Here is a 56499-nt window from a genome sequence, read left to right as displayed (position 1 = left end):
GCGATGCCGTAGCCTTCAAGGCCGAGAATGCGCGCGGCGTTCACCGTGACCGCGTCGAAGCACGCGTGCATGCCGTCGACGCCCGTCATCTGCGCGACGTGCAGGCCCATGTGCGCGACTTCGAGCATGTCGCCGGAGCCAAGGCTGTACCACGGATCCATCACGCAATCGTGGCCGAACGCGACGGTGATGCCGGCCGCCATCATCTCCGGCACGCGCGTCATGCCGCGCCGTTTCGGATAAGTGTCGCTGCGGCCTTGAAGCGTAATGTTGATCAGCGGATTGGCGATCGCGGCGACGCCCGACTCGCGCATCAGCGGCAATAGCTTGCTGACGTAGTAGTTGTCCATTGAGTGCATCGAGGTCAGATGCGAACCGGTGACGCGCCCCTGCATGCCGAGCCGATGCGTTTCGGCCGCGAGCGTTTCGACGTGGCGCGACATCGGGTCATCCGATTCATCGCAATGCATGTCGACGCGCAAGCCCTGCTCCGCCGCGTATTCACACAACAGGCGCACGGATTGAGCGCCGTCGGCCATCGTGCGCTCGAAATGCGGAATGCCGCCGACCACGTCGACGCCCAGCGCAATCGCGCGCTTGAGATTCTCGAATGCGCCGGCGCTGCGCAATACGCCGTCCTGCGGAAACGCGACCAGTTGCAAGTCGAGATACGGCGCGACGCGGCGTTTCACCTCGACCAGCGCCTCGACCGCGAGCAGGCGCGGGTCGCACACATCCACGTGACTGCGGATCGCCAGCAAGCCGCGCGCGACGGCCCAATCGCAATACTGCAACGCGCGCTCGATCAGCGCCTCCTGCGTCAGATCCGGTTTGAGCTCACCCCACAGCGCGATGCCTTCCAGCAGAGTGCCCGACGCGTTCACGCGCGGCAAACCGTACGACAGCGTCGCGTCCATATGGAAATGCGGGTCGACGAAGGGCGGCGTAACGAGCGAGCCGGCCGCGTCGATTTCTTCGCGCGCGCCTGCCGCCAGATTCGGCTCGACCGCGACGATGCGGCCCGCTTCGATGCCGATGTCGAGCGGATGCTTTTGCTGCGGCGCGGCGCTGGGCGGCAGCATCGCGCGGCGGATGATCAGATCCATGTATCGCTCCCTTTGACCGTCTTTGACCCTCTTTGACCGATATCGATTCTATCGGCGTCAGAAGGTGCGTGCCGGCGTTTTATCGAGGGGCCGTACCGGCCCGCAGCCGCGAATCCGTACCGGCTGCGCCCGCACCGCCCCGTCTATACTCGACGTTCGGCTTCGGTGCACGACGGTGCACGTCATCCATCAAACGGAAGCAGGCATATGAAAACCATCGGCGTGATCGGCGGGATGAGTTGGGAATCGTCCACCGAGTATTACCGGCTCCTGAATCGCCACGCGAAGGCGCGCCTCGGCGGCCACCACAACGCACGCAGCCTGATGCTGACGGTCGACTTCGCGCCGATCGAAGCGAATCAGCGCGCCGGCGACTGGGCCGCGCTCGGCGAACAGATGGCCGATGCCGCGCGGCACCTCGAACGCGGCGGCGCCGATCTGGTCATGCTCGCGACCAACACGATGCACCGCGTGTATGAATCGATTGAACAGGCGATCAAGGTGCCGTTTCTGCATATCGCCGATCCGACCGGCACTGCGCTGCGTGCCGCCGGCATCGAGCGAGTGGGCTTGCTCGGCACACGCTATACGATGGAGCAGGCGTTCTACACGGGGCGCCTGCGTGAGCGCTACGGCCTCGACACGCTGGTTCCCGATGAAGCCGGACGCGCGGACGTGCATCGCATCATTTACGACGAGCTGTGTCACGGCACTGTGGACGACGATTCGCGCGCGGTGTATCAGCGAGTGATCGAAGGGCTTGCCGCGCGTGGCGCGCAAGCGGTGATTCTCGGCTGTACGGAAATCACGTTGCTGATCAAGCCGGAAGATTCAGCGCTGCCCGTGTTCGATACGACCGCGCTGCATGCGCAGGCCGCGGTGGAATGGGCGATCGATTCGGAGTGAGCGACGCTGCCGACGTGAGCATCGCCAGAAGTTGAAAAGCTGAAATTGAAAAGCTGAAGTTAAAAAGCCCGCGTGGCATGCGCCAGCGGGCTTTCAACAATGCTTGGTTGCGGGGGTAGGATTTGAACCTACGACCTTCGGGTTATGAGCCCGACGAGCTGCCAGACTGCTCCACCCCGCGTCAGAGAAACCGGATTGTATAGAGATGTTCGCCGAGCGTCAAACAATCGTGCGAAATTATTTCGAACGATGCATGCCGTGCGCCTGCGCGCTCAAAGATCGGAGACTGTCGCGCCTTCCACTTTGCCGTCGATGATGTCAGCGCCGTACTGGCTCGCACTGCGTTTGGCGACGCCGAAATCGGAGAACGTGGCCGGCAACACAAGCCGAAACACCCGGCTTGCCTTCGAGCCGCCGATTGCGCCCGGACGGCAGACGCGCACCGCGACGTCGTAACCTTCGGCGTGACGCTTGTGACCGTCGAACTTGTCGAACTCCCGCGAAAACACCAGCGGATGCACTTCGAAGTCCTTATAAAGGGCAGGATAGAATTCGGCCATGATGCGTCCCCGATACGTGTGAATGTTGTTCCACTATACGCTGCGTAACGCAGCGGACAGGTAAATATTTGGGGGCCGTCGAGACGGCTGGATTGGCGGCTTTGCTGCGCTGCGCTGGACCCGAATTTGCAAACCGGTGCATGATAGCGGCGGTTGCAGCGCTGAAACCGGCTAACCGGCACAATCTCGCCGCTTGGCGAACATCATTTACCGAACGACGACATGCGAATCGCCACCTGGAACGTCAATTCCCTCAAAGTCCGCCTTCAGCACGTGATCGACTGGCTCGAAACCAGTCACACCGACGTCCTGTGCTTACAGGAACTGAAGCTGCCCGACGAAAAATTCCCGCGCGCCGAGCTCGAAGCGAAGGGCTACCGGAGCTGGTTCGCGGGCCAGAAGACGTATAACGGCGTCGGCATTCTGGTGCGCGAAGGCCTGAACGTCGAAGAAGCCACCGTCGTGCGCAATATTGCCGGCTTCGAAGATCCGCAGCAGCGCGTGATCACCGCGACCATCGACGGCGTGCGCATCGTCTCCGCGTACTTCCCGAACGGCCAGGCGCCGGGCACCGACAAATTCACGTACAAGCTGCACTGGCTGGCTGCACTGCACGACTGGATCGCGAAAGAAATGGCGCTGTATCCGAAACTTGCGCTGCTCGGCGACTACAACATCGCGCCGGAAGATCGCGACGTGCACGATCCGAAAGCGTGGGAAGGCCAGAATCTGGTGTCGCCCGAAGAACGCGCCGAGTTCGTGCGGCTGATCGAACTCGGTCTCGTCGATGCGTTCCGCCTGTTCGACCAGCCGGAGAAAATCTACTCATGGTGGGACTACCGGATGATGGCGTTCCGCCGCAATGCCGGGCTGCGGATCGATCACATTCTGCTGTCGAAAGCGCTTGCGCAGGCGTGCTCGTTTTGCGAAGTCGACAAGACGCCGCGCAAGTGGGATCAGCCGTCGGACCACGCGCCGGTCGTGGCGCAGATCGACTGATCTCCGGCCGGGTCCGGCAAGAGACCCGGCAAGACCCGGCACGCCTCCGGGGCCAAGCCTCTTCAAGCCTGATTACGCGTCGTTCGCAGCCCCTGCCGGGCCGCTCAAACAGCGCCACAGGAACTCGAATACCATCGCATCATGCTCGGCCTGCTCCAGCTCATCGGAGCCGCCGTGCCCGCCTTCCGTGTTCTCCCGATACCAGACCTTGCCGGCCCCGAGCGCCTGCATTCGCGCGGCCATCTTGCGCGCGTGTGCGGGATGCACGCGGTCGTCGGCGGTCGAGGTGGTGAACAACACCGGCGGATACTCAACGCCTGCCGACACACGGTGATACGGCGAATAAGCGGCCAGCACGTGCGCTGCTTCGGGCTCGTCCGGATCGCCATATTCGTCGATCCATGACGCGCCCGCGTGCAGCAGGTGATAGCGGCTCATGTCCAGCAGCGGCACTTCGCACACCACCGCGCCGAACAGCTCGGGCCGCTGCACCATGCATGCCGCCACCAGCAAGCCGCCATTGCTGCCGCCCTGAATGCCGAGTTGCGCGGCACTCGTCACGCCGCTGTCGATCAGCGCCTCGGCGACCGCGATGAAGTCGTCGAAGGCACGCTGACGATGCTCGCCTTGCGCCGCCGTGTGCCACTCTGTACCGAACTCGCCGCCGCCTCGAATATGCGCGACCACATACACGCCGCCCCGCTCCAGCCAGCCGATGCCCTGCCCGGTCAGATAGCTCGGCAGCAACGGGATCGCGAAGCCGCCGTAGCCGTTGAGCAGGCATGGCCGCGTTGGCGGCTCAGCAGGTGGTTGCGCGGCGCGCGGCCCGATCACGGTATACGGCACGCGCGTGCCGTCGGCAGACACCGCATGGCCGCGCGTCACGGCGAACGGCGCAGCATCGAACTGGGTCGGCCAGCGGTCGAGCAATTCCCATTCGCCCAGATCGTCGTGAGCGAGATCGGCGAGCCAGTACGCGGGCGGTTGCAGATAGTCGTCGGTATCGACGAATACTTCGTCGTTCAGCGTCGGCTCGACCGCCGAGACGTCGGCTTGCGCATCGTCGCGTGACGGAAAGAGGCGCCGGCTCCATTGCCATGTTTCATCGGCGGCTTGCGACGGGGTCCACAGCACAGTCCTGCTCTGCACGTCTTCCAGGTACGAGACGATCAGATGATTGCGCGTATGCGTCCAATCGCAGGCGGAGGTTTGCGGCGTCGGCGTGAAGAGCGGCACCACCTCGCGCACGCCGCGCAAAAACGCGGCTTCGCGGATCGCGAGCAACGCGCCGCCGGAAAAGCGCACGCCGTTGCAATCCCAATCGAGGCGCGGCTCGAGCAGCAGCCAGCCCTGCCAGCCGCCGACCGCGACGTGCGGCGGCACCTCGTATTGACGCCAGGCGCCGGAGGAGACATCGAGGCAGAACGTTTCCGAATCGAAGAAATCGACGCTGCTCACCACGGTGTGGCGCTGCTCGACCGGATCGTAATGCGCTTCGACACCGATATCGCCAAACGCACCCTTGTAGACCACCGGCGCATCGGCCAGCACCGTACCGCGCGTCCAGCGCCGCACCTCGCGTGGATAACCGGAGCGCGTCAGCGTCTTGCGGCCATTGTCCCAACCGACGTACAGCGTGTCGCGATCGATCCATGAAGCCGTGTGCTTTCCTGCCTTCGCGATGACAAAACCGTCGTCGACGAAACGCTGCGCGTCGATGTCGAACTCGCGGACCACCAGCGCATCCGAGCCGCCTGGCGACAACGTGATCAGCGCCCGATCGCCGTCCGGATAGAGAATGTCGAGTTCGACGCAGACCCACGGCGTGCCTTCCGCGGCGCCGAGCGCGTCGAAGTCGAGCAGGTTCTGCCAGACCGGTGCGCCGCTACGCCAGGCCGCCCACGGCGTACGCCGCCAGAGGCCTTTCGGATTGCGCTCGTCCTGCCACAGATCGTAGGCCCAATCCCTCCAGCGATCGGGGATGACCGGGCGCTCGCGCGGCAAATAGGCGTCGGCGAGTTTTTGCTTGAGCGTGCCGAATTCCGCGCTGCTGCACCATGCCGCGCGTGTGCGGGCATTCTGCGCCTCGACCCACGCGAGCGCGTCAGGGTCGTCGAGTGCTTCGAGCGACAGAAAGGGATCGGGGGAAAGCGGCCAGGGAAAGGGAACCGGAGAAGCAGGCATTGTGAGCTGTCGAATGAAAACAGCGTCGATTATGCCTTGCGAGCGCCCGAGGGCTTTGACGAGCTTGTCAACGAGCAGCCGGAGCGGTTTGCACGCCGCCCCGGCTGCTCGCACGAACCTCAAGGCTCGAGGTTGAGTTCCTGAATCTTGCGCGTAATCGTATTACGGCCGATGCCGAGCCGCTCCGCCGCCTCGACCTTGCGTCCACGCGTGAAATCCAGCGCTTCGCGAATCACTGCGGCTTCGAAACGGCGCGCGAGTTCGTCCATGACGTCGGCCGCATTCTCGCGCAACATCCGCGCGACTTCGGTCCGCAAGCCGCCTTCCCAGGCGCTGACGGGCGTCGCGACCGGCATGCCGCCTGCCGCGGCCGGAAGCGCCGACGCGCTGGTCCCGCTGACCGGAGCGCCGCCGGCAAGGCCGGCTTCGCCGGTGCCGAGCACGCCGCCCCCGCCCGCGAGTTCGGTCACACCCGCTTGCGCCGGCCCGAGGTCCGGCGGCAAATCCTTGATCTCGATGGTCTGCGCCGGCGCCATCACCGTCAGCCAGTTGGCGAGATTCTCCAGTTGCCGCACGTTGCCCGGAAACGGCAGCGACGCGAGATACGCGAGCGCCTCTTCGGACACGCGCTTCGGTTCTACGCCCAGATCGCGCGCACTCTTTTGCAGGAAGTGGCGCGTAAGCAGCGGAATGTCTTCGCTGCGCTCGCGCAACGCCGGCAAGCGCAAGCGGATCACATTGAGCCGGTGGTACAAGTCCTCGCGGAACAAACCCTGCCGCACGCGCGATTCGAGATTCTGGTGCGTCGCCGCGATCACGCGCACATTGGCGCGCAACGGATTGTGGCCACCGACGCGATAGAACTGCCCATCCGAGAGCACGCGCAACAGGCGTGTCTGCAAATCGAACGGCATATCGCCGATTTCGTCGAGAAACAGCGTGCCGTTCTCGGCCTGCTCGAAGCGCCCCTGGCGCATGGCCTGCGCGCCGGTGAACGCGCCGCGCTCATGGCCGAACAGTTCGGATTCCAACAGATCCTTCGGAATCGCCGCCGTGTTCAACGCGATGAAGGGACCGTTCGCGCGTGGGCTATGTCGGTGCAACGCACGCGCGACCAGTTCCTTCCCGGTGCCTGATTCGCCGGTAATGAGCACGGTGGCCGCGGAATGGGACAAACGGCCGATCGCGCGAAACATATCCTGCATCGCCGGCGCCTGGCCGAGCATTTCCGGTGCTTCGGCGACGCGGTCGTCCCACGTCTGTTCGCCGCGCATGCTTTCATCGACCGCGCGGCGGATCAGTTCGACCGCCTTGTCGACGTCGAACGGTTTGGCGAGGTACTCGAACGCGCCGCCCTGAAATGCGGCAACCGCGCTATCCAGGTCCGAGAACGCCGTCATGATGATGACCGGCAAGCCGGGCATCTTGTCACGCACGGTTTGCAGCAATTCAAGGCCGGAGCCTCCGGGCATCCTGATATCGGATACCAGCACCTGCGGGCTGTCGTGATCGAGCGCCGCCGATGCCTCGCGTACATTCGCGAAGCTGCGTGTCGCGAAGTTTTCGCGGGCGAGCGCTTTTTCGAGCACCCAGCGAATCGATTGATCGTCGTCTACTATCCAGATCGGCTTCATATAGTTCGGTCAGAAGTCTTGCGGTGCGTTTGGTGTTAGCAGTCGAGCGGCAGCAAAATCTGAAACTCGGTATGGCCCGGCCGGCTTTCCACTTCGATCAGGCCATCGTGTTGTTGCACGAAGGTCTGCGCGAGCGTCAGACCGAGGCCGCTGCCGTCCTCGCGCCCCGACACGAGCGGGTAGAAAATGCGGTCACGGATGTCCTCGGGAATGCCAGGGCCGTTGTCAGTGATATGCAAGTCCAGTGCCAGCTTACATAAGCGTTTCGACACGGTGATCTTGCGGGCGATGCGGGTGCGTATTTCGATGCGCGCGTCGCCTTGCGAGATGCGTTCGCGCAACGCTTCGGCCGCATTGCGCACGATGTTCAGGAGCGCCTGGATCAGTTGCTCCTTATCGCCGCGCAGATCCGGCACGCTCACGTCGTAATCGCGCTCGATCGTCAGGCCGCGCGGAAACTCCGCGAGAATCACCTGGCGCACGCGCTCGCACACTTCGTGAATATTCACGTCGCCGACGATATGCGGATGGCGGTGCGGCTCGAGCAGGCGGTCGACCAGCGTTTGCAGCCGGTCCGATTCCTTGATGATGACCTGCGTGTACTCGCGCAACTCGTCGCGTTGACGCTCGCCGAGTTCGAACTCGAGCAATTGCGCCGCGCCGCGAATGCCGCCGAGCGGATTCTTGATCTCGTGCGCGAGGTTGCGGATCAGTTGCTTGTTGACCGCCGTGAGGTCGTTGAGACGCTCCTCGCGGTCGGTGCGCAAATGCCGCTCGTTCTCGAACAGTTCGAGCAGCACGTAGTCTTGCGCGCTTTCCAGAAAGCCGACGATCGCATGCACGTGCAGCGGCTCGTGAGCCGGACGCTCGAGTATGGCGTCCAGATGGGTCGCGTGAAACCGGTGGGCGGCGATCGCGGAAATGGTCGCGACCAGTTCGTCGGCATTCGAGAAGATGTCCGGCCACGCCATCTGCGTCAGTTGCCGGCGCGAGAGCTCCAGCATCGATTCCGCCGACGGGTTCGCAAACGCGACGCGCAGTGTGCGCTTTTCGAGCACCAGCACGACCGTCGGCAATGCCTCGAAACCGGGCAGCAAACCGGAGCTGACGAGTTGAGCGTCATCCGAGAGCGTCTGCTCGTGCCCTTTCCTTGCCTTGATCAGATTCTTGAGAACCATCTTGCAGTCTGGCCGATAGGAGATGGTGATAAATCAGGGGTACCGCCTGGTGTCCTGCTGCTTACCCTGCTGCTTGTCCTGCGCCTTGCCCCGCACCCAGCAAACGTTGCGAGTCGACTCATTCGGGTCCAACAAAAAAGGGACGGCGCCGCCGTCCCTTCGTGACCGATCGCGAGCGTCGGGCAAGCGCTTCGCCGTTTGAAGGGCGAAGCGTCATTGCCGCTTACAGCGAGTAGTACATTTCGAATTCGATCGGGTGCACCGACTGACGATAGCGTTGCAGCTCGCCCGTCTTCAGTTCGATGTACGCGTCGAGCATCGAATCCGTGAACACGCCGCCGCGCGTCAGGAACTCACGGTCTGCGTCCAGCGCGTCCAGAGCCTGGTCGAGGCCGGCGCACACGGTCGGGATCTTTGCATCCTCTTCCGGCGGCAGGTCGTACAGGTTCTTGTCGGCAGCTTCGCCCGGGTGAATCTTGTTCTGCACGCCGTCCAGACCCGCCATCATCAGCGCGGAGAAGCACAGGTACGGATTCGCCATCGGATCCGGGAAGCGCGTCTCGATACGGCGGCCCTTCGGGTTCGACACGTGCGGAATGCGGATCGATGCCGAACGGTTGCGTGCCGAGTAAGCCAGCTTCACCGGTGCTTCGAAGTGCGGCACGAGGCGCTTGTACGAGTTCGTCGACGGGTTCGTGATCGCGTTCAGCGCGCGAGCATGCTTGATGATGCCGCCGATGTAGAACAGCGCGAATTCCGACAGGCCCGCGTAACCGTTGCCTGCGAACAGGTTCGTGCCGTCCTTCCAGATCGACTGGTGAACGTGCATGCCCGAACCGTTATCGCCGACCACCGGCTTCGGCATGAACGTTGCCGTCTTGCCGTACGTATGCGCGACGTTGTGGATGATGTACTTCATTTGCTGCAGCCAGTCGGCGCGCTGCACCAGCGTCGAGAACTTCGTGCCGATTTCGTTCTGGCCCTGGCCCGCGACTTCATGGTGATGCACTTCGACCGGGATGCCGATCTGTTCGAGCAGCAGACACATTTCCGAACGGATGTCCTGGAACGTGTCGACCGGAGCGACCGGGAAGTAGCCGCCCTTCGTGCCCGGACGGTGGCCGGTGTTGCCGCCTTCGAATTCCTTCGCCGACGACCACGGTGCTTCTTCCGAACCGATCTTGATGAAGCAGCCCGACTGATCCGTGCTCCACTGGACCGAGTCGAAAATGAAGAATTCCGGTTCCGGACCGAAGAAGGCCGTGTCGCCGAGGCCGGTGCTCTTCAGGTACGCTTCGGCGCGCTTTGCCAGCGAGCGCGGGTCGCGCTCATAGCCCTTGCCGTCAGCCGGTTCGACGACGTCGCAGGTCAGCACGAGGGTCGACTCTTCGTAGAACGGGTCGATGAAGGCGGTATTCGCGTCCGGGATCAGCAACATATCCGATGCTTCGATGCCCTTCCAGCCGGCAATCGACGAACCGTCAAACGCATGGCCGCTTTCAAACTTGTCTTCACTGAATGCCGACACCGGCACCGAAACGTGTTGCTCCTTGCCACGCGTGTCGGTGAAACGGAAGTCGACAAACTTGACGTCTTCGTCTTTGACGAGTTGAACGACGTCGGCCACGGATTTACTCATAACCTATCTCCTGATTAACGAATTCGGCGGGTTCAGCCGCCGCCCAATCTAGCTGACCCGTCCCGGCGCGTCCACCCCCGATCGTTGAAGGGGCGCATAAGATTTGCTGGGACAAATCGATCAGAACCAACAAAGCAGCTTCTGTGCCATGTATGCGCCAAGCAGGCGCAGAACTATATTGTGCGCGCGTTTGCGGGGAATGCACGCACCGAATGACATGCAGCCCCGATATCTTTGAACGGAGCAATGCACCAGATAAGTGCTCTCGCAAAAGCGGGCGCCGCATTAGTCATTGTTTTGGTGCATTTTCGCCGATTTGCACCATTTTGGAACATTTCATAGGCAGCCGTGTGCGCATCCCTGGCTCTGACTGTGGGCGGCATCCGTGCTGCACGCCGCGCGCTAGAATGGTCATTTGGACGGAAGGAGATTTGCACTCATGAGCACGCTCGAACAGTTGTACGCCCAGGCGGAAAAACGCCGCACCGAGAACCAGTTGCCCTATGCGGGCGCGGTGTCGCCCGCGGAGGCGTTCGAACTGCTGCAACTCGACCCGCGCACGCGTCTCGTCGACGTGCGCACCCGTGCCGAACTCGATTGGGTTGGCCGGCCGGTGATTGGCGACGGTCAATACGTGCATGTCGAATGGGCACGCTATCCGGGCGCCGTGCCGAACCAGGAATTCCTCCAGCAACTGAGCGAGGCCGCCTCGCCGGATACGCCGGTGCTGTTTCTGTGCCGTAGCGCCGCGCGCTCCAAGCTCGCCGCGATCGCCGCCACCCAGGCCGGTTTCACGAAGGCGTACGACCTGCTGGAAGGCTTCGAAGGCGACAAGGACGGCCAGGGACATCGGAAGACTGTGTCGGGCTGGTGCTTTCGCGGCTTGCCGTGGATCGGCGCCTGAGACCGGCGTCCGCCGGAAGCGGCTGTAACGGTGCGAGGTTCGCACGGTATGCGCGTAGTGTGAATGCGCATCGCCGGCGCTGGATGTGACAGGCCGATGATGCGTTCAGTCTTGCGTTCAAGCCTTTGATCAGGCGCGGTTGCGAGGGCGCCCGAGGTTTGGCGTGCGGCTTCAGGTCACGGCAGGCGGCCTTTGCTTGCCTTAAGTCACCGCAAGTAGCGTCCGCAGCTGGGATCAACCGCGCGCTTTAGCCGCAGCCGCCTCCGGCTCGACGATATCCCCGCCCAGCAGATGCACGCCCTCGCGCAGCTTGACGAACGCCGCCGCCACCGCTTCAGGCTCTCCCTTCACCCCCAGATCGATGTGATGGCGCGCATAGACGCCGCCGCGCTCCGCATCGCCGACGCTCGGCAGGCTGAACACCCGCACGCCCGGAAAGTCGCGTTCGATCTTTTCCATCAAAGGCGTGAGGCGCGACTCCGGCAACTCGAACACCAGCAGCGATTTTTCCGCATGCGGCATGGCGTGATGCAGGTGCGCGTACTGGGTATCCAGTACCCACTCGATCATCGGCCACGCCATCACCGGGAAGCCCGGCACGAAGTAGTGCCCTTTGATCGAGAATCCTGGAATCTTGTTGTAGCCGTTCGGAATGATCGACGCGCCCTGCGGATACGTGCCCATATTCAGCCGATGGCGGTTTTCCGCCGAATCGAGATCGAGCGGCGTGGCCGAGTTCGCCGGATGCATGTCGCGGATGCGTTCCTGAATCAGCTTCGCGGCATCAGGATGCAGTTCGAGCGGCACGCCTAACGCGGCCGCCGCGCATTGGCGTGTGTGGTCGTCCGGCGTGGCGCCGATGCCGCCCGTCGAAAACACGATGTCACCCGACGCGAACGTGCGCCGCAGCGTCGCCGTGACGCGCTCGGGATCGTCGCCGATGTACTCCGCCCAGCCGAGCGACAGCCCCCGCGCGCCCAGCAATTCGATGACCTTCGGCAGATGCTTGTCGATACGCCTGCCCGACAGGATTTCATCGCCGATGATGATGACGCCGAATGCCATTGTCGCCTCTTTCGTTTGATCAGTAAGGAAGCGGCGCCGCGTGCCGCGCGCCGTGCTCTTCCGCGCGCATGCGTTGAAGCGCGCGCAGACAGTAGTGGCTGAACCACAAGGCCGAAAACACGAGGATGAACGCGTAGATCCAGATCGTCACCGCGGTGACCACCGGGAACAGCACGATCAGCCATACCGACGACGCCCACAGCAGCGTCGGCAGCGAACCCAGCAGACCGCTGGCGATGCCGATCAGCAGCAGCGGCAGCCGGAAGCGCCGCACCAGCACGCGCCGTTCGTCGCGCGTCGCGTGCAGCGCGAGCGCGTCGTAGCTCATCACGCGATAGGTCAGCCAGCCCCACAGCAGCGGCGGGATCAGCGCGAAGAACGGCGGCACCAGCCAGAGCGGCAGCGTGACGATCAGCAGCACCAGACACACCAGCGTGGTCCACAATGCCTGGCCGAGGCTGCCGTACCACGTTCCGCCACGGCGCATTTCAAGGCTCGCGAATTGCCGTGCCGACAGAAAGCGGATCACCGCCGGCATCGACAGCGTCGCGATCAGCAGCAGCACGCTGACGACGATCAGCGGAATCGCCACCGCAATCACAATAAAAGGCGCGATGGCCGTATGCAGCGCCGAAAAGCCGAGCCAGTCGAACAGATGATAGAGCGTGACAGTAAACGACCAGCTTTCGAGCCACGTGCGGGTCGCGCCGATCAGCGACTGCCAGGAAAACCACAGAATCACGCCCCATCCGACCGTTGCCGCGAGAAACGGCACGAAGGTCAGCCAGAGCATGCGCGGGTGGAGCGCGCTGGTGAGCGCGCGTCCGAACGAGCGCAACAAATCATTCATGCGAGCCAGTGCCGGTGAACGAAACGATGGAATAAGGGGAACAGCGAAACGAACCGGGGTACGAACCTGACCGAGGACTCGAAAACGGACCCCAAGACGGCCTCAGAAACGGCCGCTGAAACGGCCTCAGATACAGCCGCTGAAACGGACCATGAAGAGGACCCACAAGCGAACCCGGAACGCACGCAGAAACGTGCACAGGATAAACCACGTGACGCGCCGCCGGGGGAAACCGGCGGCGTGAGAGGAAGAATGTTCAGACTGCTGCGGCGTCGCCGCCTTCGGTGCGGCGCTTCGGCGAAAGCCGCCCGGCGATGCGCACAAACGCGAGCCAGTGCTGCGCCCAGAAACCGTCGCCATAGCGGCGGCCTTCGAGTTGATCGCGGATGCCGGTGGGCTCCATGTCGCGGCTCCACGAGACGCTGCGGAACAGCATGTCCCACCACGGGAACAGCACGCCGAAGTTGCAACCGTACTTCAGCCCTTCGTGGCCGTAGCCGATCGCATGATGCCGGCGATGGAAGGTCGGGCTGACCAGCAGGCGCTCGCCGAGCCAGCCGTAGTACAGGCGGATGTTCGCGTGCTGCACGCTCTGCGCGAGATTGGTGATCGCCACCAGCACGACGAATTGCGACGGCGGCACGCCGATCACCAGCGCGATTGCCGCGAAAAACGACGCCTGCAGCAGATCGTCGAGCAGATGGTTGCGGTCGTCCGACCACAGCGACATCTGCTGCTGGCTGTGATGCACCGCGTGCAGTTCCCACCACACGCCGAACCGGTGTTCCCAGCGGTGATACCAGTAACCGGCGAAATCGAGCACCAGCAGATACATCACGAACGTGACAAGCGGCTGCGTGGTGACGCCAGGCCACAGGTTGTCGAAATCGATATTCGAAATGTCGTGCAGCCGCAGCCAGGCCTGCACGTTGTCGAAGAACGGCTGCAGCGCGAAAAAGAAGAACAGGTTGAAGATGCCGAGCCTGGCGATCCACGTGTAGATCACGTCGACCCGCACCGCCTTGCGGTTCTCCCACTGCTCGACCGGGCGCAACGCCTCGAGCGGTCGCAGCACCGCGTACATCGCCAGCACCTCGAAGACGCCCACGATCACCCAATACAGGCTGTCGTAAGTGTCTTCGTCGTAATCCATCAGATCGAAGCGGAACAGCAGCGGCTGCACCACGTCGACGTACAGCAGCGTCTGCACGGCTGAGACGAAACCGTCGAGAGAAGAAAAAATCAGATGGAACATGGTGCTGACCTGGTTACTTCATTCGTGACGGCTCGCTGATGGGCTGCCCGGCTGCTGCCTGCCTTGGTGCTGCCCCAGCGCACAATTACGCGCCGTTCGGCGCCGTCACCGGCGCGCGATTGAAGAAATAGATACCGTGCGGCGAACGGCCGACGGCAATCGTCTGAATCAGCTTACGCGTAGTCAGGTCGATGATGCCGACGTGCTTCGCGAAGCGGAACGTAACCCACAGATAGCGTTTGTCGGAGGAAAGTTCCATGTCGTCCGGGCCCGGCATCAGACCGGTGATGTCGCCGACGTTGGTGAGCGTGTCCTCGTCGATGATGCTGATCGTGCTCGCGACGCGGTTCGATACCGCCACATGCTTGCCGTCAGCCAGCGAGCGGAAGTTGTGCGCGCCCTTGCCGGTCTGGATCGTCTTGACGATTTTCTGATTGCGCCAGTCGACCACCGCGACGTAATCCGCGCCGGTCATGCCGATCAGCAGGTATTTTTCGCCCGGCGTCATCCACAGACCGGCCGGCACCTTGCCGACTTTCATCTTCCACTTGACGGTTTGCGTGGCCAGGTCGATCGCGGCCAACTCGCCCGACACCTGCAGCGTGACGAACACCGTCTTGCTGTCGTTGGTGAACGCCATGTGGCTCGGCATCACCGCGAGCGGCAGGCGCGAGGCCAGCGTCATCTGGTTCTGCTGGCTGTCGTAGTGATAGATGTCGAGGCGGTCCAGGCGCAGGCCGGTGGTGACGAGCCACTTGCGGTCAGGCGAAAAACCGATCTGATATGGATCCTCGATGTTCTCGACCCAGCGCTGCACCTTGCCCGACTTCGGATCGACGAACATCAGGTTGTTCGACACCGAGTTCGCGACGATCAGCGACGAATTGTCCGGCGTAACCATCAGGTGATGCGGTTCCTTGCCCGTCGGCACGGTGCCGACGACCTGACGGCTAGCCTCATCGATCAGACTCAGCGTGGCTTCGCCGGAATTGAGCACGATCACGTCGTTGGCGTGGGCCGCCGGAGAAAAAAAGCCTGCGGTGGCGACCAGCGCCGCGCCCGCGGCGAACGTGGCAGTCAAGCCGGGAAGAAAAAATTTACGCATGAAAGCTCACTTCGGAGAACGGCGGTCATTGTAGAACGTTTGCCGGCTCGACCGGTTGACGTGGATGCGGGTGTGGCGTGCGGAAAAAAGGGGGACGCGAAGGATCCGGATGCGGTTCTCACACGCCCCGCCCCACCCGCCGCTCAGCGCTGCATCGATTCCCACACCTTGTAGAGACGCTTCACCGATACCGGCATCGGCGTACGCAACTCCTGCGCGAACAGCGAAATCCGCAACTCCTCCAGCAGCCAGCGGAATTCCGACAGGCGCGGGTCCAGCACGCCGCCGCGTTGCGCCAGCGCGCGCTGATAGTTCTGCGAGAGCGGCTGGAATTCGGCGAACTGCCGGGCGTCGCGCGCCGGGTCCGCCTTCAGCTTGTCGACGCGCAGCGCAATACCTTTCAGATAGCGCGGGAAGTGCGCCAGTTGCGGGTACGGCGTGTCGACCACGAAGCGCTTGCCGATCAGTCCATCGAGCTGGTTCTGCATGTCCGCATGCGCCGCGGTGAACGACTTCGCCTGCACCAGCTTCTTCGTCACAGTGGCGTATTCGCTCAAAATCTGCCCGACCAGCCGCGAGATTTCCTGGGCCAATAACGTCAGACGGCTGCGGCCTTCGTCGCGGCGCGTGTGGAAACTGACGTCGTCGTCGGGCAGCGGATCTTGCAGACACGCGCGATCGAGCGCGGTGTCGATCAGTTGATCGCGCAGTTCTTCCTGGGAGCCGCGCGGCATGAACTGCATCGCCATTTCGCGCAGACCCGGCAGATTCTTCTCCAGATACTTGATCGGCTCCTTCAACTGCAACGCAAAGAGACGCCGAAGCCCCGCGCGATGAATGCGCGCGGCTTCGTCCAGCGAATCGAACACTTCGACGTCGCAGTCGGTGCCGCGATCCACCAGTGCCGGATAGCCGAACAGCGTCTGCCCGCCGCGGCGAATTTCGAGCAGCTCGGGAAGCTTGCCGAAATTCCACGTCGTGAGCTTTTCGTACAGCGCAGTGGCGGGTGCACCACCTTGTGGCGCAGTCTGCGGACCGGCCGGCGCGCCCTTGCCGCGCTGCCCGGCGTTCGTCGACGCCACCGGTGCAGCGACGCTGCCGCCCCCCGCATCCGCCAACGCCGCCCCGGCTGCGCCCGCCGCGATCTTCTGGAAATGCTGCTGCGCCTGGCCGCCGAGTTCGGCGCGCAGTTGCGCCAGGTTGCGGCCCATCGAGAGCTGCCGCCCGTGCTCGTCGACGACCTTGAAGTTCATGAACAGATGCGGCGTCAACGTCTCGAGCTTGAAGTCCGATTGCTTCATCGCGACCTGGGTCTGCTCGCGAATGTCCGCGATCAGCGATTCGAGCAAACCGCCCGCGCCGAAGCGCGGCCCGCTATGCCGCTCGACGAAGCCCGCCGCGTATTCCGGCAGCGGCACGCAATGACGCCGCAGCTTCTGTGGCAGCGATTTCAGCAGCAATTGCGTCTTCTCTTTCAGCATGCCGGGCACGAGCCATTCGCAGCGCCGCGCGTCGACCTGATTCAGCGCGTAGAGCGGCACCGCGAGCGTCACGCCGTCGCGCGGCGAACCGGGTTCGAAGTGATAGGTGAGCGCCATTTCAACGCCCGCCATCGTCATCCGCTTCGGGAACAGATCGGTCGTCACGCCGGCGGCTTCGTGCCGCATCAGATCGTCGCGCGACAGATACAGCAGGCGCAGCTTGTCCTCCGGCTGGCCGCTCTTTTTCAGCTCGTCGCGATACCAGCGCTCGAACGACGCGCCTGTATAAATGCCTTGCGGAATCGCCTGGTCGTAAAAGCCGAAGATCAGTTCGTCGTCGACCAGCACGTCCTGACGGCGCGATTTATGTTCCAGCTGTTCGATATCGCCGAGCAGCTTGCGGTTGTGCGCGAAGAACGCGAGCTTCGTATCGAACTCACCTTCCACCAGCGCGCCGCGAATGAACAATTCACGCGCGCGCGCCGGGTCCTGCTTGCCGAAACTCACGCGCCGCCGGTGATAGATCGGCAGGCCGTACAGCATCGCGCGTTCGAACGCCGACACCTGCGCCGCGCGCTTCTCCCAATGCGGCTCGGAAAGCGACTTCTTCAGCAAATGCGCGCCGATCCGCTCGATCCACTCCGGCTCGATCTTCGCGATGCAACGTGCGTAGAGGCGGCTCGTCTCGACCAGTTCGGCAGCCATCACCCACTTACCCGCCTTCTTCACCAGCGCGGAACCCGGCCACAGATAGAACTTGATGCCGCGCGCGCCGAGGTAATACGGTTCGTCGTCGGCTTTCAGGCCGATGTTGCCGAGCAAGCCGGTCAACAACGCGAGGTGAATCTGCTCGAAGGTGGCTTCGGCCTCGTTCAAACGCCAGCCGTGTTCGCGCACCACCGTCAGCAGTTGCGAATGCACGTCGCGCCATTCGCGCAGGCGCAGTTGCGACAGGAAGTTCGTGCGGCACTCGTCCTGCAACTGCCGGTTCGACTTCTTGTGCGCGATCGCTTCTTCGAACCACGTCCAGATTTTCAGCCATTGGAGGAATTCGGAGCGCTCGTCGGCAAAGCGGCGATGCGCCTGATCGGCCTGCTCCTGCGCTTCGATCGGCCGGTCGCGCGGATCTTGCACCGACAACGCGCTGGCGATGATCAGCACTTCCTTCAGCGCCTGCTGATCGCGCGCGGCGAGAATCATCCGGCCGACGCGCGGATCGAGCGGCAAGCGCGCGAGTTCGCGGCCGAGCGGCGTGAGCTGGTTGTCGTCGTCGACCGCGCCGAGTTCGTTGAGCAGTTGATAGCCGTCGGCGATCGCGCGGCCCGGCGGCGGTTCGATGAATGGGAAGGTTTCGATCGCGGTCAGGTGCAGCGACTTCATCCGCAGAATCACCGACGCGAGCGACGAGCGCAGAATTTCCGGATCCGTGAAGCGCACGCGGCCCTGGTAGTCGCTTTCTTCATACAGACGAATGCAGACGCCATCGGCGACCCGGCCGCAACGCCCCGCCCGCTGATTCGCGGCGGCTTGCGAAATCGACTCGACCTGCAACTGCTCGACCTTGTTGCGATATGAGTAGCGCTTCACGCGCGCAAGGCCCGTATCGACCACATAACGAATCCCCGGCACCGTCAGCGAGGTTTCGGCGACGTTGGTCGCCAGCACGATGCGGCGCGCGTTCGAGGTGCGGAATACACGCTCCTGCTCGGCGGCCGAGAGGCGCGCGAACAGCGGCAGAATTTCCGTATGCGGCGGATGGTGCTTGCGCAGCGCCTCGGCGGCATCGCGAATTTCGCGCTCGCCGGGCAGGAAGACGAGCACGTCGCCGGGACCTTCGCGGCACAACTCGTCGACCGCGTCGACGATTGCTTCCATCAGATCGCGATCCGTCTCGCGCTGGGTTTTCGGCCGGTCACGCGATTCACGCGACGATGACGACGCCGAGGTCCCTTGCGCCGCCTTCACCGCCGGACTGTCTTCCGCCACCGGGCGGTAACGCACTTCGACCGGATAGAGACGGCCGCTCACTTCGATCACCGGCGCGGGCTTTTCCTCGCTGCCGAAATGGTGCGCGAAACGGTCCGCGTCGATCGTTGCCGAGGTCACGATCAGCTTCAGATCGGGGCGCTTGACGAGAATTTCCTTCAGATAGCCAAGCAGAAAATCGATGTTCAGGCTGCGCTCGTGCGCTTCGTCGATGATCAGCGTGTCATACGCTTTCAGCAGCGGATCGGTCTGCGTTTCGGCGAGCAGAATACCGTCGGTCATCAGCTTGACCGAGGCGCCAGGCGACAGATTGTCAGTGAAGCGCACCTTGTAGCCGACCACTTCGCCGAACGGCGTGCCGAGTTCTTCGGCGATGCGGCGGCCCGTCGCCGACGCGGCGATCCGGCGCGGCTGCGTGTGGCCGATCAGGCCGGTGCCGCCGGCGCCGAGGCCGCGCCCCAAAGCGAGGCAGATTTTCGGCAACTGGGTCGTTTTGCCCGAGCCCGTCTCGCCGCAGACGATCACCACCTGATTCTGTCCGATCGCGCGCGCGATCTCTTCGCGGCGGCCGGAGACGGGCAGCGCTTCGGGGAAAGTGATCGGCGGAATCGGATTCGGTTCGACCACGCGCTGCGGGCGCGGCTGACGTGGTTCGCGCGGTTTGCGCGGTTCGCGGCGAGAATTGTGCTGATCGGCGGCCGGCGCCGGATTCTCGTTCGCCGTAGCGGGACTTTTGGGTACATTCGACATGGGGGCGCATTATAATCCCCGGCATGAATTCCCAAACCGACCTCGTCCCCGCGCCCGCGAGCGTTCCGGCCCCCTCCGGAGCGACGGAAAACCTCGCACAGCACGCGCAATTCGTCGACTGGATGCGCTCAGTCGCCCCTTACATCCATGCGTTCCGTAACAAGACGTTCGTCGTCGGGTTCGGCGGCGAGGTGGTGCATCAGGGGCTCCTGAATGCGCTCGTGTCGGATATCGCACTGTTGCAGGCCATGGGCATCCAGATCGTTCTGGTGCACGGCTCGCGACCGCAGGTCGAAGAGCAGATGAGCCTGCACGGCGTGGAGTCGGAGTTTTCGCACGGCATGCGCATCACGGATGCGCGCGCTTTGGAGTCGGCGAAAGAAGCGGCCGGCGAAGTGCGTCTGGATATCGAGGCCGCGATCAGCCAGGGCTTGCCGAACACGCCGATGGCGCATGCGCACATCAGCGTGGTGTCGGGCAACTTCGTGACGGCGCGGCCGGTCGGCATTCTGGACGGCGTCGATTTCGCCCACACCGGCGTGGTACGCAAGATCGACGCGGATTCGATCCGCCATTCGCTCGCCAGCCGCAAGCTGGTGCTGCTCTCCCCGCTCGGCTTCTCACCCACCGGCGAGGCGTTCAATCTGTCGATGGAAGACGTCGCTTCCGCTGCTGCGATCGCATTGCGCGCCGACAAGATCGTGTTCCTGACCGAAACGCCGGGCCTCATGCAGGCCGGCGAAGACGGTCCCGAGCTGATCCGCGAACTGTCGCTCGACGACGCCTACAAGCTGCACGAAAGCGGCGAAGTCACCGGCGACGCCGGTTTCTACCTGAAGCACTCGATCCGCGCTTGCCGCGGCGGTGTGGCGCGGGCGCACATCATCCCCTACGCGCTCGACGGCAGCCTGCTGCTCGAACTGTTCCTGCACGATGGCGTCGGCACGATGATCTCGTACGAGAACCTCGAAAGCCTGCGCGAAGCCACGCCGGACGACGTCGGCGGCATTCTCGCGCTGATCGAGCCGCTCGAATCGGACGGCACGCTGGTGCGGCGCGGCCGTCACCAGATCGAACGCGACATCGACCATTTCTCGGTGATCGAGCACGATGGCGTGCTGTTCGGCTGCGCGGCGCTGTATCCGTACACGCAGGAGCGCATCGGCGAAATGGCGTGTCTGACAGTTGCGCCTGAAGCGCAAGGCACCGGCGACGGCGAGCGCCTGCTCAAGCGCATCGAGCAGCGCGCGCGGGCACGCGGTCTCACGCGAATTTTCGTGCTCACCACGCGCACCGAACACTGGTTCCTCAAGCGCGGTTTCGTCAAGGCAACGGTCGACGACCTGCCGGAAGACCGCCGCCGGCTCTATAACTGGCAGCGCAAGTCGCTCGTGCTGATGAAACAGCTCTGAGCGTCTCCCTATAAAGCGGACTGCACGCCCCCCACATTGGTACAGTAACCGTTTTTCATGGGACCGGAGTAAGTGCTGAAGCACTAACTAGTAACTATTTTTCATGGGACCGGAGTAAGTGCTGAAGCACTAACTAGTAACTATTTTTCATGGGACCGGAGTAAGTGCTGAAGCACTAACTCCGGTCGACACAGGAGAAGCACAGCATGACTCGTATGGTTCAATGCGCAAAGCTCGGCAAGGAAGCCGAAGGCCTCGATTTCCCGCCGCTGCCGGGCGAACTCGGCAAGCGGATCTACGAAAGCATTTCGAAGGAAGCCTGGCAGGCCTGGTTGAAGCAGCAAACCATGCTGATCAACGAAAACCGCCTGAACATGGCCGATCCGCGCGCACGCCAATACCTGATGAAGCAGACCGAAAAGTTCTTCTTCGGCGAAGGCGCCGATACGGCGCAGGGTTATGTGCCGCCGACGGCTGAGTAAGCGCTTTCGGCTGTACGCGGCCCGTTTCAGTCCCGCGTTCAGCGTCAAGCGCCGGTACTGAGCCGGACAAAAATCCGCGCCGCGTGCGCGGATTTTTTTCGTCTGCTTTTTCATTCACTTTTTTCGTCTGCTTTTTCGTTCACTTTTTTCGTCCGCTCTTTCGTCCGCTTTTTCGTCCGCTTTTTCGTCCGCTTTTTCGTCCGCTCTTTCGTCCGCTCGTTAGCCCACTTGCCGTTCTTCAGGGCGCCGCCGGTTTCTCCGAACGGTACATTTCGGGCCGTGTTCAGGCCGCTCATCCCTGCCGCCGCGATCCGCCCAATCCCCCGCCCCGCAAGGGATTGAGCCCCCTCACCAAGCCCTCGCCGGATGCCGGGTTTGCGCGATCCTCTGTCATCGTGCTACTATGTGCGCCGTTCCAACAGCAATTCACCTTCATTCGCGTTCGGTTCATTGTGGCGCACAGTGCGTGCGGCCCTTCTGGATTGAACATTTTTATACAAGAAGGCTTGTCGGTCATTTCACCGTTTCATCTCACAACGTGAGTGAGTGGCGATCCAGCACCGGCCTTTTTCGTTTCGAGCCTTCCAGCGGCGTGCGGGCCAGCTTTCAGCCACCCCTGCGTCCTCATGCATCTGCCCCCCTTCCACGGCCACGCAGATGCAACAGTCAGCACAATCTAGACGAGTGTTTTTTCGCGAATCGTTCGCGAGGCACGGGCGTTTTGTTTTCTTTTTTGCGCCCTCAACTCTTTCGCCATCTGCGGCGAAGGAGAGGCCATCGCCCCGATCGCGAAACCGCACTTCCCAGCAACCGTGGCGGAACGTTCATGCACATCATGAGTTTCGTCGCAGTCATTGGAGTTTTCACCTTGACCGCTTCCAGCAACGGCTTCTGGCGACACCACAAAGAAGAACAACGCCTCTCCCCCGACGACATCACGATCGTCGACAAATCTCTCCTCAAGCGGGCCGTCGGCGCAATGGCGCTCGGCAACGCAATGGAATGGTTCGATTTCGGCGTGTACAGCTACATCGCTGTCACGCTCGGCAAAGTGTTCTTCCCGTCGTCGAGCCCGTCCGCGCAGCTGATCGCCACCTTCGGCACGTTTGCCGCGGCGTTCCTCGTGCGGCCGGTCGGCGGCATGGTGTTCGGGCCGCTGGGCGACCGCATCGGCCGTCAGCGCGTGCTGGCGATGACCATGATCATGATGGCGCTCGGCACCTTCGCGATTGGGCTGATTCCCAGCTACGCGTCGATCGGTATTCTCGCGCCGGCCTTGCTGCTGGTTGCGCGTCTGGTGCAAGGCTTCTCGACCGGCGGTGAATACGGCGGCGCCGCCACCTTCATCGCCGAGTTCTCGACCGACAAGCGCCGCGGCTTCATGGGCAGCTTCCTCGAATTCGGCACGCTGATCGGCTACGTGCTCGGCGCCGGCACGGTTGCGCTGCTGACCGCGACGCTGTCGAACGAAGCGCTGCTGTCCTGGGGCTGGCGTGTGCCGTTCCTGATCGCGGGTCCGCTGGGCCTGGTGGGTCTCTACATCCGGGTGAAGCTCGAAGAAACGCCGGCGTTCAGGAAGCAGGCCGAGCAACGCGAAGCCGAAGACAAAGCGCTGCCCAAGCAATCGTTTCGCCAGTTGCTCGTAGAGCAGTGGAAACCGCTTTTGCTGTGCGTCGGCCTCGTGCTGATCTTCAACGTCACCGATTACATGGCGCTGTCCTATCTGCCGAGCTATCTGTCGGCCACGCTGCACTTCAACGAAACGCACGGCCTGTTTCTCGTGCTGCTGGTGATGGTGCTGATGATGCCGATGACGCTCGCAGCCGGCCGTCTGTCCGACACGATCGGCCGCAAGCCGGTGATGCTGTTCGGTTGCGTGGGTCTGTTCGTGCTGTCGATTCCGGCCTTGCTGCTGATCCGCACGGGCGAGATGCTGCCGGTGTTCGGCGGCCTGATGATTCTCGGCACGCTGCTGTCGTGCTTTACCGGCGTAATGCCGTCGGCGCTGCCGGCGTTGTTCCCGACTAAGATTCGCTACGGCGCGCTCGCGATCGGCTTCAACATTTCGGTGTCGCTGTTCGGCGGGACGACGCCGCTCGTCGCGGCATGGCTGGTCGACAGCACCGGCAATCTGATGATGCCCGCGTACTACCTGATGGGTGCGTCGCTGATCGGCATCGCTTCGGTGTTCGCGCTGCGCGAAACGGCGCGCAAGCCCCTGCTCGGCTCGGGTCCGTGTGTCGCGACGCGCGCGGAAGCGCACGCCGTGCTGCGCGGCGAACGTGAAGCGGCGGAGATGGATGAAAACTATGCGGCGGCGGCAACGGCGCGTGCATGATGCTGTGGATTGATGCTGTGGATTGATGCTGCCCGGCACTGCGTTAGCCACTGAGTCGTCAAGCCAGAAAACGGGCCGGCAAATATGCCGGCCCGTTTTTTTATGTCAGCAGCGGCTGAAGCGTCGCCGTTGCGTGCGCGCCTTCGACGATCAGCATGCCCGCCGAAACCGGCAACTTGAACCGCCGCGGCCCGGCGCTGCCTGGATTGACGTACAGCACGCCGTCGCGCCCGGCAATCGCTGGTTTGTGCGAGTGCCCGGTGACCACTACGCCGATGCCTTCGCCGCGCGGATCGCCGCTGAGCGCACCGAGATCCGCGATATCGTGCACGACGAGGATCGTCACCTGTTGAACGGTCAGCTTTGCGTGAACCGGCAACGCGGCGGCCCATTCACCGGTGTCGTTATTGCCGCGCACGGCCGTGACCGGCGCGATCTGCGCGAGCGCATCGAGCACCGGCTGATTGCAGATATCGCCCGCATGAATGATCGCGTCGCAACCGGCGAGGAATTGCAGCGCCTCCGGACGCACGAGGTTATGCGTGTCGGAGATCAAACCGATGCGGGTGGTTCTCGCGTGCGAAGTCATGGTGGGCAGTATTGACTGAATCGTTTGAACGCGCTCAATCCGCTTGCGGCTGTTCGGCCAGTTCGCGCTGCGGCGTCCGCGCCGGCCGCTTCGCACCGAGCATGCGTTTGGTCGCGCCCTGCACGGCCACCGACGCCACCGATGCACACGCGAAGCTGAGCAGCACGCTGTAGTGCGGCAGCATCGTCGCGGTCACGGCGAAGAATGCGGCGAACGAGCCGCGGCCGATCACCATGCCGCGCATCAGCAACGCCACGAAATCCGCGCCGTGCGCGCGCTGCGCCGATACGGCGAGCACGATGCCGAGCAGAGGAAACACCGACAACAACCCGCTCCAGGTCGCGCCCATCGACGCGGACAGCGTCGTCACCGCGACGCTCAGCAGCGCGCCGGCAAGCATGCGCAAGGCGAGGTCGCCGAGACCGAGCCGCGTAGCCGGCACGTGTCCCGTAATACGCGGCAAGCCGCCTTGCGAAATGGCGACGGCCACACAGGCCGCCGCCACCGCCCATATGAGTCCAGCGGGCAGATGGGTGAGCAGCAGCGCGATGCCGGCCCACCCCGCCATTCCGGCGGCCAGAGCAAGCGGCCACGCATAGCGCCGGCAGCTCCACGCATAAGCAAAATTGAACGCCTCCGATGCGGCAAGCGCCGCGATCGACGCTGCCGACGCCTGCGCCGCGAACACCGGGCCGCGCTCCAGCGCGAGCAGCAACACGATCGGCCCGGCGACCACCGGCAGCCCCGCGAGCCATCCCGCCACCGACGGTCCCCATACTCGCCCCGCCACCGTCAGCGCGGCCAGAAACGCCGGCACCAGCGCCAGCTTGAGCACAAGCAGCATGCTCAGGCCTCGAGCAGGTGTTCGATGCGCCGGTCCGGCACGAGCCACCACGCCGCGACCAGCGTATAGAGCGCCGCCGAAACCCACGGCGCGACGAACGCCAATACGATGCCAGCGAGATAAATCACGACCGAGGCCTTGCCCTTGAAGTCGTGGCCGACCGCTTTGGCGAGCGTCGAGTCCTTGCCGTGGTGGCGGATCAGCAACTGGGTCAGAATGAAATACGCGTTCGCCGCCATGAACAGCACGACGCCGTACATCGCGGTCGGCCACGAGGCGAGATGATTTTCGCCGGCCCAATGCGTGACGGCCGGCAGGAGCGACAACCAGAACAGCAGATGGAGGTTGGCCCACAGCACCGCGCCGCTGACCTTCTGCACGGTGTGGAACAGATGGTGATGATTGTTCCAGTAGATACCGACGTAGATAAAGCTCAGCACGTAGGCGAGAAACACCGGAATCAACGGCCGCAGCGCGGCGAGATCGAAGCCTTCCGGCACCTTCAATTCGAGCACCATGATCGTGATGATGATGGCGATCACGCCATCGCTAAAGGCTTCGACACGTCCTTTGCCCATCGCTCGGGCTCCTGATGATGTAGGCGGTTAGGCGCGCGGCTCGCCGTCATCCCGCTGTCCGTTATGCCTCCGACGGCCCGCGCCGCTGCCGATTATCGGCGATGGCGCGGCGCTTTGTCGATGTCGGCCGATGCCGTGGCGTTCAACGCGAGCCGCCGCCCGGGTAATACACCGCGAGCCACACGCTCGGCTCCGTCTCGCTCGTCCATGCCACGCGGTGACGGCAATGCGCTTCGATCAGCACGTGGTCGCCGGGCTTCATCGGATGCAACTGCGGGTCGCCTTCGAATTCGAGCGCCGCAGCGCCGCTCAGCAACACGACCCATTCCGCGCGCGGACTGTCGTACCAGAAGCCGGGCGCACTCGCCTGGCCCATCGAGACAATCCGCTCGATGGTGACGCCGGCCTGTTCCGCCAGTGTATCGATCTGCTCGTCGGGACCTGTCCGCCTACCGATATCGAACAGATTGCCGCTGCTGATTGTGCGCTTCATTGCTGGGCCCGTTGCTTTCGCTTATGTGTGTCGCTTATGTGTGTCGCTTATGTGTGTCGCTTATGTGTGTCGCTTATGTGTGTCGCTTATGTGTGTCGCTTGGTTATGTCACTCATGTGCGCCACCCATGCGCGTAACTTAGGTCCACCGCTCACTTCATCGGCTTCAATCCATCGAACAGGGTCGGCACCAGCTCGCTGATGGTCGGATGGATATGCATCGCGTACTCCAGGGTCGGATACGACGCGCCGGCTGCCATGATGTCGATGAAGGTATGGATCGCTTCGTCGCCTTCGATGCCGTGGATCGCCGCGCCGAGAATCTGCTTGCTCCTCGCGTCGACCAGCACCTTCATGAAACCATCGGTCTCGCCGCGTTCACGGGCCCGGCCCACGCGCGACATCGGCATGGTGGAGATCAGCGCGTCACGGCCGGATTTGCGCACGTCGTCTTCCGAGAGCCCGACGCGCGCGAGCGGCGGATCGACGAACACCGCATACGCCATGATCCGCGTATCGACGCTGCGCGTGGCGCCGCCGAGCAGATTGGCCGCGACGATCTGGAAGTCGTCGTATGAAGTGTGGGTAAAGGCGCCGCGGCCGTTGACGTCGCCGATCGCCCAGATGCCCGGCGCAGCGGTGCGCAACTGGCCGTCGACGGGAATCAGTCCGTGTTTGCCGGCAACGATGCCGGCGGCTTCCAGCCCTAGCGAGTCGGTATTCGGCACGCGGCCGGTGGCGAGCAGCAGGTGCGACGCTTCGAGCGCGGGAATATTCTGCTCGAAGCCGATGCACACTTCGCCCGGATGATGCGGATGCGGCTCGACCCGCGACGGCTGCACGCCGAAGCGGATCTCGACGCCTTCGCGCGTCAGCACTTTCTCGACGGAGCGCGCCAAATCGGCGTCTTCACGGGCCAGCACGCGATCGCCACGCACCAGCACCGTCACGCGGCTGCCGAAGCGGCGAAAAACCTGTGCGAATTCGAGCGCGATATAGCTGCCGCCGACAATCGCCAGATGCGTCGGCAATTCGGTGATTTCGAGCAGCGACGAGTTCGTGTAATAGCGAATCCGCTCGAGACCTTCGAGCGGCGGCACGACGGCGCGCGTGCCGGTATTGATGAAGATTTCGTCGGCGCTGAGCTCGGCGAGCACCGACCCGTCCGGCCCGCCGATGGAGAGCGTATGCGCGCCGGTAAAGCGCGCGTGGCCGTTGAACACGCTGACGTTATCCGTGCCGCGCAGCCATTTCTCGACGCCTTCGCGCGATTGGCCGATGATCCGGTCCTTGCGCGCCTTCACGGCCGCCAGATCGACGCTGACCGCCCCGCTCACCTGCACGCCCAGCTCCGCGGCGTGGCGCGCCACATGCGCCGCGCGGGCGCTTGCCACATACGACTTGGTGGGCGTGCAGCCGACGTTCACACAGGTGCCGCCAAACGCAGCACGTTCGATGACAGCGGTTTTGCGTCCGCTTTCAGCGAGACGGACCGCCAGCGGCGAGCCGCCTTGTCCGGTGCCGATGACAACTGCGTCGAAGTGCTGTGGCATGGCAAATCTCCCGAGGCGTGGGTGCAGGTCGTAGCATCTTACCCTTACGCTTCGTGTTGCCTTTGTCAGATCCCTTCTGGACGCGCGCCGTTACCCCCGCGTGCCGGCTTGCGATCTGTGGTTGTTCCGTCGAGGGGGCGGTGCTGTCCGGTTGCTCCGGATTGCCCTCCCTTAATTTGCTCGTGTCTTGATTTGGCCTTGATTTGGCCCCGAGCGCGCTCAGGCGTGGCAGTGGACGGCGCAGATCAGCTCGCGCGAGCGTTGCAGCGCGGCTTGAGCGCCGCGCGTGGCGACCACCCAGCCGACCTGGCCAAGGTTGAAGTCCTGTGACACCATCACTTGCATGAGGGCGACCATCGGCAGGACCACCGACGGTCGATAAAGCTGGTTCCTGATCAAGGCTGGCATGGCCGCTCCCGTCGCACCGCGCCGCTTCGGCGCCGCGCAGAAAAATACGTTTCGATGGGAGGATTTTAGGGAGGCGGCCGCCAGGGATAAATATCGCTAGCGCGAAGTCACTTGTTTGCCAGCACGAACAATCGGGTTGCGGCCTGATGCAACCTTCGCCCGGGCCTCGCTCGTCGACGGAAATGCGTACACCCATGTCGCTCAGCGCGGTCAGCATCGGCAGCACGTTGCCGGACCGAATCTGCCGGCGCTGCTGGGGCGGCTGACGGCTGGCGGCTGGCGGGTGGCGCCGCCGGGCGCCGTCGACGTCGGCGAGCAACTTGGCTTGCCGCCGCTGCCGGCTTCAAAGGTGGTGCTGCATACGCGGCTGAGCGACCCGCGTTCGCAGGAAACCTTGCGGGCGGTCAGTTCGGCGTTTTTGAATGCGGCGTATTGAAATGGCTTAGGCTGGGGAGGACTGAACGCGCGCAGTCACCGGTCACCGGTTCCCTCTCGTCTGCCCGCGCGAAGCAAGATTTGGTAATCACTCACAGGAAGTCACGCTGTTTTCCAGCGTCCGTGCAGCGACGACTGCACCGATCATTCATTGTATGAAAAACCCTCGCACCGCCGGGACTGCAATGAAAATCATCCGCCTAATTCTCGTCGCCGCTCTGATGTCGACGCATCTGCCCGCTCAAGCTACCAGCTTCGACTGCAACAGGGGACACACGCTTACCGAAAAGATGATCTGCGCGGACCCCGCGCTCTCAAAACTCGACGACGCGCTCGGCCAACTGTATTGGAAAGCGCGCCGGCGAGTCGCGAACCGGCGAGCCTTTCTTAACGACAGCGACAGCAAGTGGGCCTGGCGCGAAGCGAATTGCCGCGATGCGGCGTGTCTGAGTGCGTGGTACGCCACGCGGATCGATGAACTGGAGCGGTTGATTGAAAGCATGCGCAGCGCTACGCCGAGTGTTCCCGCCGAACCGCTTCCGCTACCGCAAGCCGGGACCATGGCGCTTCAATGCACGGCTGCGAATCCAGGTATCGTGCTGCACGATCAGTGCTCCACCGTGCTCAAGCAGAACACCCACTGGCGCTACGAGCCGCATGGCGGCGACTGGTTCTGCGGACTCGCCATGGTAGGGGCGGAGAATGCGGTTCCGCCTCAATAAGGTCGCGGCTCTTTTCTCTACGCGCAGATCACCGGCTACTCCAAAACCTCCTCTGCACCTCCATAATTTCAACCTCGACCTCTGCCACCGGCCCAACAACCTCGACTGCCTTCTGGCAGTGCTCAAACACATACCTGCAATCCACACTCATCGTCGGATTCTCCGAATGATCCCCGGTCGCCTCCAGCAATCGCTTCTCAGTCATCCCGAACACGACCCGGCCGATATTGGCCCAATACACCGTCCCGGCACACATGCAACAAGGCTCGACAGACGTGTATAACGTACAGCTCCACAAATACTCAGGCGTAAAATTCAAAGCCGCGACGCGGGCCAATACCGATTCGGCGTGATTGACCGTGTCGACATTGCCCTGCTCCATCAGCACGGTTTCCTGATCCGGCCCAACCAGCACCGCGCCAAACGGATGATGCCCCAGCAGCGTCGCCCGCTCGGCCACCCGGCTCGAATGCCGCAAATGCCGCACGATCTGTTCGGGCGTGGGCGTCAAGCCCTGCGGCGGATACGTCGCCGCCAAGCCGGCGGCGTCTGTCGAGACTGTCAGACTCACGGGCGATCTCCTTTAATAATCGTTAGGCAAACCAATCCATCCGTTACTTCGGCAGCGACCCGTCCACGCCCTGCACGAACCAGTTCAGACGCGACAGCTCCGCATCGCTCAGCGACTTGCCCGCCGCCACCTTCACCGCACCGGACTGATCCGCAATCGGCCCGGCAAACGGATTGAACTTGCCGGAGATGATGTCCTCACGCTTCTGGTTCAACGCCTTTTGCGCCGTCGGCGAAACCGCGTCCGTGTTGATGTCGGCGAGATCGATCGCCTTCTCCTTCAAACCCCACCAGACCGGCGCGTTGGTCCACGTGCCCGACATCACCTGCTGCACCAGATGCGTGTAATACACGCCCCAGTTGGTCACGCAGGCGCCCAGTTGCGCGTTCGGGCCGAACTTCTTCATGTTGGAGTCCCAACCGAATGCGTGGACCTTCTTCTGCTCGGCGGTCTGCATCGTCGCGGTCGAATCGGTGTTCTGGATCAGCACGTCGGCGCCCTGGCCGATCAGCGTTTCGGCGGCCTGCTTCTCGAGGCCCGGATCGAACCAGCTATTGATCCACACCACCTTCACTCGCGCATTCGGGTTGACCGAGCGCGCGCCCATCGTGAACGCGTTGATATTGCGCACGACCTCAGGCACCGGCACCGAGCCGACGAAGCCCAGCGTGTTGGACCTGGTCGTATAGCCCGCGACCAGACCAGCCAGATAAGCGCTCTGATAGGTCCGCACGTCATAGGTGGCGAAATTGGACGCCTTCTTGTAGCCGGTTGCATGCTCGAACACGGCGTCCGGGAAATCCTTCGCCACCTTCAATTCGAAATCCTGGAAGCCGAAGCTCGAACCCACGACGATCTTGTTGCCCTTGGACGCCAGATCGCGAAACACGCGCTCCGAATCCGCCGACTCGGGCACGTTCTCGACACGCGTCACCTTGATCTTGTCGCCGAATTGCGCCTCGACGGCTTTCACGCCCTGTTCGTGCGCATAGGTCCAGCCGGCGTCGCCCGGATTGCCCAGATAGACGAAGGCGATGCCCAGCGGCTGGGTCGTGGCCGCCGCGGCGCCGAATGCCACGGTCGCCCCGAGTGCGGCGGCGACGACGGTCCGCACGGTTCTGATACGCAGTGAGTGATGTAGCGCTCGCGCCAGCTTTGCTTTCATGAATTCTCCGACGATGGTTTGGAAGGTGCCTGCCATAGCGCCCGGGACAAACCCGGGCAGGACTTCAGCATAAGGGGCCATATTCGAAGGTCAAATTCAGCGGAAAAATTATTTCCCGTTATTCCGCCCATAACGCGGGCTGTATTTTGGTACGCGCGAAAACATGTTCGATTTCTTCGAATGAGTCCATGCGTCTTAAACTTTCGTCCCTGCTACGCGCCGCTGCTGCTCGCCGTTACGCTCGCGCCCGGCCGGCTTCGCCTCAGTGGATCGGCGGCGCCGGGTCGGCCTGCGCATCGTCAGGATCGTCAGGCGGCTCGGCGCCACCGAACAACGCCGCGCATAAGCCGAGACCGGTCTCGCTCAGACGGGCGGTGCCCGTCCCTTCCTCGTTGAAGGTGGTGTCGACGAGGCCGCCGTCGACCAGCGCCGTCAACTGCCGCCGCAAGCCGCTCATCGGCACGGCCGCCTGCTTCGACAGCCTGGCGAGCGACCACGCGCCGCCAGGCGTCTCCTGATGCGCGCGCCACAACTGTGCCAGCACGGCGACCAGCACCGGGTCGATTTCGTCGTCTTCCACCATGAGTGTCTCCTTGTTTTCTCAAGCCATCCGCGCCACGAGTTCGCCCAGGATCTTCAGCGCCGCTTCGATCTGCGCTGTCCACGGATAGCTGTAATTGAGCCGGATGAAATGGCGAAAGTCGTTGCGCATCGAAAACATCATGCCCGGCCCGATCGTGATGCCGCGCGCGAGCGCCGCCTGATAGAGCCGCATCGAATCGACGCGTTCCGGCAACTCCACCCACAGCACGTAGCCGCCTTGCGGCGTCGAGGTCCGTGTGCCGGCGGGAAAAAACCGCTGCACCATCGCCGTCATGATGCTCGCCTGCTGCCGGTAGACCTTGCGCACGTGCCGCAGATGCCGGTCGTAGCCGTCTTGCCGGAGGTAATCCGCGACGGCGACTTGCGGCACCGAAGGCGTGGTCAGCGTGTTGAGAAACTTCAGTTTCTCGACCTGCGCGCGGTAGCGTCCCGGCATCGCCCAGCCGATCCGGTACGACGCGGTCAGGCTTTTCGAAAACGACGCGCAATGCAGCACCAGCCCTTTGCTGTCGTAGTTCTTCAAGGTCGAAGGCCGGGTCTCGCCGAAGTACAGTTCCTGATAGACATCGTTCTCGATCACCGGAATTTCGTGCGCGGCGAGCAGTTCGACCAGTTGCTGCTTGCGCACGTCCGGCATGCGGAAACCCAGCGGATTCTGGAAGTTCGGCATCACCATGCAGGCGGCGATCTTCTGCCTCGCGATGGCCTGGGCGAGCGCCTCGATATCGATGCCGTCGACCGGATGCGTCGCCACTTCGATCGCGCGCATGCCGAGACGCTCGATGGCGTGCAGCATCGCGTAATAGGTCGGCGATTCGACGGCCACCGTGTCGCCCGGTTTGGCCACCGCCTGCAAGCTGAGGTTGATCGCCTCGGTCGCGCCGAGCGTGATGACGATTTCGTCCGGATCGACCGGCACGCCGTTTTCCGCGTAGCGGCGCGCAATCTGGCGAATCAGTTCGGGGTTGCCGGGCGGCAGGTCGTCGATCAGGTTCCAGCTCGCGTGACGCCGCGCAATCGCATTCGCGTACTGGTTGATGCGCCGCCACGGGAACAGCGACGGATCGGGATACGGCGAGCCGAGCGGCACGGCGTCGTGCGCGCGGATGCTGCGCAGCGTCGCCAACACCAGCCGGCTCACGTCGACGGCAGCGGCCACCGGCGGCGTTGGCGCGGCGGCTTTGCGGCCTGGCCGCGCCCCGTCGAGCCCCGCAGCCGTAACGGTGGTCACGGCGTCGCGCACGAAATAGCCCGACTGCGGCCGCGATTCGACCATCCCGCGGCTTTCCAGCAACGCATACGCGTGCAGCACGGTCTTGATGCTGACGCCGTGCTGCTGGCTCGCCTGACGCACCGACGGGATCCGCTCACCGGCCGCGAAGACGCCGCGGCGCACGGCTTCGGTCATTTCGTCGGCGAGTTTTTCGTACAGTTTCAAGGACCTGGCTCAAACAAACGCGTGGGCGGGAGCGCCAGTCTATGACAAATATCGACCAACTGTATCCCTCCGCTTCCCAATTTTCTGTATGCTGCACTGCTTTTGGAACACAGTAGGCTTGCATCCATCGGCCTATCAGCCTTGTCAAAGCCGCTCCGGCGGCAAAATCATGAAGAAACCCGAAGCTCGCATCGAACCGTACACGCACCCGGCAGCCGGCTGGGGCGCGCTCAAGTATGTCGCCATCAATCTCATCAAGGAAAAGGTGACGGGCGGCAACTACCGCACGCTGCTCAAACAGAATCAGCCGGACGGTTTCGACTGCCCCGGTTGCGCATGGCCGGATCGTGAACACGCGTCCACCTTCGAATTCTGCGAAAACGGTGTCAAGGCAGTGGCCGCCGAGGCGACCAGCAAGCGTGTGACGCCGGCGTTCTTCGAGGAGCACACCGTCGCCGAACTGATGACGCAATCGGATTTCGAGCTCGAACAGCACGGCCGCCTGACCGACCCGCTCGTCTACGACGCCGTCCGTGACCGTTACGTGCCGATCGGCTGGAATGAAGCCTTCGACCTGATCGCCGATCACCTGAAGCGCCTCGACCACCCCGATCGCGCCGCCTTCTACACCTCGGGCCGCGCCAGCAACGAGGCCGCGTTTCTGTACCAGTTGTTCGTGCGCATGTACGGCACCAACAATTTTCCCGATTGCTCGAACATGTGCCACGAAGCGACCAGCCGCGGCCTGCCGCATACGGTCGGCGTCGGCAAGGGCACGGTCACGCTCGACGATTTCGAACATACCGACACCCTGCTGCTGTTCGGCCAGAATCCGGCGACCAACCATCCGCGCATGCTCGGCGAGCTGCGCGAGTGCGCGAAGCGCGGCGCCACCATCGTGTCGATCAACCCGCTGAAGGAGCGCGGGCTGGAGCGCTTTGCGAGCCCGCAGAATCCGGTCGAAATGCTGACGCTCGGCAGCACGAAGATCAGTTCGGTGTTCATCCGGCCGAAGGTCGGCGGCGATTTTGCGCTGATCAAGGGCGTCGCCAAACGTGTGATCGAGCTCGACGACGAAGCGCAGCTGTCCGGCCTTGAACGCGTACTCGACGTCGCGTTCATCGCCGAACATACGGTGGGCTTCGCGGCGTTCGCCGATGACCTGCGCGCCGAAAGCTGGGACACCATCGTCGCCGAATCGGGCGTGCCGTTCGACGAGGTGCTGAAGCTCGCCGACATCTACGTGAAGGGCCGCGCGGTGATTTCGACGTGGGGCATGGGCCTCACACAACACAAGAATTCGGTGCCGACGGTGCAGTTGCTGTCGAACCTGATGATGATGCGCGGCAATATTGGCCGCCGTGGCGCGGGCTTGTGCCCGGTGCGCGGGCACTCCAATGTGCAGGGCGATCGCACGGTCGGCATCGAGGAAAAGCCGACCCAGGCGTTTCTGGACCGGCTCGGCGAAGTTTACGATTTCGAGCCGCCGCGCGAACACGGCCTCGACGTCGTCAACACAATCCAGGCGATGCTCGACGGCCGGGTGAAGGTGTTCATCGGCCTCGGCGGCAACTTCTCGATCGCGACGCCGGACACGCCGCGCACATGGGAGGCGATGCGCTCGTGCGACCTGACCGTGCACATCACCACCAAGCTGAACCGAAGCCACCTCGTGCATGGCCGCGACGCGCTGATTCTGCCGACGCTCGGCCGCACCGAGATCGACTTGCAGAATGGCGTGGCGCAAGGCGTGAGCGTCGAGGATTCGATGAGCATGGTGCACATCTCGTACGGCATGAACAAGCCGGCCTCGGAGAATCTGTTGTCCGAGATCGCGATCGTCGCGCGGATGGCGCACGCCACACTGGGCAGCGCGAAGGTGGACTGGCTCGCGCAGGCCGCCGACTATGCGCTGATCCGCGACGGCATCGCGCAGGTGATCGACGGCTTCCAGGATTACAACGAACGGCTCAAGCACCCGGGCGGCTTTCATCTGGGCGTGGCCTCGCGCGAGCGGATCTGGAATACGCCGAGCGGCAAGGCGCAGTTCATGGTGCATGCGATTGCCGTCGACACGCCGATTCACCGCGCGCGCGAAGAGCACGGGGAGCGCCTGATGACATTGATGACGACCCGTTCGCACGATCAGTACAACACGACGATTTACGGCCTCGACGATCGTTATCGCGGCGTGTATGGCCAGCGCCGCGTGCTGTTTGCCAACAAGGACGACCTCGCGATGCTCGGTTTCGTGGCCGGTCAGCGGGTGGATATCACGAGCGTGTGGGCGGACGGCATCGAGCGTCGCGCAGATGGTTTTTTGCTGGTGGAGTACGACATTCCGCGCGGTTGTCTGGGCGCGTATTACCCGGAGACGAATCCGCTGGTGCCGCTGTCTTCTGTCGCCGATGGCGCGGGAACGCCGACTTCGAAGTCGATTCCGGTTTTGTTGAGTGCCTCTGCTGCGGAGGCTGTCGCCGCTTGACAGGTCAGGTCGGGTTTCTCGTGAGATCCCGGTGCGTCAGGTAAAGGCGCAGGTCGAATTCGAACTGGTGGTAGCCAGGTTGCATGAACTCGCAGAGACGGTAGAACGCCTTGTTGTGGTCGCTTTCTTTCAGGTGGGCGAGTTCGTGCACGACGATCATTTTCAGGAATTCCGGCGCCGTCTCCTTGAATAGCGAGGCGATGCGGATTTCCTTTTTTGCTTTGAGTTTGCCGCCCTGCACGCGGGAGATGCTGGTGTGAAGGCCCAGTGCGTGACGCACGACATCGAGCTTGCTGTCGTAGATCACTTTGTCGATTGCGGCTGCACTGCGCAGGTGTTCGCGCTTCAACTCCGCGCAGTAGTCATAGAGTGCGCGATCGGTCTGCACTTCGTGTCCGTTCGGATATCGCTCGGCCAGGTACGCGCCGAGCTGCTGGCCGGCGACCAGCTTCTGGACTTTTTCCTGTAGCGATGCCGGGTAGCCGGTTAGGTATTTCAATGGCTTCATAGTGGTCTGGTTGCGCGTGGCGCGTGGGGTTCCAAAACCTGCGCAGAGCAAATTATTGCACCGCCCGGCTCCTATGCAGGCGGTTGGCCAATATAGGGTTTACACCAATCAAAATATGCAAAAGGCACGCCGTAATACATGCTGACTTCATCCATGCCGTGACGGCGGGTCGGACATGAAAAAGCAAACGTTTGCCCCAAAACTGTGGCTGCCATTACTCCAAGGGCTTGCCTGTCTGACCGCGACCACGGGATTCGACGCATGGTTGTTGCGTCAGGTGCATCGAACCAGCAGAGCGTCGGTATTCAATCGTGATGGCGGGTTTTAAGGCGGCCCGGGAGGCACGATTCCAGATGCTTCTGGGCTGACATCGTTATCAGCCCGCAGAGGAAAGTCCAACATGTTCGACGCCGAAATTGCCGCGACGCTCCTGAACCGATGGGACCGTAAACGTGCGTGCCCAGGAGACCAGTCGCCGCTGGACCTCTTGCAGGAAGGCAAGCTGCATTTCAGGCATCAAGGCGGCGATGTCCACGCAGACGATACTGCCGCAGACTGGCGGCTTCGCGTTGAATGCCTGACGTTCGCTGACGGCTCCCGTGCCTTGCGCGTCGCCGACGCGGGTGGACAAAGCGGCTGGACGCGGTGGACGGCTGCCGAGCCGGTCTGAAAGCGCGAAATGAGCCCGCGGATAGACCATGTCGACACCCCGTAGTCTCATTCTGCGTTGGCTTTGCGTCCTCGCCTACGTCCTGACGGTGATATGGCTCAACTACTTGTAGCGCGTGTTGCATCACAACCGATGCCCGAGCGCCGCCAACGTCGCACCGGGTGATGTGAACTGCCATATGTATTCCGAACGAGGTGTCGGCTCCGGAACGACGACAGCCGATGCGACATTCCAGCTTTAGAGGATCACGGAAGGAGACGGACATGAACACAGTAAAGACCGAGATCGGGCAACTGGAGAAGGCGCTGAACGCGCTGGTTCGTCGCCCGCGACTGATCCGTCGTGACTACTGGATATCGCAGATCGAGGGCCTGCTAGGACGTCCCGGCCTGTCGGCGCAGGATCGACAACGACTCTGCGCGCTGCTCGACCTGCTCGGCACCCCCGTCGCGGAATGTAGTGTCCTGGTACCGCAGTGACGAGCGCCGCAAAGCTTTTGAGTGCCCGTCACGACGGCAAGCAAGGATCGTTTTCTTTGAAACCGGTCATCGTCACGACAACGCATTGATTCCCTGAACACGCCTGCCGCAGCTGCGTCAATGCTGCTGCGTCAATTGCTGCTGGTGTCACAGGTCAGAAATTCGCAGACAACCTTGCGCGCCGTCAGCCGTCGTCGCGTCGGCTGATTGCCTGCAGTGTCCGCGCGATTATTTACGGCGAACGCGTCTATTGAGCTTTCGGAAATCAACATGTTTAACGAGTCGAAATACGTATCGCTGATATACGAACAGGGCCTGGACCAGTGGATGCGCGCCTGGTACTCCGAAGCCGTCGAAGCGGAATTTATCCGCCCGCCGTATTATCCCGACCCTGTGACCGTAGGGCGTCTTCGGGGCTATTTCGACGCCGGCCTGTCGCCCGCCGATGCCGCCCTGGCGTGCTTCGGCCGCAAGCATTAAGGTAACCCGGCTATAGCTTCCATATCGGTAGCCCTGCCTGTACGAAAGGCAAAAAACGAACTGAACAATTCGGCGAATAGCCAACTCACCACACTCGTCATGCCCGCATGTGCGCCACCCCGACCGGCATCTTGCAAGCACCGCTACCGAGGCCAGATTTACACCGTCTGGCTAACGTCTCCCGTTCCGCCCGTTCCTCACCGGGTCGCATGACTTCGTCGAGAACAGGTTCCGCGGTCGCGCCTCTGGCGGACCTGTCGAGGGCATGCTGATGACGCACCTGCAACCGGACTGCAGCGACGGTTGCGTCGTGCCGCCACCAGGCGTCGTCACTGCGCTCAAAAACCTCTACATTGTTTCGAGCGCACTCGCGCAGCGCGGCACTTACGCTCAGGAAATCCGGGATTCTCAATGGCGGACAATGGCTCAACGGGCTCAAGAGGCAAAAACGGCGCTCGACCAGCATGGAGAGAGACCTGAAGCGCATGCGATTGTGCTGCTTCGACAGATGACAAACGTATGCCAGGGTCTTGTTGATCGGCACGCGGCCCGCCAGGAGATTCCCTTCGCCGTATGGCGCGAAGTGGGCAGGCTTGGACATGACGCTTACGAGTGGGTCAATCTGACCGCGCCCCGCCGGCGAGGTGCCGACGCATGAATCCCGCGCCATTCGTGCCGGCGTACCGTGCCGGGCTCAAAGCGGACCGGCTCGCGCAACGTGTCGCATCGGTAAGCGAATGCGACCCCGCGCGGCGAACCGGACGGGGTCGTGTTCCTGCAGGGGCCGGCTGAAAATCAGCGTAAGCCCGCCAAGCCGCTTTCCAACTGACTCTGAAGTTCGCGGACCTGCCGCTGCGCGGCCCGCAACTGGTCCTGCGCGGCGGCCTTCTGTTGCGCAAGCGAGGCGGCTTCGGCACGCGTCTGTTGCTGCTGGCTGTTGACGATGCTCTGCTGCTGACGCGCTACATCGAGGTCAGCCTGCAGGCGGTTCGCACGATCCTGCGACAGCGCAATCCTCCGCTCGGTGAACGCCTTTTGCGCCTCGAGCCGCGTGCGGCGGATTTCGACATCGGACAACTGCACGGTCCGGCGCACGAAGTCCTTATAGATCAGGTCGGCGCGCGTTTCGTCCTGCGTTTTGATAACGCGCCAGAAGTTCTTCTGCTGGAACAGCGCGACGTAGTAGGTCATTTCCTTGCCGTAGAACAGCAAGCTCGCGCCGTAGTTGCCGTTGTACGTCGTGCGCAGCTCGCTCGTGTCCGAACCGCGGATCATCTGTTGCAGCTCGGCGACGTTGCCGGCGGCGGATTGCTTCGCCTCGTCGGCTGTCAGCACACCGGCCTGTCCCTGCTGTTCTTGCGTCGTGGCCGGCAGTGCCGTTGCCGTGCCCGGCTGGGCAACGACGGCAGCGCTCGCGCCGCTGTCCGGCAAAGTCTGCGCATCCGCACTCTGCACGCCCCCCATCGCGACGAGTGCGATCATGGCGAGCTTCTGGGCAAAAGACGGTTTCATATGTTTTGCCAACCTCTCATATCGATAGCAACGAGCCGGCAAAATCGCCAACTCCAACTGGTGAAGCGAACCCCTGCTCGCCTGTTAACGGCAATTGTTCGGGAATGTTGAGGCGACAAACGGGAGATTGACGGGAAAAATCGAAGTGTGTCGGGTTCGACTGGCGAGCGTTCGGGGAGCTTCGATCTCACGGTTATCGGAGACCACTGCGAGCGGAACAGCTCGCATCAAGGAGGCGGGATCGCTCATCCGCGCTTTCGGGCGGTCAACGGCGTGCCGGCATCATGTCCTTCGCACGCTGTCGCCGAACTATAGTACCGATTGGCAGGGCTCCATCATTTGACGGGGATTTGCCGGTCATGCACATCCCGGAGCGCGCGCTTACTTTCATCGCGAATGCCACTGGTTTGGCAGACACGGAATGGGTGACGCGATCTGATCGGCGGGAGGAAGCCACGATGTCGTCCGAGAACGCGCTTTCGAAGCTTATCGCTGCTGTATATGACGCGGCGGTAGAACCGGATCGGTGGCCGCGCGCACTCGAACAGGTTGCCGCCTTGCTGGGCGCCATGCACGCGCATCTGTGGGCGGGAGACGCAAGGCAGCGGTTAGGGTCGATCGCCTGGGCAGGCGCCGAACCCGCGTTTGTGCAGGCGTACGAAGAGCACTACGTCCGGTCGGACCCATTCGCTTTGGCGCGGATGTGGTCGTCTGGCACGATTTTATCCGACGCGATGATGGGCCCCAGAACGGTGCTGGAGTACAGCGACTTCTTCCAGGACTGGGCGCGCCCACAGGGTATGCACACCGCTATCGGCGCGAACCTTGGCCTCGACGGTGGCAATGTCGCCGTGCTGGTGGCAACGCGGCGACAGCGTGATGGAAGCTTTGAGCGCGAGCAGTTCGACTTGCTCGCGGGCGTGTTGCCACATTTTCAGCGCGCATTGACGATGAACCTGCGGTTATGCGGAATGAGCGGCGGACAGCATGTGGCGTGTGCGGCACTCGACGCTTTGAACCATGGTGTGTTGATTGTCGAGGCCACCTGCCGCGTGATGTTCGCCAACCGCGTCGCGGAACAGATCTTGACGTCTGCGGACGGAATTGGGACAGGGCCGGCAGGATTGTTCGCAATGACCACGACGCTGACGAACAGGCTTCGCCTGCTGGTGGCTCAGGCCGCCGGGGCGGGCACAAAGCCGCCGACGGGCGGCGCACTCGCGCTTAGCCGCCCGTCCGCAACGCGTCCATATCGGGTGCTGGTTTCTCCTTTGCGCGCCGGCGCCGGCTGGGCGAGGATCGTGCCTCAAAAGGCTGTTGCGATGATCCTTGTCGTCGACCCGGAACGCGTGCCCGATAGTCCGGAACGGCAGCTGCGAACCCTCTATAACTTGACCCGCGTCGAGGCTCGGGTAGCGTGCGAAATTCATAAGGGCGCGAGTCTGAATGCAGTTGCCGAATTGCTTGACGTTAAGCCGTCGACCGTCCGGACACATCTGCATCACATATTTGAAAAGACGGAGGCGCGACGTCAATCCGATCTTGTGCGGCTGATCGAGCAAATGACGGTTGTGTCAGTCGATACTTGATTGCTCCGCGAAGTCAATCGATCGCTACGACATCCAGGTGTGCTTCCGACCAGGGTGGCCCAGACTTCGGCGGCGAAGCGCCAAAGCTGTGCACCGCATAGACAGGGTGCGGAATCCCTTTCCGTGCAGCGAGGAAGCCGGGGCCGGCAACATTGCACCGACCTCCATCAGGTGATGGAGGTGTACGTCGAAACGTTCAAATATTATTCCGGCAGAACCCGCACGAACGCTTCGCGAAACGCGCGAGTCTTCGACGGTCTTCGAACGACAAGAGGCCTTCGGAGCTTGCTCGCAAAACGATGCTTCACGCAGCTGGAGCGATCGCTTCTCGCGCGCGTTGACCAGCCACTTTGACCCGCCATTTAACGATGCACGCAACGTAAGCCATGTCTTGCACGAAGAGTGACGTACGGTGACGAAGAGTGGCCAATGGGCGAACAGGATAGGGAGATGACAAAGATGAACTCCGTTTCGGCTGTCGATGTTCAGGATTTCATAAATAGCCATGGCTTCGCCCGCTACCAACGGTTGATACTGACTCTTTGCTTCCTGGTCATCGCTATCGACGGTTTCGATACGGCAGCAATCGGCTATATTGCGCCTGCCCTCTCTTTAGAGTGGCATATTGCAAAGTCTTCGCTCGGTCCTGTTCTTGGCGCGGGGCTCCTGGGGCTCGCATTGGGCGCGATGAGTTCGGGCCCCATGGCCGACAAATTCGGTCGAAAGACCGTGCTGGTTGGGGCGGTCTTTTTTCTGGGCATGTCGTCTCTTGCGAGCGCCGCTTCGCGAAGCCTCGACATGCTTACCGTTCTGCGCTTCATAACGGGACTTGGCATCGGCGCCGCGATGCCCAGCGCAGCAACGCTCATGGCTGAGATTGTCCCCGATCACCATCGCGCCAAAGTCAATAACGCGATGTTTTGTGGATTCCCGTTGGGAGCCGCTGGAGGCGGATTTCTGGCAGCAGTCCTGATCCCCGTGACAGGCTGGCGCGGCGTGCTCGTTGTTGGTGGCGCACTTCCCATCGCGCTCGGCATTGCGCTCGTATGCCGGGTTCCGGAATCAGTCCGTTACATGGTGACCAAGGGAGTTGCTGCCGACCGGATTCACGAGATACTGAACCGCATCGCACCGGGTACGCTGACCGACGAGAAACGGTTCGTCATTGGCGAGGGGACCTTGAAAGCAGGTTCGGCGGAGGCCGTTAGAGTCGTGTTGGCCAGGCGCTTCATCGTCGGGACTCTCGTGCTTTGGACGGCCTATTTCATGGGGCTGGTCATGTTCTATTTACTGACCAATTGTCTGCCCATCTTGATCAACGATTCGGGCCTTAGCATCTCGCACTCAGCCCTCATTACGGCGCTCTTCCCGCTAGGGGGTGGAATCGGCGCCTTGGCCTCGGGCTGGCTGATGGATCGCTTCAATCCTTATGTCATAGTAGGTTCCTGCTTCCTGTCCTCCGGGATATTCACCATTTCCATCGGATACGGAGCGCCCGGTCTGGCCTCGCTGACGGGTCTCATTTTCGCGGCGGGTACCACGATGAACGGTGCCCAGGCTTCGATGTCGGCGTTGGCGGCAAACTACTACCCCACAAGGGCACGGGCAACCGGCGTGGCGTGGATGATGGGTGTTGGCCGGTTTGGTGCGATCGTGGGCGCTCTGGCTGCGGCGGAATTGCTCCGCCTGCATTACGGCCTGAACCAGGCTTTCATCGTGGCGGGGCTTCCGGCACTGGTCGCCGCTGCCGCGCTCTTCGCGAGATCTTTATGAATCAGCCGAAGACCATGTCGGGCGGCATGGAGGGCGAAGGGGCCTACAATCGTCACTCGACGCATCAGGCGGCGGGTGCCGCGATCGCCCTGCCTCATCTGCGGCAGGCGGTGGAGAACGTCCCGCTCGAACCGGACGACCAGCCGGTCGTAATCGCCGAATACGGATCGTCACAGGGCAGGAACTCGCTCGCCCCGATGCGTGTTGCGATAACCGCTGTGCGCGCGCGGGTTGGGCCGGCCCGGCCGATCCTCGTCTATCACGAAGATCTGCCAGTCAACGATTTCAGCGCGCTCTTCGAGTTGCTGGAGAACGATCCGGACCGGTACCTTCGCGACGATCCTCACGTCTTTCCATGCGCAATCGGTCGGTCGTTTTACGACAGCGTTCTGCCGCCGGCGTGCGTGCACCTTGCCTGGAGCGCGTACGCCGCGATGTGGTTAAGCCGTGTGCCGGTCCCAGTTGCGGGTCATATCTATCTGCCGTGCACGCAGGGTGCCGTGAATGCCGCGTTTCGCGAGCAGGCCGCGCGAGACTGGGAAACCTTTCTCGCTCTGAGAGCCCGAGAGCTGAGGCCGGGAGGCCGGCTTGTCGTGGTGCTGCCTGGAGCCGACGACGACGGGTATACGGGCTTTGAGACCCTCATGAACCACGCGAACGACGTACTGACCCAGATGGCCGCGGAGGGCGCGATCACGACCGGCGAACGTGCGCACATGGTACTGGCGACGTTTGCGCGCCCCGTGCGCGACCTGCTAGCGCCATTCGCGAACAACGGTGGGCAGTTTTGCAACCTGGTTGTCGAGCATTGCGAGTGCGTCGCGCGGCCCGACGACATCTGGGAGCGATACCAGCAACATCAGAATCGCACGCAAATGGCTAACGAGTACGCGGCGTTTCATCGCGCCACCTTCGTGCCATCCTTGCTGCTCGCGCTGAACCGCCCGGGTGACGAGCGAAGAAAGCGTACGCTCGGCGACCGCTTCGAACACTTGCTGACACAACGGCTGATGGCCGCCCCGGCGAAGCTCGACGCAATGGTCGAGACGTTTGTTTTTGCGCGGAATCGCGTCTGTATTGCTTGACTTTCGGGGAGAGTAATGCAGATGGTGGCGTGGTGCCGGGGACCGGACTCGAACCGGCAAGCCGTGAAGCGGCGGATTTTAAGTCCGCTATGTTTACCAATTTCATCACCCCGGCAAGGGCGGACGCGATTCTACCATTGTGCCGCAGGCGCACCAAACCGGGCGGCCTCGCGCCGGACGAGCCCCGGCCCGCGCGGCACGCCGCAATTCTAACGTCATCCGCCAGTCACAAAGCCTGCTGATAATCCCCCCGACGAAAACGTTTACATCTCGGGCGGAAACAGTGATTCCAACAATCAAGGACGTGGCTGCACACGCGGGCTTTTCCATCGCCACGGTCTCGCGCGCGATCAACGCGCCGCACACCGTCAACCCGGTCACGCTCGACAAAGTGCGTCAGTCGATCGACGCGCTCAACTTCCGTCCCAGCCCGCTAGCCCGGCAATTGCGCAGCGAGCGCACGCGCCTCGTCGGCGTGGTGCTGCCGACGCTCGCCAACCCGGTGTTCGCCGAATGCCTGCAAGGCATCGACGATCTCGCGTCTGCACAGGGCTACCGGCTGATGCTGATGACCACCCAGTACGACGCCGATCGCGAACGCCACGCCATCGAGACGCTGCGCGAACACCGCGTCGAAGGCATGATCCTGACGGTCGCCGACGCGGACACCCATCCGCTGCTCGACGAGCTCGACCGCGCGGGTCTGCTGTACGTGCTGATGCATAACGACACGGTGCGGCGTCCGTCGGTGTGCGTCGACAATCGCCTCGCCGCCTTCGACGGCGTGCGCATGCTGATCGCGCACGGCCATCGCCACATCCTGATGCTGGCCGGTACGCTGGCCGCCTCCGACCGCGCCCGCCAGCGCCATCTCGGCTACGCGCAAGCCATGCAGCAGGCCGGCCTAACGCCCGCGCCGGCGCTTGAGGTCGATTTCAACGCCGACGAACTGTCGCCGTCCGTGCTCGCTCATCTGACGAGCGGCCCGAACCGGCCGACCGCCCTCTTCTGCAGCAACGATCTGCTGGCGATGGTCGTGATGCGCGGCCTGCGCCGCGCGCGTCTGCAGATTCCGCATGACATGTCGATCCTCGGTTTCGACGGCCTCGCGATGGGCGAACTGCTGTCGCCGCCGCTCGCGAGCATCTGCGCGCCGAATCGCGAAATCGGCTGCGCGGCGTGGCAGCGCCTGCTGGCCCGCGTCACCGGCACCTACGAAGCACTCGGCGAAACCTCGCTCGCGCTGACCTTGCCGCACACCTTGCGCGAAGGCGCCACTATCACGGCGATCTCGAACCTGAGCGCCGGCTCGCCGGCGCGCGCCACCGAGCCGGCCGCGCGGCCCTTCGCATAGCCCCCGTTTGCATCAAGCTGCATCAAGCTGCATCAACCCGCATTAACCGTCAAGCCTCGAACCACCCGCTCGCTTCCTCATCAGGAGACCCGCTGTGATCCGCTCTTCAGCACGCTTAGCCGCGCCCGTCAAACCGCTCTGGCGCCGTCTCAATCGCACCGCTGCCGCCGCACTGTCGGCGTGCGCCATCGCCGGCGCCGCGCTTGCGAGCTTCGCGCCGCAACTCGCCCACGCCGACGAAACCGCGATCTGCTACAACTGCCCGCCCGAATGGGCCGACTGGGCCAGCCAGATCAAGGCGATCCAGCAAAAGACCGGCATCCGCGTGCCGTTCGACAACAAGAACTCCGGCCAGTCGATTGCGCAATTGATGGCCGAGCAGAAGAGCCCGGTCGCCGACGTGGTGTATCTCGGCGTGTCGTCGGCTTTCCAGGCGAAAGACAAGGGCGTGATCCAGCCGTACAAGCCGGCGCACTGGGACGACATTCCCGCGAACCTGAAGGACCCGCAAGGCTACTGGTTCACGATTCACTCCGGCACGCTGGGCTTTTTCGTCAACAAGGACGCACTCGAAGGCAAGCCGGTGCCGCGTTCGTGGGCCGACCTTCTGAAGCCTGAGTACAAAGGCATGATCGGCTACCTCGATCCGTCGAGCGCGTTCGTCGGCTATGCGGGCGCGGTGGCGGTGAATCAGGCGCTCGGCGGCACGCTCGACAACTTCGAGCCGGGCCTCGACTGGTTCCGCAAGCTGAAGGCCAACGCGCCGATCGTGCCGAAGCAGACAGCCTATGCGCGCGTGATGTCCGGTGAAATCCCGATCCTGCTCGACTACGACTTCGACGCCTATCGCGCGAAGTACAAGGATCACGCGAATGTCGAGTTCGTGATTCCGAAGGAAGGCACGATCTCGGTGCCGTATGTGATGAGCCTCGTAAAGGGTGCGCCGCACGATGCGAACGGCAAGAAGGTGCTCGACTTCGTGCTCTCCGACGAAGGCCAGAAGCTGTGGGCCGAAGCGTATCTGCGTCCGGTGCGCGCCAATGCGATGAGCCCGGAAACCGCCGCGAAATTCCTGCCGGCAAGCGACTACGCCCGCGCCAAGCCGGTCGATTTCGGCAAGATGGCCGAGAAGCAGTCGAGCTTCGGCGAGCGTTATCTGCAGGTGATGCATTGAACGACATCACGTTCCCGCTGCGCTGGCGCATCGCGTTGATCGCGCCGGCGCTGGTGGTCTTCATCGCGTTCTGGCTGCTGCCGATGGGCGCGCTCGCGCAGTTGAGCGGCGACGGCCACGCGTTCGCGACCTACCGCGCGATGCTGACCAATCCGCGCTACATGTCGAGCCTCGGCGCGACGGTCGTGTTGTCCACGGCGGTGACGGCGGCGACGCTGGTGCTCTCGGTGATCGCCGGCTTGCTGCTGGCGCGCCGCGAGTTTGCGCTCAAGCGCACGCTGCTCGCGTTGCTGACGTTTCCGCTGGCGTTTCCCGGCGTCGTGGTCGGTTTCATGGTGATCATGCTGGCGGGACGCCAGGGCTTGATCGGTGCGCTGTCGCTCAAGCTGACGGGCGACCGCTGGGTGTTCGCGTATTCGATGAGCGGCCTCTTTCTCGGCTACCTGTACTTCTCGATTCCGCGCGTGATCGTCACGGTGATGGCGTCGGCAACCAAGCTCGACGCCTCGCTCGAAGAGGCCGCGCGCTCGCTCGGCGCGTCGCCGTGGCGGATCACGCGCGACATCGTGCTGCCCGCGCTGTCGCCGGGTCTGATCGCGGCGGGCGCCGTGTGCTTCGCCACCGCGATGGGCGCGTTCGGCACCGCCTTCACGCTCGCCACCGACATCGACGTGCTGCCGATGACCATCTACACCGAGTTCACGCTGAACGCGAACATGATCACCGCGGCAGGCCTCTCCATCGTGCTCGGCATCGTCACGTGGCTCGTGCTGGCGTTCGCGCGCAGCGTGACCGGCTCGGCCGTCGCGGCGAGCGCATGAGCGGTGTTTCCAAACCGGATGACAAGACCTCGATGAATTCCATCACTGCTCCAATCCGGCCGGCTGCGAAGCCGCGCTCGCGGCTCAGGTTGCCGAGCTCGCGCACCTTGCTGGCGGCCGGCCAATGGCTCGTCACGCTGCTGCTGTGCGCGTTTCTGATCGTGCCGGTCGTGATGTCGATCGTGGCCGGGCTCACGGTCAACTACTTCAAGGGCGTGTCGAGCGGGCTCACGCTGCGCTGGCTGAGCGAAGTGTGGACGCAGTATCACGGCTCGGTGTTCCTGTCGCTCGAAGTGGCGGCGGCGACCTTGCTCGTTACGCTCGTGACCGGCGTGCCCGCGGGCTACGTGCTGGCTCGCAGCAAAACGCGGCTGTCGCGCATTGTCGAAGAGTTTCTGGTGCTGCCGATCGCGCTGCCCGGTCTCGCCTCCGCGCTCGCGCTGCTGGTGGTCTACGGCGGCTTCACGATGTTCCGCATGAGCGTCGCGTTCATCGTCGCGGGGCATGTGGTGTTCACGCTGCCCTTCATGGTCCGCGCGGTCGCGGCGGTGTGCGCGAGCAGCGATCTGCGCACGCTCGAAGAAGGTGCCGCAAGTCTCGGCGCGAGCTTCCTGCAGCGCTTCGTGACGATCGTGCTGCCGAATGCGCGGCCGGGCATCGTCGCCGGTGCGCTGGCGGTGCTGACGCTTTCCATCGGCGAATTCAACCTGACGTGGATGCTGCACACGCCCGACACCAAGACGCTGCCTGTCGGTCTCGCCGACACCTACGCGTCGCTGCGTATCGAAATCGGCAGCGCGTACACGATTCTGTTTTTCATCATGACGATGCCGTTGCTCGTCGCGATGCAATGGCTCGGCGTCGATGCGACCGGCCAGCGCAGCGCGCCGCAGCGACGCGGCAACGCCGCCCGTTCGAAGCCACTACCGACGTCCACGCCATGAAACTCGCCTCCGTTCCCATCACGCTCACACAATGCGCGAAAACGTTTCGCGGCACCCGTGTGCTCGAACCGCTCGATCTGCAGATCGGCGCCGGTGAAACGCTGGTGCTGCTCGGCCCATCCGGTTGCGGCAAGACCACCACGCTGCGCATGATCGCGGGCCTGGAGACGCCCGACACCGGCGGCCGGATCGCGTTCGGCGACGAAGACGTCACCGCGCTGCCGATCGAAAAACGCCAGGTCGGCATGGTGTTCCAGAGCTATGCGCTGTTTCCGAACCTGACCGTGCGCGGCAACATCGGCTACGGACTGAAGATCAAACGCGCACCGGCTGAAACCGCGCGGCAACGCGTCGACGAATTGCTCGCGATGATGCGGCTCACCGCCCACGCCGACAAACCGATCGATCAGCTGTCCGGCGGCCAGCGTCAACGTGTTGCATTGGCGCGCGCGTTGGCTGTGCAGCCGCGCGTGCTGCTGCTCGACGAGCCGCTGACCGCCCTCGACGCGCGCCTGCGCGACACCTTGCGCAGCGAGATGAATACGCTGCTGCGCGAACTCGGCATCACGACCGTCTACGTCACGCACGATCAGGCCGAAGCGATGGAACTGGGCGACCGCATCGTCGTGATGAGCGCCGGGCGCATCGAACAGATCGGCTCGCCGCGCGAGATCTACTATCGTCCCGCGAACCGGACGGTTGCGCAGTTCGTCGGCACGATCAACCGGCTGGCGGGCGAACAGCGCGACGGCATGCTGACCACCGCGGGCGGCGCCGTGCCTTTGCCCTCGAGCCGCGCGCACGCAAGTGCCGCGCATGAATTCTTCTTCCGTCCCGAAGACGCCTATCTCGCCGACCCGGCGAGCGCCCAGTTGCGCGGCAGCATAGAAAGCACCGCGTTTCTCGGCGAGCGCACCCGGCTGACGATCGGCGGCGCCGCGCCGGACCCGTTGCTGGTCGACGTGGCAGGCCGCGTCGAACTGGCGCGCGGCACGCCGGTCGGCATTTCGATCGCGCCGGACGCGCTGATTGCGCTATCGTGACAAAGCCGCGCCGCATTTTTTGCGCGCAAAAAAAGGACCTCCCCATGCTGCTGGCTCAAATTAGCGACTTGCATATCAAACGGCCCGGCGCGCTGGCCTATCGGCGCGTCGACACCGGCGCCTACCTCGCGCGCTGCGTCGCCGCGCTCAATGCGCTGGAGCCGCGTCCCGACGCGGTGATCATGACCGGCGACCTGGTCGATCAAGGCAGCCCGGACCAGTACGAACACCTCAAGGCGCTGCTCGCGCCGCTCGAGATCCCCTACTACCTGCTGGTCGGCAATCACGACGAGCGCACCGCGTTGCGCGCGGCGTTCCCGAACCGCGCGGAGTTGCAAGGCGGCGGCGAGTTCGTGCAATACGCGGTCGACGTCGGTCCGCTGCGCGTGATCGCGCTCGATTCGATGGTGCCGGGCCAGAGCGTCGGCAATCTCTGCGACGCGCGGCTCGCGTGGCTCGCGGCGCAACTCGATGCGGCGCAAGGCAAGCCGACGGTGGTCGCGTTGCATCATCCGCCGTTCGCGTGCGGGATCGGGCATATGGATGAGCTGCGGCTCGATCCGGCTGCGTCGGACAAACTCGCTGTGTTGATCGCGCGTTATCCGAATGTCGAGCGGGTGATCTGCGGACATGTGCACCGGCCGATGTTCGTGCGCTTCGGCGGCACGATTGCGTCGGCGGTGCCGGCGCCCGCGCATCAGGTCGCGCTCGATCTGCGCGAAGAGGCGCCGTCCGCATTCGTGATGGAACCGCCCGCGTATGCGCTGCACCGCTACGATCCGGCAACCGGAATCATCACGCATCACGCGTATGTCGACGAGGCCGACGGGCCGTATCCGTTCTATGAGCCTGACGGCGAGTTGATCGACTGACGCCGTTGCCGGCTCAGTTGCGAGGTCAGTTGGCCACGAAGGTATCTTGCACGCGCCGGGACAGCCTGAAATACGGTATCCCGAGCGCGGCCGCGACAACCGCCTGGATGAAGCCGTCGAACGGCACCGCGATGTCGATAGCGATCGCCTGACTCAGGTAGTCGCCAAGCAGATAGGCGCCGGTGCGCATGACGACGATCAAGCACAGCCAAGCCTGAACCTGAACCGGAAAGCGCGCCGATTTGCGCCACGCGAGTAACGAAAGCCAGCCCGCGCCGGCCACGATAAACGCGCCGATGATCACGTCGCAGCCGACCGCCACGATCACCGTCCGATACCAGCCGTGCGTGCCGGGCCGCACGAACACCGCGAGCAACTCCCATTCGAGCATCAGCTTGAGCGGATCGCGCAGCGCGATCGCTGTCGAGAGCGCCCATGCTGCGAGGCAGAGCAAGGCTAGTAGAAGCCAGCCGCCGATCGCCCTCGGTTCGCGTTTCATTGTTTTCGTTGCGTTCGTTGTTTTCGTTGCGTTCGTTGCGATAGTCATGAAGTCCGTCACGTGATCAGTGCTTTAGCGCGTGACGATTCTACGAACGGCAAGCGAACGGCCATCTCATTTTGTCCGTGGACGGGTCAGCGCCGTCAGCGCGTTGCTTGCACCTCGTAAGCGCCCTTTGCGACCGTCAGCATGATCCGCCCTGCTCCGGTATGATCGGCACGCTTGAGGACCGCGCATGGGCCGGTCCATCGACGGCTCTTCTCATGTCCACTTCCGACACCACCTCGTCTTCCGCATCCGCCGACCGCTCGTTGCGCGGCCTATTGCTTCTGCTCGCGACGATTGCCGGCGTGGCGGTGGCGAATATTTACTACAACCAGCCGCTGCTCGATAACTTCCGGCAGTCGTTTCCTGGCAGCGCGTCGTGGGTTGGCGCGGTGCCCGCCGCGACACAGCTCGGCTACGCGGCCGGGATGCTGTTGCTCGCGCCGCTCGGCGACCGCTTCGATCGGCGCCTGCTGATCCTGTTGCAGATCGCGGCCATGTGCGTCGCGCTGGTGGTGGCCGCTGCGGCGCCGACGCTGCCGGTGCTGATCGCGGCGAGCCTCGCGATCGGCGTGCTCGCCACCATCGCGCAGCAGGCCGTGCCGTTCGCAGCCGAGCTGGCGCCGCCGGCGCAACGCGGGCATGCGGTCGGCACGGTGATGAGCGGCCTGTTGCTCGGGATTTTGCTGGCCCGGACCGCGGCGGGTCTCGTCGCCGAGTATTTCGGCTGGCGCGCGGTATTCGGCGCTTCCGTCGTCGCGCTGATCGTGCTGGCGGCGGTGGTCATCCTGCGCTTGCCGAAGAGCAAACCGACGTCGACTCTCGCGTACGGCAAGCTGCTTGTCTCGATGTGGCATCTGGTGGCCGAGCATCGGGCATTGCGCGAAGCGTCGCTGACGGGCGCGGCGATGTTCGCGGCGTTCAGTATTTTCTGGTCAGTGCTGGCGTTGCTGCTGGCAGGCGCGCCGTTTCATCTTGGGCCGCAGGCGGCGGGACTATTCGGGATTGTTGGCGCTGCCGGGGCGATGGCCGCGCCGCTGGCCGGCAAGTTTTCCGACCGACGCGGGCCGCGGGCGATTATCACGCTGTCGATCGTGCTGGTGGCGATTTCGTTCGTCGTATTTGCGTTGTCGGCGAAGAGCATGGTGGGGCTCGTGATTGGCGTGATCGTCCTGGATGTCGGTGTGCAGGCGGCGCAGATTTCCAACCAATCCAGAATTTACGCGCTGAAGCCCGACGCGCGCAGCCGGGTGAATACGGTTTATATGGTCGCCTATTTTATTGGCGGAGCCCTGGGGTCGGGGGTCGGCGCTTTTGTCTGGCCGACTTTTGGATGGATCGGAGTGAGTGTTGCCGGATTGGGGTTTGCCGCGCTGGCTGCATGGAATCATTTGCGCCTTGCAGCCAGGAGTGAGGCTTTGAGTTGAGGTGCCCGCGCTACCACGTGATCGGCGGCGCCAGGGTCGCGACCGAGCTGGACGCGAAACGCGCGATCCGCGAAGGCGCGGAAGTGGCAGCGGCGCTTTAAATGCGGCGCGCCGCCGCGCGCGTCACGCGAGACTCTTCTTCCGGCGATCGAACCAGAAGGACAGGCCCACGCTCGCCAGAATCACGATGGTCGCGATCACGGTGGAATGCGTGACCGGCTCGCCGAGCAGCAGCGCGCCGAGCGCCACCGCGACCACCGGATTCACATACATGCAGCTGCTGGCGATGATCGGACTCGTATGGCGGATCAGAAAACCATAGGCGACATACGCGGCCATCGTGCCGATCAGCATCAGGTAGATGAACGCCAGCACCGGCAGAAAATGCACCTCGAACATCCGCTCGCCCGATGCCAACGCGACCATCGTCGACATCGCGCCGCCAAGGCCGATCTGCAACGACGTCGATAGAAACAGATCCGACGGCAGCTTCAGACGTCCGGCCAGATGTGCGCCGCCGGCCCAGAAGAGTGCGCCGCACAGAATCGCGAGGCTGCCGCCCGCCGAGCCCGGCGAGTTGTCGCCGTGACTCAGGATCGCGATCCCGAAGAGCCCGAGGCCGACCGCGAACCACTCGCCTCTCGCGATCTGCCGCCCCGCCACCGCCGCGATCACCGTCGCGAACAACGGCACGGTCGCGACCATCACCGCCGCCGTGCCGGTGCCGACGGTACGCATCCCGAAAGCCAGCATGCCGCTCGACAGGCCGACCAGCATCGTGCCGACGAGGCCCGCATGGCGGATTTCAGCGAAGCTCGGCCAGACCGGCGCGCGGCGCGCCGCAAACACGAACAGCCCGATGCCGGCAAACAGGTTGCGCAAACCGGAGAGCAACAAGGGCGGAAACGAACCGAGCGCTACGTGCACCGCGAGATAGGTCGAGCCCCACACGAGATAGACGACGGCGAGCGCGAGCGCGATCTGTCCGTTGTGGGACTGCGGCAAACGGATCGGGAAACCACGCGGAAAGCGGTTGGGAGATTGCAGCGACATGCGTTCAAACCGCCAATGCCGCTCGAGGCGCTGCGCCCCCGCTAAGGACCCTGTGACGGGATGGCGGGCGCCGCATCGGCGATGCGGTCTGACGGGCGAGGCTGGCGGACATGTCGGTGGAACGGAAGGACGATAGTTGGCCAAAGGGGCCATAACGCCGCGGCGCTCGAGAAGGATCGGTCCACGGCTGACACGCGCCAAACGTCTGGCGCGACGCCGCATTATGCAGTAAGCGCACACCGCGCCGCTCGAAAGAATCGTAACTTATTGGTGTACTTGCAACAAAAAAGCCGGGGGAACGTCTCCCCGGCTTCAGGTCACGCGCCACCTGCCATGCGCGACGTGCCGCGCTCGATCCATGCGGACGGCATCGCGCGATACGTCAGTTGCCCATGGCGCCCGACGCTTCGTGCTTCGTGCCCATCGCGTCGCTGCCTTTTTTCATCTTGTCATGCTTCATCGCGCCCTTCTTCATGTGGTCCTTGGACATGCTGTCTTTGGACATCGAATCCTTCGACATCGCGTCGTTGGACATGGCGCCGCTTGCCTGCGCGAACGCGGCGCCGCCGCTGGTCAGGAAGGCGACTGCGATTGCTGCGATTGCGAATTTTTTCATGGGATGACTCCGTGGTGTTGTGGGTGAATCTGAACCGGCTTGGGCCGGCGTGCTGCCGAAGCCTCTGCCGCTCGGGGTCACGCATTTCGCATGCCCGACCCGCGCGCGTCAGGAGCCTCCGAACCAGTTGTAGCCCTGGTCGACCCAATAGCCGCCGGGAAACGTGTTGGTGACGAACATCTCGACGATGTGCTTCGGATTCTTGTAGCCGAGCTTGGTCGGCATACGCAGCTTCATCGGAAAACCGTATTTCGCGGGCAGACGCTCGCCGTCGTAGGAGAACGTGAGCAGCGTCTGCGGATGCAGCGCGGTCGGCATGTCGATGCTTTCGTAGTAGTCGTCCGCGCATTTGAAGCCGACGTACTTCGCGCTGGTGTCCGCGCCGATGCGCCGCAAAAAGTCGGCGAACGGCGTGCCGCCCCAGCGGCCGATCGCGCTCCAGCCTTCCACGCAGATATGCCGCGTGATCTGCTCGGCGTGCGGCAGCGCGTACAGCTCGGACAAGGTCCAGACGCGCTGGCCGGTCACGAGGCCGCTCACCTTGAGCTTGTAGTCGGACGCATTGACCTCGGGCACTTCGTCGATGCCGTAATACGCGTTGAACGGGAACGGCCGCGTGATCTGCGCCTCGGTGTAGGTCGGCGCGAGCCGCTTCGGATCGAACAGCGCGGCTTGCGCGCGGTCGTTCAGGCGCGACACCATCATCAGAAATTTGTTGACCGATTCGTCGTCGGTCAGCGAGCAGCCGGTCAGCAGCGACAGACCGCCGAGCGTCAGAAGCCGTTTGCCGAACAGCCGCCGCGACGGCATCGCGAGTTCGCGTCGTGCGTCGATCAGGATCGATTCGCGGTCGAGTTTTTTAGCGGGTTGATTCATGATTCGATGTCCTTAAGCTTGACTCACCGTCCGCGCAACATCGCGAGGAGCGAGCGCGGCACGAGCGCCACCATCGTCAGGTGCACGACGATGAAGGCCGCCATCAGCGACATTGCGCAGAAGTGCACGATGCGCGCGTTGTCGTAGCCGCCCATCAACTCGCGCAGCAGCGGGAACTGCACCGACTTCCAGATCGCGAGGCCCGACAGCACCAGCACGATCAGATCGCAGACGACGAACAGGTAAGCGAATTTCTGCACCGCGTTGTAGACGCGCAGGTCCGCGTGCGAGAGCTTGCCGGTGAGCGCCGCGACGAAGTCGTGCAGCACGGCGCGCGGCGAGAGCGGCAGGAACTTGCGCACGAAGCGTCCGCTGAGCAGATTCAGCGTGAGATACACAAGGCCGTTGAAGACCAGCAGCCACATCGCCGCGAAGTGCCATTGCAGCGCGCCGCCGAGCCAGCCGCCGAGGGTGATCGCGGGCGGAAAGGTGAAACCTGGAAAGACCGGCGAGGCGTCGTAGATGCGCCAGCCTGACAGCATCATCACGATGGCCGCCAGCGCGTTGAGCCAATGCGTGACGCGCACCCACACTGGATGAATCGTGCTGCTGAGCGGCGCCGCGGGCGGCGCGGTTTTGCTTAGCGTGTGAGGAGTAGCCATGAGAATCTCCCGTGAATAGTGGCGCGGCGAGCGCGGCGCGATTGGCGCGATTGGTGCGATTGGTGCGATCAATGGCAGGCGGCCAGTTCGGCCACTTGCAGTACGTCGCCGGTCGCGGCGTTTTCGACGAAGGCGACTACGCCGAAGCTGTCGGCCGATGTGGCGGCGTTGACATCCGCGTCGTCGATACGGATGCCGCGATGGATTTGCGCGTTGCCGGCTATCAGCGGCACGGGGCCGATCCATTGCCGCACCACTCTTTCGTGATGCAGGGTTGCGCCGCTGTTTTCGCCGGCGCGCACTTGCGAGGTCAGCGCGTTTTGATAAACCGCGACATAAGCGTTTAGCGTGTTGGCCGAAGCGGAGGTTTGGGCGGCGAATTGCGCGTCGACGTCGAATGCGCCCTTCGCTTGTGGCTTCAGTTGCAGGGCGACGTTGGCTTGTGCCGGTTCGGCTACGAGTTTGCCGACGCGGCTCGCGAAGCTGTCGTGCTGCGACCAGCTGCGCAGCTCGCGGCCTGATATGAAGATTTCGGGCGTGTAGATTGTGTGGCCGCCGGCCAGGGTTTGCTGACGTTCGGTGAAACGATGCTGGGAGAAGCGGTCGCTCCAGCCCAGGCTGTTCCAATAGTCGACGTGTAGTGCCAATGGCACGATGCTTTGGGTGGCGCCGCTGTTTTTCCACTGACTCAGCCAGCTGTCGGCTGGAGGGCAGCTGTTGCAGCCTTCGCTGCTGTAGAGCTCCACTAGCGCTACGCGGTGAGATGGGCTGTGGGACGTGCACATGGCGGTGGCCGCTGTTGCCAGGCCGCTGGTGGCCAGCGTGGCCAACGCGATGGTGAACGCGATTACTCGCGTAAAGGGCAGGTTGGCTCGGCGGGTCAGTGCGGTTTGCATGGCGTGCTCCATCTGGATTTGCACGTTTGTCGAAGGTGGGGGCCGGTTATGACAACCGGTTGGAAATATTTTTTGGTTTTTTTGCACGCTCCGCGTGGGGGTTTTGCTTTTTTTCTTCGCTGGTATTGGTCATTGTGCGCCTGTGGTGGTTTGTTTTGTTTGCCTGCGCGGCGCTCATTTTTGTTCGCCTACGGGGCTGGTCTTTGGTTGTTTTTTTGCCTTTGGCGGCGGCATTGTTCTGTGTGCCTACGGCGGTGGGCTTTTCTTGATTTTTGCCTGCGCGGCGCTTCTTATGGCTGTTTGCCTACGGCGTTGGTCTTTCCTTGATTTTTTGCCTGTGCGGCGCTTCCTATGTCTGTTCGCCTACGGCAGTGCCTTTCGCTGTTCTGACTTCTTTGGCCTTT

Annotated in this window: 54 protein-coding genes and 2 tRNA genes (1 of these 56 only partly in view); 24 read left to right on the top strand and 32 right to left on the bottom strand. The window is 63.3% G+C overall.

Annotated elements, in window-relative coordinates:
• Positions 1-1106: the 5' portion of an amidohydrolase family protein gene (locus AC3WLT_RS29700; RefSeq protein ID WP_492595216.1), read on the bottom strand. The gene continues 187 nt to the left of window position 1, outside the view; only the first 1106 of its 1293 coding nucleotides appear in the window; the start codon lies at positions 1104-1106; the stop codon falls past the left edge of the window.
• 207 nt (positions 1107-1313) lie between these two features.
• Here AC3WLT_RS29700 and AC3WLT_RS29695 point away from each other — a divergent pair, with 207 nt between their 5' ends.
• Complete coding sequence (locus AC3WLT_RS29695; protein WP_492595215.1) at positions 1314-2012, top strand: aspartate/glutamate racemase family protein; 699 nt, start codon at positions 1314-1316, stop codon at positions 2010-2012.
• A 104-nt stretch (positions 2013-2116) separates the two neighbouring features.
• Here the strand turns inward: AC3WLT_RS29695 and AC3WLT_RS29690 are convergent.
• Together AC3WLT_RS29690 and AC3WLT_RS29685 are read right to left on the bottom strand one after the other, a co-directional pair.
• Positions 2117-2193: transfer RNA gene (locus AC3WLT_RS29690), tRNA-Met, on the bottom strand.
• 91 nt (positions 2194-2284) lie between these two features.
• The gene (locus AC3WLT_RS29685; protein ID WP_492595214.1) at positions 2285-2572 is read right to left on the bottom strand and encodes a hypothetical protein; all 288 of its coding nucleotides are present in this window, start codon (positions 2570-2572) and stop codon (positions 2285-2287) included.
• A gap of 222 nt (positions 2573-2794) precedes the next feature.
• On the opposite strand from AC3WLT_RS29685, the gene xth reads away from it, so the two are divergent.
• Positions 2795-3571, top strand: coding sequence for an exodeoxyribonuclease III (gene xth, locus AC3WLT_RS29680; protein WP_492595213.1), 777 nt, complete (start codon positions 2795-2797; stop codon positions 3569-3571).
• A 72-nt stretch (positions 3572-3643) separates the two neighbouring features.
• On the opposite strand, the gene AC3WLT_RS29675 is transcribed toward xth, so the two are convergent.
• The 4 genes from AC3WLT_RS29675 to glnA all read right to left on the bottom strand — a co-directional run bounded on the left by AC3WLT_RS29675 (position 3644) and on the right by glnA (position 10206).
• On the bottom strand, positions 3644-5755 hold the full coding sequence (locus AC3WLT_RS29675) for a prolyl oligopeptidase family serine peptidase (RefSeq protein ID WP_492595212.1): 2112 nt from the start codon (positions 5753-5755) through the stop codon (positions 3644-3646).
• 119 nt (positions 5756-5874) lie between these two features.
• Positions 5875-7389 (bottom strand): nitrogen regulation protein NR(I), encoded by a 1515-nt coding sequence (gene ntrC / locus AC3WLT_RS29670; RefSeq protein WP_492595211.1) that lies wholly within the window; start codon positions 7387-7389, stop codon positions 5875-5877.
• Positions 7390-7424: 35 nt separating this feature from the next.
• The gene (gene glnL / locus AC3WLT_RS29665; protein ID WP_492595210.1) at positions 7425-8567 is read right to left on the bottom strand and encodes a nitrogen regulation protein NR(II); all 1143 of its coding nucleotides are present in this window, start codon (positions 8565-8567) and stop codon (positions 7425-7427) included.
• Positions 8568-8790: 223 nt separating this feature from the next.
• The gene (gene glnA, locus AC3WLT_RS29660) at positions 8791-10206 is read right to left on the bottom strand and encodes a type I glutamate--ammonia ligase (protein WP_492595209.1); all 1416 of its coding nucleotides are present in this window, start codon (positions 10204-10206) and stop codon (positions 8791-8793) included.
• A gap of 439 nt (positions 10207-10645) precedes the next feature.
• Between glnA and AC3WLT_RS29655 the strand changes: the two genes are divergently transcribed.
• On the top strand, positions 10646-11110 hold the full coding sequence (locus tag AC3WLT_RS29655; RefSeq protein WP_492595208.1) for a rhodanese-like domain-containing protein: 465 nt from the start codon (positions 10646-10648) through the stop codon (positions 11108-11110).
• Positions 11111-11344: 234 nt separating this feature from the next.
• Here AC3WLT_RS29655 and AC3WLT_RS29650 read toward each other — a convergent pair whose 3' ends face one another.
• From AC3WLT_RS29650 to hrpA, 5 genes are all read right to left on the bottom strand, one after another.
• The gene (locus tag AC3WLT_RS29650) at positions 11345-12175 is read right to left on the bottom strand and encodes a competence/damage-inducible protein A (protein ID WP_492595207.1); all 831 of its coding nucleotides are present in this window, start codon (positions 12173-12175) and stop codon (positions 11345-11347) included.
• Positions 12176-12194: 19 nt separating this feature from the next.
• Entirely contained in the window at positions 12195-13025 is an 831-nt protein-coding gene (locus tag AC3WLT_RS29645; RefSeq protein WP_492595206.1) for an EI24 domain-containing protein, read from the bottom strand.
• A gap of 256 nt (positions 13026-13281) precedes the next feature.
• Positions 13282-14280, bottom strand: coding sequence for a sterol desaturase family protein (locus AC3WLT_RS29640; protein WP_492595205.1), 999 nt, complete (start codon positions 14278-14280; stop codon positions 13282-13284).
• An 85-nt stretch (positions 14281-14365) separates the two neighbouring features.
• Positions 14366-15385 carry a YVTN family beta-propeller repeat protein gene (locus AC3WLT_RS29635; RefSeq protein ID WP_492595204.1) on the bottom strand — a complete coding sequence of 340 codons (1020 nt, stop codon included), beginning with the start codon at positions 15383-15385 and terminating at the stop codon, positions 14366-14368.
• Positions 15386-15528: 143 nt separating this feature from the next.
• On the bottom strand, positions 15529-19602 hold the full coding sequence (hrpA, locus tag AC3WLT_RS29630) for an ATP-dependent RNA helicase HrpA (protein ID WP_492595203.1): 4074 nt from the start codon (positions 19600-19602) through the stop codon (positions 15529-15531).
• Between the two features lie 23 nt (positions 19603-19625).
• Between hrpA and argA the strand changes: the two genes are divergently transcribed.
• Positions 19626-21014 (top strand): amino-acid N-acetyltransferase, encoded by a 1389-nt coding sequence (gene argA, locus AC3WLT_RS29625; RefSeq protein WP_492595202.1) that lies wholly within the window; start codon positions 19626-19628, stop codon positions 21012-21014.
• 206 nt (positions 21015-21220) lie between these two features.
• Complete coding sequence (locus AC3WLT_RS29620; RefSeq protein ID WP_035546551.1) at positions 21221-21496, top strand: oxidative damage protection protein; 276 nt, start codon at positions 21221-21223, stop codon at positions 21494-21496.
• Between the two features lie 110 nt (positions 21497-21606).
• Here the strand turns inward: AC3WLT_RS29620 and AC3WLT_RS29615 are convergent, their stop codons facing one another.
• Positions 21607-21792: a hypothetical protein gene (locus tag AC3WLT_RS29615; protein WP_492595201.1), complete on the bottom strand. Its 186-nt coding sequence runs from the start codon at positions 21790-21792 to the stop codon at positions 21607-21609.
• A 539-nt stretch (positions 21793-22331) separates the two neighbouring features.
• Here AC3WLT_RS29615 and proP point away from each other — a divergent pair.
• Entirely contained in the window at positions 22332-23834 is a 1503-nt protein-coding gene (gene proP, locus AC3WLT_RS29610) for a glycine betaine/L-proline transporter ProP (protein WP_492595222.1), read from the top strand.
• 100 nt (positions 23835-23934) lie between these two features.
• Here the strand turns inward: proP and AC3WLT_RS29605 are convergent, their stop codons facing one another.
• The 6 genes from AC3WLT_RS29605 to AC3WLT_RS29580 all read right to left on the bottom strand — a co-directional run bounded on the left by AC3WLT_RS29605 (position 23935) and on the right by AC3WLT_RS29580 (position 28298).
• A complete protein-coding gene (locus AC3WLT_RS29605) occupies positions 23935-24423 on the bottom strand; it encodes a metallophosphoesterase family protein (RefSeq protein WP_492595200.1) in 489 nt (162 codons plus the stop codon).
• A 34-nt stretch (positions 24424-24457) separates the two neighbouring features.
• On the bottom strand, positions 24458-25267 hold the full coding sequence (locus AC3WLT_RS29600; protein ID WP_492595199.1) for a hypothetical protein: 810 nt from the start codon (positions 25265-25267) through the stop codon (positions 24458-24460).
• Between the two features lie 2 nt (positions 25268-25269).
• Positions 25270-25845 (bottom strand): TMEM175 family protein, encoded by a 576-nt coding sequence (locus AC3WLT_RS29595; RefSeq protein WP_492595198.1) that lies wholly within the window; start codon positions 25843-25845, stop codon positions 25270-25272.
• A 142-nt stretch (positions 25846-25987) separates the two neighbouring features.
• Positions 25988-26338 carry a cupin domain-containing protein gene (locus tag AC3WLT_RS29590; protein ID WP_492595197.1) on the bottom strand — a complete coding sequence of 117 codons (351 nt, stop codon included), beginning with the start codon at positions 26336-26338 and terminating at the stop codon, positions 25988-25990.
• A gap of 151 nt (positions 26339-26489) precedes the next feature.
• On the bottom strand, positions 26490-27890 hold the full coding sequence (locus AC3WLT_RS29585) for an FAD-containing oxidoreductase (RefSeq protein WP_492595196.1): 1401 nt from the start codon (positions 27888-27890) through the stop codon (positions 26490-26492).
• A 219-nt stretch (positions 27891-28109) separates the two neighbouring features.
• Positions 28110-28298 (bottom strand): hypothetical protein, encoded by a 189-nt coding sequence (locus AC3WLT_RS29580; protein WP_325042783.1) that lies wholly within the window; start codon positions 28296-28298, stop codon positions 28110-28112.
• A 115-nt stretch (positions 28299-28413) separates the two neighbouring features.
• On the opposite strand from AC3WLT_RS29580, the gene AC3WLT_RS29575 reads away from it, so the two are divergent.
• Complete coding sequence (locus tag AC3WLT_RS29575) at positions 28414-28734, top strand: hypothetical protein (RefSeq protein WP_492595195.1); 321 nt, start codon at positions 28414-28416, stop codon at positions 28732-28734.
• Between the two features lie 184 nt (positions 28735-28918).
• On the top strand, positions 28919-29455 hold the full coding sequence (locus AC3WLT_RS29570) for a lysozyme inhibitor LprI family protein (protein ID WP_492595194.1): 537 nt from the start codon (positions 28919-28921) through the stop codon (positions 29453-29455).
• 28 nt (positions 29456-29483) lie between these two features.
• Here the strand turns inward: AC3WLT_RS29570 and AC3WLT_RS29565 are convergent, their stop codons facing one another.
• From AC3WLT_RS29565 to AC3WLT_RS29550, 4 genes are all read right to left on the bottom strand, one after another.
• Positions 29484-30026, bottom strand: coding sequence for a nucleoside deaminase (locus tag AC3WLT_RS29565; protein WP_492595193.1), 543 nt, complete (start codon positions 30024-30026; stop codon positions 29484-29486).
• A 43-nt stretch (positions 30027-30069) separates the two neighbouring features.
• A complete protein-coding gene (locus tag AC3WLT_RS29560; protein WP_492595192.1) occupies positions 30070-31191 on the bottom strand; it encodes a BMP family ABC transporter substrate-binding protein in 1122 nt (373 codons plus the stop codon).
• 262 nt (positions 31192-31453) lie between these two features.
• On the bottom strand, positions 31454-31771 hold the full coding sequence (locus AC3WLT_RS29555) for an ArsR family transcriptional regulator (RefSeq protein ID WP_492595221.1): 318 nt from the start codon (positions 31769-31771) through the stop codon (positions 31454-31456).
• Positions 31772-31792: 21 nt separating this feature from the next.
• Positions 31793-33232 (bottom strand): aminotransferase-like domain-containing protein, encoded by a 1440-nt coding sequence (locus tag AC3WLT_RS29550; RefSeq protein WP_492595191.1) that lies wholly within the window; start codon positions 33230-33232, stop codon positions 31793-31795.
• 169 nt (positions 33233-33401) lie between these two features.
• Here AC3WLT_RS29550 and AC3WLT_RS29545 point away from each other — a divergent pair, with 169 nt between their 5' ends.
• A complete protein-coding gene (locus AC3WLT_RS29545; protein ID WP_492595190.1) occupies positions 33402-35717 on the top strand; it encodes an FdhF/YdeP family oxidoreductase in 2316 nt (771 codons plus the stop codon).
• A 4-nt stretch (positions 35718-35721) separates the two neighbouring features.
• Here AC3WLT_RS29545 and AC3WLT_RS29540 read toward each other — a convergent pair whose 3' ends face one another.
• Entirely contained in the window at positions 35722-36225 is a 504-nt protein-coding gene (locus tag AC3WLT_RS29540; RefSeq protein WP_492595189.1) for a M48 metallopeptidase family protein, read from the bottom strand.
• A gap of 400 nt (positions 36226-36625) precedes the next feature.
• Here AC3WLT_RS29540 and AC3WLT_RS29535 point away from each other — a divergent pair, with 400 nt between their 5' ends.
• The 4 genes from AC3WLT_RS29535 (at position 36626) to AC3WLT_RS29520 (ending at position 38512) form a co-directional block, all read left to right on the top strand.
• Positions 36626-36895, top strand: a complete 270-nt coding sequence (locus tag AC3WLT_RS29535) for a hypothetical protein (protein WP_492595188.1) — start codon at positions 36626-36628, stop codon at positions 36893-36895.
• 263 nt (positions 36896-37158) lie between these two features.
• Positions 37159-37374 (top strand): hypothetical protein, encoded by a 216-nt coding sequence (locus AC3WLT_RS29530; RefSeq protein WP_492595187.1) that lies wholly within the window; start codon positions 37159-37161, stop codon positions 37372-37374.
• A 270-nt stretch (positions 37375-37644) separates the two neighbouring features.
• Positions 37645-37854, top strand: coding sequence for a hypothetical protein (locus tag AC3WLT_RS29525; RefSeq protein WP_492595186.1), 210 nt, complete (start codon positions 37645-37647; stop codon positions 37852-37854).
• A 265-nt stretch (positions 37855-38119) separates the two neighbouring features.
• Entirely contained in the window at positions 38120-38512 is a 393-nt protein-coding gene (locus AC3WLT_RS29520; RefSeq protein ID WP_492595185.1) for a hypothetical protein, read from the top strand.
• Positions 38513-38649: 137 nt separating this feature from the next.
• On the opposite strand, the gene AC3WLT_RS29515 is transcribed toward AC3WLT_RS29520, so the two are convergent.
• Positions 38650-39318 (bottom strand): DUF2968 domain-containing protein, encoded by a 669-nt coding sequence (locus AC3WLT_RS29515; RefSeq protein WP_492595220.1) that lies wholly within the window; start codon positions 39316-39318, stop codon positions 38650-38652.
• A gap of 407 nt (positions 39319-39725) precedes the next feature.
• Here AC3WLT_RS29515 and AC3WLT_RS29510 point away from each other — a divergent pair, with 407 nt between their 5' ends.
• From AC3WLT_RS29510 to AC3WLT_RS29500, 3 genes are all read left to right on the top strand, one after another.
• Positions 39726-40955: a helix-turn-helix transcriptional regulator gene (locus AC3WLT_RS29510; RefSeq protein ID WP_492595184.1), complete on the top strand. Its 1230-nt coding sequence runs from the start codon at positions 39726-39728 to the stop codon at positions 40953-40955.
• A 450-nt stretch (positions 40956-41405) separates the two neighbouring features.
• Positions 41406-42728 (top strand): MFS transporter, encoded by a 1323-nt coding sequence (locus AC3WLT_RS29505; protein ID WP_492595183.1) that lies wholly within the window; start codon positions 41406-41408, stop codon positions 42726-42728.
• Positions 42725-43813 (top strand): class I SAM-dependent methyltransferase, encoded by a 1089-nt coding sequence (locus AC3WLT_RS29500; RefSeq protein WP_492595182.1) that lies wholly within the window; start codon positions 42725-42727, stop codon positions 43811-43813. The genes AC3WLT_RS29505 and AC3WLT_RS29500 overlap by 4 nt, the downstream gene beginning before the upstream one ends.
• A gap of 30 nt (positions 43814-43843) precedes the next feature.
• Here AC3WLT_RS29500 and AC3WLT_RS29495 read toward each other — a convergent pair.
• Positions 43844-43928 (bottom strand) — tRNA-Leu (locus AC3WLT_RS29495).
• A gap of 168 nt (positions 43929-44096) precedes the next feature.
• On the opposite strand from AC3WLT_RS29495, the gene AC3WLT_RS29490 reads away from it, so the two are divergent.
• From AC3WLT_RS29490 to AC3WLT_RS29465, 6 genes are all read left to right on the top strand, one after another.
• Positions 44097-45167, top strand: coding sequence for a LacI family DNA-binding transcriptional regulator (locus AC3WLT_RS29490; RefSeq protein ID WP_492595181.1), 1071 nt, complete (start codon positions 44097-44099; stop codon positions 45165-45167).
• 94 nt (positions 45168-45261) lie between these two features.
• The gene (locus tag AC3WLT_RS29485; RefSeq protein WP_492595180.1) at positions 45262-46341 is read left to right on the top strand and encodes an ABC transporter substrate-binding protein; all 1080 of its coding nucleotides are present in this window, start codon (positions 45262-45264) and stop codon (positions 46339-46341) included.
• Positions 46338-47162 carry an ABC transporter permease gene (locus AC3WLT_RS29480; RefSeq protein ID WP_492595179.1) on the top strand — a complete coding sequence of 275 codons (825 nt, stop codon included), beginning with the start codon at positions 46338-46340 and terminating at the stop codon, positions 47160-47162. Before AC3WLT_RS29485 ends, AC3WLT_RS29480 begins: the two co-directional genes overlap by 4 nt.
• Positions 47163-47194: 32 nt before the next feature.
• A complete protein-coding gene (locus AC3WLT_RS29475) occupies positions 47195-48106 on the top strand; it encodes an ABC transporter permease (RefSeq protein WP_492595178.1) in 912 nt (303 codons plus the stop codon).
• Positions 48103-49149 carry an ABC transporter ATP-binding protein gene (locus tag AC3WLT_RS29470; protein ID WP_492595177.1) on the top strand — a complete coding sequence of 349 codons (1047 nt, stop codon included), beginning with the start codon at positions 48103-48105 and terminating at the stop codon, positions 49147-49149. Before AC3WLT_RS29475 ends, AC3WLT_RS29470 begins: the two co-directional genes overlap by 4 nt.
• Positions 49150-49193: 44 nt before the next feature.
• Positions 49194-50021, top strand: coding sequence for a phosphodiesterase (locus AC3WLT_RS29465; protein WP_492595176.1), 828 nt, complete (start codon positions 49194-49196; stop codon positions 50019-50021).
• A gap of 25 nt (positions 50022-50046) precedes the next feature.
• Here AC3WLT_RS29465 and AC3WLT_RS29460 read toward each other — a convergent pair whose 3' ends face one another.
• Positions 50047-50520: a DUF2569 domain-containing protein gene (locus tag AC3WLT_RS29460; RefSeq protein ID WP_492595175.1), complete on the bottom strand. Its 474-nt coding sequence runs from the start codon at positions 50518-50520 to the stop codon at positions 50047-50049.
• 263 nt (positions 50521-50783) lie between these two features.
• Between AC3WLT_RS29460 and AC3WLT_RS29455 the strand changes: the two genes are divergently transcribed.
• Positions 50784-51992 (top strand): MFS transporter, encoded by a 1209-nt coding sequence (locus AC3WLT_RS29455; RefSeq protein WP_492595174.1) that lies wholly within the window; start codon positions 50784-50786, stop codon positions 51990-51992.
• 123 nt (positions 51993-52115) lie between these two features.
• Here the strand turns inward: AC3WLT_RS29455 and AC3WLT_RS29450 are convergent, their stop codons facing one another.
• The 5 genes from AC3WLT_RS29450 to AC3WLT_RS29430 all read right to left on the bottom strand — a co-directional run bounded on the left by AC3WLT_RS29450 (position 52116) and on the right by AC3WLT_RS29430 (position 56095).
• Positions 52116-53045, bottom strand: coding sequence for an EamA family transporter (locus AC3WLT_RS29450; protein ID WP_492595173.1), 930 nt, complete (start codon positions 53043-53045; stop codon positions 52116-52118).
• A 382-nt stretch (positions 53046-53427) separates the two neighbouring features.
• Positions 53428-53661 (bottom strand): pentapeptide MXKDX repeat protein, encoded by a 234-nt coding sequence (locus AC3WLT_RS29445; protein ID WP_492595172.1) that lies wholly within the window; start codon positions 53659-53661, stop codon positions 53428-53430.
• A gap of 108 nt (positions 53662-53769) precedes the next feature.
• Positions 53770-54537: a molybdopterin-dependent oxidoreductase gene (locus tag AC3WLT_RS29440; protein WP_492595171.1), complete on the bottom strand. Its 768-nt coding sequence runs from the start codon at positions 54535-54537 to the stop codon at positions 53770-53772.
• A gap of 23 nt (positions 54538-54560) precedes the next feature.
• Entirely contained in the window at positions 54561-55199 is a 639-nt protein-coding gene (locus AC3WLT_RS29435; protein ID WP_492595170.1) for a cytochrome b/b6 domain-containing protein, read from the bottom strand.
• 68 nt (positions 55200-55267) lie between these two features.
• The gene (locus AC3WLT_RS29430) at positions 55268-56095 is read right to left on the bottom strand and encodes a DUF1223 domain-containing protein (RefSeq protein WP_492595169.1); all 828 of its coding nucleotides are present in this window, start codon (positions 56093-56095) and stop codon (positions 55268-55270) included.
• A 94-nt stretch (positions 56096-56189) separates the two neighbouring features.
• Here AC3WLT_RS29430 and AC3WLT_RS29425 point away from each other — a divergent pair.
• A partial coding sequence (locus AC3WLT_RS29425; protein ID WP_492595168.1) for a hypothetical protein occupies positions 56190-56499 on the top strand: 310 nt, incomplete at its 3' end.

The sequence above is a fragment of the Paraburkholderia sp. FW306-2-2C-D06C genome, from assembly GCF_058781505.1.
The sequence above is the reverse complement of the archived record's forward strand: the minus strand, read 5'-3'. Positions and strand labels throughout refer to the sequence as shown.

Bases quoted from the DNA above. Each gene is read 5' to 3' on its own strand.
- AC3WLT_RS29695 (WP_492595215.1), top strand. From the start codon at position 1,314: ATGAAAACCATCGGCGTGATCGGCGGGATGAGTTGGGAATCGTCCACC.
- AC3WLT_RS29685 (WP_492595214.1), bottom strand. From the start codon at position 2,572: ATGGCCGAATTCTATCCTGCCCTTTATAAGGACTTCGAAGTGCATCCG.
- xth (WP_492595213.1), top strand. From the start codon at position 2,795: ATGCGAATCGCCACCTGGAACGTCAATTCCCTCAAAGTCCGCCTTCAG.
- AC3WLT_RS29675 (WP_492595212.1), bottom strand. From the start codon at position 5,755: ATGCCTGCTTCTCCGGTTCCCTTTCCCTGGCCGCTTTCCCCCGATCCC.
- ntrC (WP_492595211.1), bottom strand. From the start codon at position 7,389: ATGAAGCCGATCTGGATAGTAGACGACGATCAATCGATTCGCTGGGTG.
- glnL (WP_492595210.1), bottom strand. From the start codon at position 8,567: ATGGTTCTCAAGAATCTGATCAAGGCAAGGAAAGGGCACGAGCAGACG.
- glnA (WP_492595209.1), bottom strand. From the start codon at position 10,206: ATGAGTAAATCCGTGGCCGACGTCGTTCAACTCGTCAAAGACGAAGAC.
- AC3WLT_RS29655 (WP_492595208.1), top strand. From the start codon at position 10,646: ATGAGCACGCTCGAACAGTTGTACGCCCAGGCGGAAAAACGCCGCACC.
- AC3WLT_RS29650 (WP_492595207.1), bottom strand. From the start codon at position 12,175: ATGGCATTCGGCGTCATCATCATCGGCGATGAAATCCTGTCGGGCAGG.
- AC3WLT_RS29645 (WP_492595206.1), bottom strand. From the start codon at position 13,025: ATGAATGATTTGTTGCGCTCGTTCGGACGCGCGCTCACCAGCGCGCTC.
- AC3WLT_RS29640 (WP_492595205.1), bottom strand. From the start codon at position 14,280: ATGTTCCATCTGATTTTTTCTTCTCTCGACGGTTTCGTCTCAGCCGTG.
- AC3WLT_RS29635 (WP_492595204.1), bottom strand. From the start codon at position 15,385: ATGCGTAAATTTTTTCTTCCCGGCTTGACTGCCACGTTCGCCGCGGGC.
- hrpA (WP_492595203.1), bottom strand. From the start codon at position 19,602: ATGTCGAATGTACCCAAAAGTCCCGCTACGGCGAACGAGAATCCGGCG.
- argA (WP_492595202.1), top strand. From the start codon at position 19,626: ATGAATTCCCAAACCGACCTCGTCCCCGCGCCCGCGAGCGTTCCGGCC.
- AC3WLT_RS29620 (WP_035546551.1), top strand. From the start codon at position 21,221: ATGACTCGTATGGTTCAATGCGCAAAGCTCGGCAAGGAAGCCGAAGGC.
- AC3WLT_RS29615 (WP_492595201.1), bottom strand. From the start codon at position 21,792: ATGAGCGGCCTGAACACGGCCCGAAATGTACCGTTCGGAGAAACCGGC.
- proP (WP_492595222.1), top strand. From the start codon at position 22,332: ATGAGTTTCGTCGCAGTCATTGGAGTTTTCACCTTGACCGCTTCCAGC.
- AC3WLT_RS29605 (WP_492595200.1), bottom strand. From the start codon at position 24,423: ATGACTTCGCACGCGAGAACCACCCGCATCGGTTTGATCTCCGACACG.
- AC3WLT_RS29600 (WP_492595199.1), bottom strand. From the start codon at position 25,267: ATGCTGCTTGTGCTCAAGCTGGCGCTGGTGCCGGCGTTTCTGGCCGCG.
- AC3WLT_RS29595 (WP_492595198.1), bottom strand. From the start codon at position 25,845: ATGGGCAAAGGACGTGTCGAAGCCTTTAGCGATGGCGTGATCGCCATC.
- AC3WLT_RS29590 (WP_492595197.1), bottom strand. From the start codon at position 26,338: ATGAAGCGCACAATCAGCAGCGGCAATCTGTTCGATATCGGTAGGCGG.
- AC3WLT_RS29585 (WP_492595196.1), bottom strand. From the start codon at position 27,890: ATGCCACAGCACTTCGACGCAGTTGTCATCGGCACCGGACAAGGCGGC.
- AC3WLT_RS29580 (WP_325042783.1), bottom strand. From the start codon at position 28,298: ATGCCAGCCTTGATCAGGAACCAGCTTTATCGACCGTCGGTGGTCCTG.
- AC3WLT_RS29570 (WP_492595194.1), top strand. From the start codon at position 28,919: ATGAAAATCATCCGCCTAATTCTCGTCGCCGCTCTGATGTCGACGCAT.
- AC3WLT_RS29560 (WP_492595192.1), bottom strand. From the start codon at position 31,191: ATGAAAGCAAAGCTGGCGCGAGCGCTACATCACTCACTGCGTATCAGA.
- AC3WLT_RS29545 (WP_492595190.1), top strand. From the start codon at position 33,402: ATGAAGAAACCCGAAGCTCGCATCGAACCGTACACGCACCCGGCAGCC.
- AC3WLT_RS29540 (WP_492595189.1), bottom strand. From the start codon at position 36,225: ATGAAGCCATTGAAATACCTAACCGGCTACCCGGCATCGCTACAGGAA.
- AC3WLT_RS29535 (WP_492595188.1), top strand. From the start codon at position 36,626: ATGTTCGACGCCGAAATTGCCGCGACGCTCCTGAACCGATGGGACCGT.
- AC3WLT_RS29530 (WP_492595187.1), top strand. From the start codon at position 37,159: ATGAACACAGTAAAGACCGAGATCGGGCAACTGGAGAAGGCGCTGAAC.
- AC3WLT_RS29525 (WP_492595186.1), top strand. From the start codon at position 37,645: ATGTTTAACGAGTCGAAATACGTATCGCTGATATACGAACAGGGCCTG.
- AC3WLT_RS29520 (WP_492595185.1), top strand. From the start codon at position 38,120: ATGCTGATGACGCACCTGCAACCGGACTGCAGCGACGGTTGCGTCGTG.
- AC3WLT_RS29515 (WP_492595220.1), bottom strand. From the start codon at position 39,318: ATGGGGGGCGTGCAGAGTGCGGATGCGCAGACTTTGCCGGACAGCGGC.
- AC3WLT_RS29510 (WP_492595184.1), top strand. From the start codon at position 39,726: ATGCACATCCCGGAGCGCGCGCTTACTTTCATCGCGAATGCCACTGGT.
- AC3WLT_RS29505 (WP_492595183.1), top strand. From the start codon at position 41,406: ATGACAAAGATGAACTCCGTTTCGGCTGTCGATGTTCAGGATTTCATA.
- AC3WLT_RS29500 (WP_492595182.1), top strand. From the start codon at position 42,725: ATGAATCAGCCGAAGACCATGTCGGGCGGCATGGAGGGCGAAGGGGCC.
- AC3WLT_RS29475 (WP_492595178.1), top strand. From the start codon at position 47,195: ATGAATTCCATCACTGCTCCAATCCGGCCGGCTGCGAAGCCGCGCTCG.
- AC3WLT_RS29470 (WP_492595177.1), top strand. From the start codon at position 48,103: ATGAAACTCGCCTCCGTTCCCATCACGCTCACACAATGCGCGAAAACG.
- AC3WLT_RS29465 (WP_492595176.1), top strand. From the start codon at position 49,194: ATGCTGCTGGCTCAAATTAGCGACTTGCATATCAAACGGCCCGGCGCG.
- AC3WLT_RS29460 (WP_492595175.1), bottom strand. From the start codon at position 50,520: ATGAAACGCGAACCGAGGGCGATCGGCGGCTGGCTTCTACTAGCCTTG.
- AC3WLT_RS29455 (WP_492595174.1), top strand. From the start codon at position 50,784: ATGTCCACTTCCGACACCACCTCGTCTTCCGCATCCGCCGACCGCTCG.
- AC3WLT_RS29450 (WP_492595173.1), bottom strand. From the start codon at position 53,045: ATGTCGCTGCAATCTCCCAACCGCTTTCCGCGTGGTTTCCCGATCCGT.
- AC3WLT_RS29445 (WP_492595172.1), bottom strand. From the start codon at position 53,661: ATGAAAAAATTCGCAATCGCAGCAATCGCAGTCGCCTTCCTGACCAGC.
- AC3WLT_RS29440 (WP_492595171.1), bottom strand. From the start codon at position 54,537: ATGAATCAACCCGCTAAAAAACTCGACCGCGAATCGATCCTGATCGAC.
- AC3WLT_RS29435 (WP_492595170.1), bottom strand. From the start codon at position 55,199: ATGGCTACTCCTCACACGCTAAGCAAAACCGCGCCGCCCGCGGCGCCG.
- AC3WLT_RS29430 (WP_492595169.1), bottom strand. From the start codon at position 56,095: ATGCAAACCGCACTGACCCGCCGAGCCAACCTGCCCTTTACGCGAGTA.